Origin of the sequence: Blastopirellula retiformator (assembly GCF_007859755.1) — a bacterium.
Lineage (GTDB): Bacteria > Planctomycetota > Planctomycetia > Pirellulales > Pirellulaceae > Blastopirellula > Blastopirellula retiformator.
Map to the genome: position 1 here is coordinate 1 of NZ_SJPF01000006.1, position 57,671 is coordinate 57,671.

Annotated in this window: 49 protein-coding genes and 1 other RNA gene (1 of these 50 running past the window's edge); 23 read left to right on the top strand and 27 right to left on the bottom strand. The window is 59.4% G+C overall.

What is annotated here, in order from left to right; all coding sequences use genetic code 11:
* Positions 1-421: 421 nt before the first annotated feature.
* The 3 genes from Enr8_RS21970 to Enr8_RS21980 form a co-directional block, all read right to left on the bottom strand.
* Positions 422-1,366 carry a hypothetical protein gene (locus tag Enr8_RS21970; RefSeq protein ID WP_146435865.1) on the bottom strand — a complete coding sequence of 315 codons (945 nt, stop codon included), beginning with the start codon at positions 1,364-1,366 and terminating at the stop codon, positions 422-424.
* A gap of 117 nt (positions 1,367-1,483) precedes the next feature.
* Positions 1,484-2,470 (bottom strand): RluA family pseudouridine synthase, encoded by a 987-nt coding sequence (locus Enr8_RS21975; RefSeq protein ID WP_146435867.1) that lies wholly within the window; start codon positions 2,468-2,470, stop codon positions 1,484-1,486.
* A gap of 12 nt (positions 2,471-2,482) precedes the next feature.
* Positions 2,483-3,523 (bottom strand): tetratricopeptide repeat protein, encoded by a 1,041-nt coding sequence (locus Enr8_RS21980; protein WP_146435869.1) that lies wholly within the window; start codon positions 3,521-3,523, stop codon positions 2,483-2,485.
* Positions 3,524-3,882: 359 nt separating this feature from the next.
* Between Enr8_RS21980 and Enr8_RS21985 the strand changes: the two genes are divergently transcribed.
* Positions 3,883-5,877 carry an ATP-dependent helicase gene (locus Enr8_RS21985; protein ID WP_246120208.1) on the top strand — a complete coding sequence of 665 codons (1,995 nt, stop codon included), beginning with the start codon at positions 3,883-3,885 and terminating at the stop codon, positions 5,875-5,877.
* A gap of 12 nt (positions 5,878-5,889) precedes the next feature.
* On the opposite strand, the gene Enr8_RS21990 is transcribed toward Enr8_RS21985, so the two are convergent.
* The 3 genes from Enr8_RS21990 to Enr8_RS22000 all read right to left on the bottom strand — a co-directional run bounded on the left by Enr8_RS21990 (position 5,890) and on the right by Enr8_RS22000 (position 11,909).
* Positions 5,890-6,783, bottom strand: coding sequence for an alpha/beta fold hydrolase (locus Enr8_RS21990; protein WP_146435871.1), 894 nt, complete (start codon positions 6,781-6,783; stop codon positions 5,890-5,892).
* 129 nt (positions 6,784-6,912) lie between these two features.
* A complete protein-coding gene (locus Enr8_RS21995; protein ID WP_186767800.1) occupies positions 6,913-10,674 on the bottom strand; it encodes an AAA family ATPase in 3,762 nt (1,253 codons plus the stop codon).
* Positions 10,675-10,685: 11 nt separating this feature from the next.
* Positions 10,686-11,909, bottom strand: coding sequence for a metallophosphoesterase family protein (locus tag Enr8_RS22000; protein WP_146435875.1), 1,224 nt, complete (start codon positions 11,907-11,909; stop codon positions 10,686-10,688).
* A gap of 450 nt (positions 11,910-12,359) precedes the next feature.
* Between Enr8_RS22000 and Enr8_RS22005 the strand changes: the two genes are divergently transcribed.
* Together Enr8_RS22005 and Enr8_RS25595 are read left to right on the top strand one after the other, a co-directional pair.
* Complete coding sequence (locus Enr8_RS22005; protein WP_146435878.1) at positions 12,360-13,055, top strand: transposase; 696 nt, start codon at positions 12,360-12,362, stop codon at positions 13,053-13,055.
* A 74-nt stretch (positions 13,056-13,129) separates the two neighbouring features.
* A complete protein-coding gene (locus Enr8_RS25595; RefSeq protein ID WP_222434924.1) occupies positions 13,130-13,318 on the top strand; it encodes a hypothetical protein in 189 nt (62 codons plus the stop codon).
* 349 nt (positions 13,319-13,667) lie between these two features.
* On the opposite strand, the gene Enr8_RS22015 is transcribed toward Enr8_RS25595, so the two are convergent.
* The 3 genes from Enr8_RS22015 to Enr8_RS22025 form a co-directional block, all read right to left on the bottom strand.
* On the bottom strand, positions 13,668-15,200 hold the full coding sequence (locus Enr8_RS22015; protein ID WP_146435880.1) for a YifB family Mg chelatase-like AAA ATPase: 1,533 nt from the start codon (positions 15,198-15,200) through the stop codon (positions 13,668-13,670).
* A gap of 105 nt (positions 15,201-15,305) precedes the next feature.
* Positions 15,306-16,958 (bottom strand): M48 family metalloprotease, encoded by a 1,653-nt coding sequence (locus Enr8_RS22020; RefSeq protein WP_146435882.1) that lies wholly within the window; start codon positions 16,956-16,958, stop codon positions 15,306-15,308.
* Positions 16,959-17,048: 90 nt separating this feature from the next.
* Positions 17,049-17,792 carry an NIPSNAP family protein gene (locus Enr8_RS22025; protein WP_186767802.1) on the bottom strand — a complete coding sequence of 248 codons (744 nt, stop codon included), beginning with the start codon at positions 17,790-17,792 and terminating at the stop codon, positions 17,049-17,051.
* Between the two features lie 156 nt (positions 17,793-17,948).
* On the opposite strand from Enr8_RS22025, the gene rnpB reads away from it, so the two are divergent.
* Positions 17,949-18,368: RNase P RNA component class A (gene rnpB, locus Enr8_RS22030), an RNA gene on the top strand.
* 11 nt (positions 18,369-18,379) lie between these two features.
* On the opposite strand, the gene Enr8_RS22035 is transcribed toward rnpB, so the two are convergent.
* Both Enr8_RS22035 and Enr8_RS22040 read right to left on the bottom strand, forming a co-directional pair.
* Entirely contained in the window at positions 18,380-18,730 is a 351-nt protein-coding gene (locus Enr8_RS22035; RefSeq protein ID WP_146435885.1) for a hypothetical protein, read from the bottom strand.
* Positions 18,731-18,736: 6 nt separating this feature from the next.
* Entirely contained in the window at positions 18,737-19,300 is a 564-nt protein-coding gene (locus Enr8_RS22040) for a hypothetical protein (protein ID WP_146435887.1), read from the bottom strand.
* Positions 19,301-20,129: 829 nt separating this feature from the next.
* Between Enr8_RS22040 and Enr8_RS22050 the strand changes: the two genes are divergently transcribed.
* The gene (locus Enr8_RS22050) at positions 20,130-20,732 is read left to right on the top strand and encodes a hypothetical protein (RefSeq protein ID WP_146435892.1); all 603 of its coding nucleotides are present in this window, start codon (positions 20,130-20,132) and stop codon (positions 20,730-20,732) included.
* A gap of 12 nt (positions 20,733-20,744) precedes the next feature.
* Here Enr8_RS22050 and Enr8_RS22055 read toward each other — a convergent pair whose 3' ends face one another.
* Positions 20,745-21,461 (bottom strand): peptidylprolyl isomerase, encoded by a 717-nt coding sequence (locus tag Enr8_RS22055; RefSeq protein ID WP_222434925.1) that lies wholly within the window; start codon positions 21,459-21,461, stop codon positions 20,745-20,747.
* 229 nt (positions 21,462-21,690) lie between these two features.
* On the opposite strand from Enr8_RS22055, the gene Enr8_RS22060 reads away from it, so the two are divergent.
* The 3 genes from Enr8_RS22060 to Enr8_RS22070 all read left to right on the top strand — a co-directional run bounded on the left by Enr8_RS22060 (position 21,691) and on the right by Enr8_RS22070 (position 23,139).
* A complete protein-coding gene (locus Enr8_RS22060) occupies positions 21,691-21,999 on the top strand; it encodes a type II toxin-antitoxin system Phd/YefM family antitoxin (RefSeq protein WP_146435893.1) in 309 nt (102 codons plus the stop codon).
* A 244-nt stretch (positions 22,000-22,243) separates the two neighbouring features.
* A complete protein-coding gene (locus tag Enr8_RS26650; protein ID WP_390620212.1) occupies positions 22,244-22,477 on the top strand; it encodes a type II toxin-antitoxin system RelE/ParE family toxin in 234 nt (77 codons plus the stop codon).
* Between the two features lie 140 nt (positions 22,478-22,617).
* A complete protein-coding gene (locus tag Enr8_RS22070) occupies positions 22,618-23,139 on the top strand; it encodes a TIGR03067 domain-containing protein (RefSeq protein ID WP_146435896.1) in 522 nt (173 codons plus the stop codon).
* 9 nt (positions 23,140-23,148) lie between these two features.
* Here Enr8_RS22070 and Enr8_RS22075 read toward each other — a convergent pair whose 3' ends face one another.
* From Enr8_RS22075 to Enr8_RS22085, 3 genes are read right to left on the bottom strand one after another with little or no spacing between them, the layout of a single operon-like run.
* Positions 23,149-24,714 (bottom strand): hypothetical protein, encoded by a 1,566-nt coding sequence (locus Enr8_RS22075; protein ID WP_146435898.1) that lies wholly within the window; start codon positions 24,712-24,714, stop codon positions 23,149-23,151.
* Positions 24,711-25,706: a glycosyltransferase family 2 protein gene (locus tag Enr8_RS22080; protein WP_146435900.1), complete on the bottom strand. Its 996-nt coding sequence runs from the start codon at positions 25,704-25,706 to the stop codon at positions 24,711-24,713. The genes Enr8_RS22075 and Enr8_RS22080 overlap by 4 nt, the downstream gene beginning before the upstream one ends.
* A gap of 38 nt (positions 25,707-25,744) precedes the next feature.
* Positions 25,745-26,776 (bottom strand): lysylphosphatidylglycerol synthase transmembrane domain-containing protein, encoded by a 1,032-nt coding sequence (locus Enr8_RS22085; protein ID WP_186767803.1) that lies wholly within the window; start codon positions 26,774-26,776, stop codon positions 25,745-25,747.
* A gap of 165 nt (positions 26,777-26,941) precedes the next feature.
* Here Enr8_RS22085 and Enr8_RS22090 point away from each other — a divergent pair, with 165 nt between their 5' ends.
* The 6 genes from Enr8_RS22090 to Enr8_RS22115 all read left to right on the top strand — a co-directional run bounded on the left by Enr8_RS22090 (position 26,942) and on the right by Enr8_RS22115 (position 34,901).
* On the top strand, positions 26,942-28,513 hold the full coding sequence (locus Enr8_RS22090; protein WP_186767804.1) for an AI-2E family transporter: 1,572 nt from the start codon (positions 26,942-26,944) through the stop codon (positions 28,511-28,513).
* A gap of 100 nt (positions 28,514-28,613) precedes the next feature.
* Positions 28,614-30,089 carry a hypothetical protein gene (locus Enr8_RS22095; RefSeq protein WP_146435906.1) on the top strand — a complete coding sequence of 492 codons (1,476 nt, stop codon included), beginning with the start codon at positions 28,614-28,616 and terminating at the stop codon, positions 30,087-30,089.
* Between the two features lie 343 nt (positions 30,090-30,432).
* Positions 30,433-31,629, top strand: coding sequence for a TlpA family protein disulfide reductase (locus Enr8_RS22100; protein ID WP_186767805.1), 1,197 nt, complete (start codon positions 30,433-30,435; stop codon positions 31,627-31,629).
* 274 nt (positions 31,630-31,903) lie between these two features.
* Positions 31,904-32,998, top strand: coding sequence for an alpha/beta hydrolase (locus Enr8_RS22105; RefSeq protein ID WP_146435910.1), 1,095 nt, complete (start codon positions 31,904-31,906; stop codon positions 32,996-32,998).
* A gap of 41 nt (positions 32,999-33,039) precedes the next feature.
* On the top strand, positions 33,040-33,336 hold the full coding sequence (locus tag Enr8_RS22110; RefSeq protein WP_146435912.1) for a hypothetical protein: 297 nt from the start codon (positions 33,040-33,042) through the stop codon (positions 33,334-33,336).
* 101 nt (positions 33,337-33,437) lie between these two features.
* The gene (locus Enr8_RS22115) at positions 33,438-34,901 is read left to right on the top strand and encodes a sulfatase (RefSeq protein ID WP_146436493.1); all 1,464 of its coding nucleotides are present in this window, start codon (positions 33,438-33,440) and stop codon (positions 34,899-34,901) included.
* Between the two features lie 888 nt (positions 34,902-35,789).
* On the opposite strand, the gene miaA is transcribed toward Enr8_RS22115, so the two are convergent.
* Complete coding sequence (gene miaA / locus Enr8_RS22120) at positions 35,790-36,737, bottom strand: tRNA (adenosine(37)-N6)-dimethylallyltransferase MiaA (RefSeq protein WP_146435914.1); 948 nt, start codon at positions 36,735-36,737, stop codon at positions 35,790-35,792.
* 141 nt (positions 36,738-36,878) lie between these two features.
* On the opposite strand from miaA, the gene Enr8_RS22125 reads away from it, so the two are divergent.
* Both Enr8_RS22125 and hisG read left to right on the top strand, forming a co-directional pair.
* A complete protein-coding gene (locus tag Enr8_RS22125) occupies positions 36,879-37,223 on the top strand; it encodes a phosphoribosyl-ATP diphosphatase (protein ID WP_261342482.1) in 345 nt (114 codons plus the stop codon).
* Between the two features lie 37 nt (positions 37,224-37,260).
* On the top strand, positions 37,261-38,112 hold the full coding sequence (hisG, locus tag Enr8_RS22130) for an ATP phosphoribosyltransferase (protein ID WP_146435916.1): 852 nt from the start codon (positions 37,261-37,263) through the stop codon (positions 38,110-38,112).
* Positions 38,113-38,310: 198 nt separating this feature from the next.
* On the opposite strand, the gene Enr8_RS22135 is transcribed toward hisG, so the two are convergent.
* Complete coding sequence (locus Enr8_RS22135; protein WP_146435918.1) at positions 38,311-40,875, bottom strand: protein-disulfide reductase DsbD family protein; 2,565 nt, start codon at positions 40,873-40,875, stop codon at positions 38,311-38,313.
* Positions 40,876-41,062: 187 nt separating this feature from the next.
* On the bottom strand, positions 41,063-41,881 hold the full coding sequence (locus tag Enr8_RS22140) for a phosphotransferase (RefSeq protein ID WP_246120210.1): 819 nt from the start codon (positions 41,879-41,881) through the stop codon (positions 41,063-41,065).
* Here Enr8_RS22140 and Enr8_RS26315 point away from each other — a divergent pair.
* The 4 genes from Enr8_RS26315 (at position 41,858) to Enr8_RS22155 (ending at position 46,098) form a co-directional block, all read left to right on the top strand.
* Positions 41,858-42,202 carry a hypothetical protein gene (locus Enr8_RS26315; RefSeq protein WP_246120211.1) on the top strand — a complete coding sequence of 115 codons (345 nt, stop codon included), beginning with the start codon at positions 41,858-41,860 and terminating at the stop codon, positions 42,200-42,202. The genes Enr8_RS22140 and Enr8_RS26315 overlap by 24 nt on opposite strands.
* 120 nt (positions 42,203-42,322) lie before the next feature.
* Positions 42,323-45,076: a zinc-dependent metalloprotease gene (locus Enr8_RS22145; protein ID WP_246120212.1), complete on the top strand. Its 2,754-nt coding sequence runs from the start codon at positions 42,323-42,325 to the stop codon at positions 45,074-45,076.
* A gap of 304 nt (positions 45,077-45,380) precedes the next feature.
* Positions 45,381-45,728, top strand: a complete 348-nt coding sequence (locus Enr8_RS22150; protein ID WP_146435921.1) for a P-II family nitrogen regulator — start codon at positions 45,381-45,383, stop codon at positions 45,726-45,728.
* Positions 45,729-45,750: 22 nt separating this feature from the next.
* A complete protein-coding gene (locus Enr8_RS22155; RefSeq protein ID WP_146435923.1) occupies positions 45,751-46,098 on the top strand; it encodes a hypothetical protein in 348 nt (115 codons plus the stop codon).
* 67 nt (positions 46,099-46,165) lie between these two features.
* Here Enr8_RS22155 and Enr8_RS22160 read toward each other — a convergent pair whose 3' ends face one another.
* The gene (locus Enr8_RS22160) at positions 46,166-47,425 is read right to left on the bottom strand and encodes a hypothetical protein (protein ID WP_146435925.1); all 1,260 of its coding nucleotides are present in this window, start codon (positions 47,423-47,425) and stop codon (positions 46,166-46,168) included.
* Between the two features lie 75 nt (positions 47,426-47,500).
* Positions 47,501-47,683, bottom strand: a complete 183-nt coding sequence (gene yacG / locus Enr8_RS22165; protein ID WP_146435927.1) for a DNA gyrase inhibitor YacG — start codon at positions 47,681-47,683, stop codon at positions 47,501-47,503.
* 388 nt (positions 47,684-48,071) lie between these two features.
* Between yacG and Enr8_RS22170 the strand changes: the two genes are divergently transcribed.
* Both Enr8_RS22170 and Enr8_RS22175 read left to right on the top strand, forming a co-directional pair.
* On the top strand, positions 48,072-48,980 hold the full coding sequence (locus Enr8_RS22170) for a DODA-type extradiol aromatic ring-opening family dioxygenase (protein WP_186767806.1): 909 nt from the start codon (positions 48,072-48,074) through the stop codon (positions 48,978-48,980).
* Between the two features lie 16 nt (positions 48,981-48,996).
* Positions 48,997-50,244, top strand: a complete 1,248-nt coding sequence (locus Enr8_RS22175; RefSeq protein ID WP_186767807.1) for a multidrug effflux MFS transporter — start codon at positions 48,997-48,999, stop codon at positions 50,242-50,244.
* Positions 50,245-50,303: 59 nt separating this feature from the next.
* Here the strand turns inward: Enr8_RS22175 and Enr8_RS22180 are convergent, their stop codons facing one another.
* The 7 genes from Enr8_RS22180 to Enr8_RS22210 all read right to left on the bottom strand — a co-directional run bounded on the left by Enr8_RS22180 (position 50,304) and on the right by Enr8_RS22210 (position 56,998).
* A complete protein-coding gene (locus Enr8_RS22180; RefSeq protein ID WP_146435934.1) occupies positions 50,304-50,621 on the bottom strand; it encodes an FmdB family zinc ribbon protein in 318 nt (105 codons plus the stop codon).
* A 43-nt stretch (positions 50,622-50,664) separates the two neighbouring features.
* Entirely contained in the window at positions 50,665-51,258 is a 594-nt protein-coding gene (gene grpE / locus Enr8_RS22185; RefSeq protein ID WP_186767808.1) for a nucleotide exchange factor GrpE, read from the bottom strand.
* Between the two features lie 17 nt (positions 51,259-51,275).
* Positions 51,276-52,445: a molecular chaperone DnaJ gene (gene dnaJ / locus Enr8_RS22190; RefSeq protein ID WP_146435939.1), complete on the bottom strand. Its 1,170-nt coding sequence runs from the start codon at positions 52,443-52,445 to the stop codon at positions 51,276-51,278.
* Positions 52,446-52,581: 136 nt separating this feature from the next.
* Complete coding sequence (gene groL, locus Enr8_RS22195) at positions 52,582-54,198, bottom strand: chaperonin GroEL (protein ID WP_146435941.1); 1,617 nt, start codon at positions 54,196-54,198, stop codon at positions 52,582-52,584.
* 56 nt (positions 54,199-54,254) lie between these two features.
* The gene (locus Enr8_RS22200; RefSeq protein ID WP_146435943.1) at positions 54,255-54,560 is read right to left on the bottom strand and encodes a co-chaperone GroES; all 306 of its coding nucleotides are present in this window, start codon (positions 54,558-54,560) and stop codon (positions 54,255-54,257) included.
* Between the two features lie 73 nt (positions 54,561-54,633).
* Positions 54,634-56,328 (bottom strand): chaperonin GroEL, encoded by a 1,695-nt coding sequence (groL, locus tag Enr8_RS22205; RefSeq protein WP_146435945.1) that lies wholly within the window; start codon positions 56,326-56,328, stop codon positions 54,634-54,636.
* 466 nt (positions 56,329-56,794) lie between these two features.
* Positions 56,795-56,998: a hypothetical protein gene (locus tag Enr8_RS22210; RefSeq protein ID WP_146435947.1), complete on the bottom strand. Its 204-nt coding sequence runs from the start codon at positions 56,996-56,998 to the stop codon at positions 56,795-56,797.
* A gap of 354 nt (positions 56,999-57,352) precedes the next feature.
* Here Enr8_RS22210 and Enr8_RS22215 point away from each other — a divergent pair, with 354 nt between their 5' ends.
* Positions 57,353-57,671, top strand: partial view of a DUF1570 domain-containing protein gene (locus tag Enr8_RS22215; protein WP_146435949.1) — the 5' portion only. The gene runs 1,136 nt beyond the window's last position; the window shows 319 of its 1,455 coding nt (coding positions 1-319); its start codon is at positions 57,353-57,355; its stop codon lies beyond the right edge, outside the window.

Consider the following 57,671-nt stretch of genomic DNA (forward strand, 5'->3'; position numbering starts at 1 on the left):
GCCACCACNTCGAACTCGACGTCTTTTAATCGACGCTCGTGGTCAAACACTGCACAACAAAAAACGGACGGACCGAGAAGGCCCGTCCGTTTTTTTGCGCGCAAAAATACTAGAGCGTTTTTCTGATAGCTGTAGCGTTTCTGGCGTTGGTGAGGCAAGCTGGTCAAGGCGACCGAAGCAGGCGAATCCTCAAGATTCGTCGATGCAGGTCAACGCCGACCAGCGCGGCCACAACCAGCCAGAACGATACAGATGGAGGAAAACCGCTCTAACTGCCTGTTGAAAAATGCCATCGTGGCATTTTCCAACCTCGCCAGGCTCAGAGCATAGCTCTTCGCGGCTCGCAAAATAACGACTTACGTCGCTATTTTGGGATCGCATCCCTGCGATCCAGCAGCCCGTTGAGAAAATCAACGGACTGCTAACGTCCCCCGTCTGACTTCATATTCGGCGCCAGCCCCATAAGCGCTGGCGCCATTTCCGAATACTTCAATTCCGCCGCGTCCCAATCGACATCATCGAAGATCGGAATCGACTTACGCACTTCCGGCTTCCGCATCGCACGATGGGCGATGAATAACTGCCCAAGAACCTTGACGGCGGAGTCCTGATCCAGCCCTTGGTACGCTTCTTGGCCGAGGATCGGCAGATTCTTTGGAAGATCGGCTTCCGCGGGAAACGTTAGCAGGTTTTCGTCGACTGCTCCGTTCACCGAGAGGACCTCAATTTCGATCGCCGGATCGGTCGGCGATTCTCGAAACATCTGCATCTTCGTCAAAGGATATTCGCGCGACAGATCAAACAAGCAGGTGAGCTTGGTATCTCCGCTGGCCGATGACGCTTTCATCTCCCATCGCTCAGCGTCCAGCTTGTTCCATTTCGGCGGTTGGATTCGGGTCAAGAACGTGCCGGGATCGAGTTTGATCAAGTCCTTGCGTTCGGCGAACTCGTCATCCCCGATCAATCCGTAATTGAATTGGAGTCGCTCCTCCGGTTCGGTCTTCAAGTGGAGGCCGACCTGCGGAAACTGCTCGTCCGTCAGGATGCCGCGCTGACGAACGATATCGTAAATGAAAACTTTGCCGTGCACCGCCACGCAAATCGGGACCTTACCGAACGGATCGGAGAGAATCATCCCTTGCGATTCGCGGCCGCGATTGCGGTCCCAGCCAACATGAGCGCGATAGGCGAAAGGCCCCAATCCCGGTAGCGAAAAGATAAACTCGCACGATTTCACACGTTCGTTATCGGGCGACAAGACTGGCATGCGGGCGATCAAGTCTTCCAGCTTGGGCGGTTCGGCGCCGATGGCGAACGAACAACAAGCGAGCCAGCCAAGACATCCAATAGCGATACGAGCGAACATCAGCAACTCCATTCACGCTGGGGGACAAGCAGATGCCGCTAGAGTAGCGGAGTCTCAACCGATCAGCAAGAATTTCCGTGCGGAAGAGCACGGCTCACAGAGACGCGGCACACCCTGCTAGGTTGCCGGGCGAAGCTCTTTCAGCTTCGCCTGTGCCTGCATGATGTCTTGCGGCAGCGGCGCGAGGAACTCGCGGATCTGGCTATCATCTGGATGGGCGATTGCCAGGCGGCGGGCATGGAGCGCCGTGCGGCCGATCACCACCGCGTCGCTGTCGTCGTGCTTTAGTTCGCCCAGCGTCAGCACGCGGCGTCCGCCGTAATGCGGATCGCACAATACCGGATGGCCGGCGTGGGCCAGGTGGACGCGGATCTGATGCGTACGTCCCGTCTTCGGCAGCGCTTTGACGGCGGCGAAGCCGTTGTACCGCTCGATCACTTCGTAGAAGGTCTGGGCTTCTTTCCCTTCGTCATCACCGCGGCGGATCGCCATGCGTTCACGAATCTTCGGGTGAGGGCCGATCGGCTGGTTGATCATGTCCCGATCGCGATCAGGCGCGCCGACGACCAGGGCGAAGTACTCCTTCTCTGTCGTGCGATCTTGGAACTGCTTCTTCAGGTACTCATGCGCTTCGTCATCTTTGGCGATCAGGATGACGCCGCTGGTGTCGCGGTCGAGACGATGCACGATGCCGGGCCGGGTCGGGCCGCCGCTGGTGCTCAGTTGGGCGAAGTTGCCGCGTAGCGCCTCGGTCAGCGTCCCTTTCCATTGCCCCTTGGCCGGGTGGGTGATCATCCCGGCAGGCTTGTTGATGGCCGCGATCCGGTCATCCTGGTAGATAATGTCGAGCTGAATGCTGCTGTTGCCGACCTGCTCGTCACTTCGCGGCTCGACCGTCGGATAGACCAGCAGTTCGCCGACGGTCAGCTTGTGAGCCGGACGACAGTTGATGCCGTCGATCGTGACATGGCCCGCTTCAATCGCTTTGCGGATCTGCCCACGGCTGACGCCTTCGAACAGCGTGGCGAGATATTGGTCGACGCGGCGTCCCGCCTCTTCGGCGGTGACGACCAGTTCGTGCAGCGGTGAATCAGAATCAGGCATTCGGCTCTGCGACTACTCGGCGGCCGGTTGCTCTTCGGTCGCCGGCTTTTCTGCGGTCTCAGCCGGTGCTTCCGGGGCCGGTTCCGACATCGGCGCTTCGGCGGCCGCCTTTTCCTCAGCGGCCGGTTTCGCTTCTTCGGCCGTTTTTTCATCAGCCGTCGGCGGAGCGGACGGGGCCGGCGAATCAGCCGGAGTTTCGGTCGCCGGCGATTCCGGCTGCGGCATCAGGTCGCCTTCGCCCGGTTGCGGCAGGCCCGAGTTGTCCGGCATCAGGTTGATCGGGGCGCTGCCGGGTCCGTCAAGCAATCCGCCGGCTCCGCCGGGGCGAGTCAACGCGTCGCGCGACGGCAAGGTCAGGTTCGGGTCGCTCGGCAGATCCTGGTTCAAAATGCCGGTCGTCGGCGATGCCTTCGGAGCGAAGTCTTGCTCGCTGTACCAGGTATAGAACTCTTCGGTCCCTTTGCTCTTGAGCAGTTCCAAACGCTCGCCAGCCCATTTGCCGAAGGGGGACTCCGGAAACTGCGACGACAGCTTTTCGTAAGTTTCGGTCGCAGTCTGGAGGCTTTCCTTGGTCGCCAGGACTTCGCTCGACTGACCGATGCCCCACATGGCGCGTTGCTTCAGTTCCGGTACATCGGCCGCATTCCGAGCATTCTCGAAAGCCTTGATCGAACGCTCCAGATCGAGCTTTGCATCGTCGGGCTGGGTGAAATACTTTTCCAGCCCTTGGCGGTAGAGATCGTAGCCTAGGAACAGCTCGGCCCAGGCGCCTGCCGGACGACCGTGATAGGCGCTGCCGACCGCTTCCAAAGCTGGCGTCATTTGAGCGTCTTGCTGCCCCATCAACGCCGAGGCGGTGAACAGTTCGCCCCAACCGCTGGCCCGGGCCATCTTGTTTTGATACTGGAACCAGGTAACCGCGATCCCGGCCACCAGAATCGCAATCACCACCCCTGCCACGATCTTGGCCTGAGGGCCCATTTGCTCCATTCCCTTTTCGAGAACTTGCTCCAGATCGTTTTTCTGCAGTTCGTGGCGGCGTTCGCTTTTCATGACTGACGTAGCACGGTTTGAGGGCAACTGGGGGCGGAAAGCTACTTAACAGTAGCCGACGCCTAGATTTAGAGTCCAAACCGTGAATATAGAAGCGATGCGCAAGGGGCGTCAAGACCGAGTGCCGCTTGGACTGGGGGAAATGGGCTCTCTAGCTTGCGCATTCTTCCAGGCCGTGCGGAATGACGAATGCCGACGCTCGAATGACGAATTTTCTCGCAAATTTTCTTCATTCGACCTTCCAGATTCGTCATTTTCTTCGCCCGGTTGCCAAAATAGCCAGTCACAAATTACGATCGATCCTCTCGTCGATCAGCGGCGGTCGCAAGCAACACTCGGTGCAAGGAAGTACGGACTCCGTGAGCGGACTGAATCTGGCCCAACAAGACGCAGTCGATACCCTCTCTGGACCGATGCTGGTACTGGCCGGCGCCGGTTCGGGCAAGACCCGCGTCGTGACGTTCCGTATCGCCAACCTCATTCGCCATGGGGTTCGGCCAGGCCGCATCCTGGCGGTGACGTTCACCAACAAAGCGGCGGCCGAAATGCGCGAACGCGCACTCTCGATCCTCGGCAGCAAGACGACCGAGCAGCCGGTCGTCTCGACGTTTCACTCGCACTGCGTCCAGGTACTGCGGCGAAACATCAATCGCTTGGGCTATCCGCTGAAGTTCGCCATTTACGATCGCGGTGACCAGGAATCGGTGATCCGGGCCGCACTGCGCGAAATCCGCGTCCCCAACGAATCGCTCCGCCCCGGCGATGCGCTCAATAACATCAGCCGCTGGAAAACGGCCGGCATTCGTCCTCCGGAAGCGGTCGGCCACGCCCAAACCGACAAAGAGCATCTTTCGGCCATGGCCTATCGCCGTTATCAGAACGCGCTAAAAAGCTGCGGCGCCGTCGACTTTGACGATCTGCTGCTGCTGACCGAAGAGCTGTTCACCAACCACGACGACATCCGCGAAGAGGAAGCGTCGAAGTTCGATCACCTGATGATCGACGAATACCAGGACACCAACGGCAGCCAGTACCGGATTGTCCGCGGCTTGGCCGAAGCGCACCGCAACCTGTGCGTGGTCGGCGACGACGATCAATCGATCTACTCGTGGCGCGGCGCCGAAGTTCAGCACATTCTGCGTTTCCAGCGCGACTGGCCCGAGGCGAAGGTGATCTACCTGAAAGATAACTACCGCTGCACGGCGGCGATCTTGGAACTGGCCAACCGCCTGATTCAGTTCAACTCGACGCGGTACGACAAAGACCTGGAAGCGGCCCGCTTTGGCGGCGAACGCCCGCAGATCTGGCAGTTCAAAGACGAAGAAAAAGAGGCCGAAGAAGTCGTCAACGACATCGCCCGCAAGTTGACGCAGCCCGAGTTCGAACCTCGCGACTTTGCGATTCTATTTCGCACCAACGAACAGCCGCGTGCGTTTGAGCAACAACTGCGTACGATGAAGATCCCCTACATCTTGATCGGCGGGATGTCGTTCTTCGACCGCAAAGAAGTTCGCGATCTGATCTCCTACTTGAAGGTGATTCATTCGCCGATCGACGAGGTTTCGCTGTTGCGAATTTTGAACACGCCCCCGCGCGGCATCGGGCAGCAAACGGTCAAGCAACTGATGGACTACGCCGTCAACGAAGGGAAACCGCTGTGGGAAGCGTTTCCCTCGGTCCGCTCGATCCGCGGCCTCTCCGACAACGCCGCCAACGCGGTGATCGATTTCTCGTCGCTGATCCGCCGCTACCAAAAGCGGTTTGAAACCGAACCGATGTCACACGTCGTCCGTTCGCTGATCGTCGACATCAAGTACCAGAAAGAGCTGGAGCGGCTCTATCCTGACCCGAAAGATCGCGAGTCGCGGGAGATGGCGATCGAACAGGTGGTCAACGCCGTGAGCGCCTTCGAGTCGAGCCGCAAGAAACCAACGCTCAGCAAGTTCCTAGACGACTCGGCACTGTCAGGCGGCGACTTCGACAACGAGAAGGAAAAGCAGCTGGCCCAAAACGGCGTTGTGCTCATGACGCTGCACGCCGCCAAGGGGCTAGAGTTCCCCAACGTTTACATGGTCGGCATGGAAGAAGGCATCTTGCCACATGCCCGAAGCGTGAAAGAAGAAGGCGCCGCGGTCGAAGAAGAACGCCGGCTTTGCTACGTCGGCATCACGCGAGCGCAAGACCGTTTGACCTTCTCACTGGCGACCTCCCGCAAGCGTTGGGGTAAAGCCCGACCGACCGATACCAGTCGGTTCCTGTACGAGATCACCGGCCAGGCCGACAACGCCGCCAAGTCGGCCCGGATGGCAAAGTCGCCACGAGACCGCGCCCGCAGAGCGACTAAACGAGGTTAACGAAAACCTCGTCTAAAAACTCGCACTTGCGGTATGCTCGATTATCGCCCCGCAGATCTGTGGCCAAAGCGGACGCGGGCGATCGTGCCCCATGTCTTGCAGCAGCAACAGCCGGGCGTTTGGCGCCAATTCGGCAGTGCGCTGGCCGCCACTGGGAGGGATCAACGTGTCGTCGAGTCCGTGAATCACCAAAGTCGGAACGGTTAGCGACTTTAGCGCTGTTTCGCGCGAACCGTTGGCGATAAGCGCGGCAATCTGTCGAGCGGCGCCCTCAGGATAGTACGAACGATCATAGCTCTCGGCGGCGCGTTTCCTCGTTTCTTCTGGGTCAAAATACTTCTTAGAACTCCAGACAGCCGACTTGACTGCGGCTTGGATGAATCCCTCACGGTCGCTCGGCGACGGAGTAAATAAGGCGCGCATCGCTTCGGGAGACGACTGCCCGACATGCGGCTCGCCGGTCGTCGACATCATCGAAGTGAGGGTCAGGACGCGATCAGGGTATTCGCTCGCCATGACCTGCGCGATTACGCCCCCCATGGAGGAACCAACCACGTGCGCCCGAGGCGATTGCAGGCCATCAAGCAGTGCGATCGCATCGCCGACCATGTCTTCGATGGAATAGGGAATCAATTCCCGGGCGGCGTCGAACTCGCCCGCCGACACATGGGCAATCACCTGATTCAGATCGACCTGCTGACCATCCATTTTCGAAGAGAGTCCGCAATCACGATTGTCGAATCGAATCACGAACCGTCCTGCATCGGCCAGTTGTTGGCAAAAGGGAGAGGACCAGCCAATCATCTGCGCGCCAAATCCCATGATCAGCAATAGAGGAGGATCACTGCTGGCGCCGAACGTGTCATATTCGATTTCTAAACCAGCCGGCGTACGAATCTGCGCCATCGTCGTTACCTTTTTGCTGCTATCACATCACCCATGATTCGGGGAATCTACCTTCCAGGCGATCCCCTAAACGCAAAAAAGACGCCGGGGTTCGGCGTCTTTTTCGTTCGCTTGAAACATTGCAGCCTGCTACGCCGCCCCTTCCTGACGACGCTTGCGAATCAACGCCGGATCGAGATCCGGATGCCCCTCCCACCAGATCTTCGGCGAGTCCCAACCAAATTGATTCTCGGACGGAATCGGACGGGGTTGCGGCTGCGGCTTGGGTTCTGGCGCTGGTTGCGGCTCTGGCTTGGCTTTCACTTCGATGACCAGGTCGACCACTTCCGGCACGGCAACGATAGGCAGCGAAACTTCGATCTTTTCGACAATCGGCTCCTCGACTGGCGCCTCTTCAGCAACCGGCTCTTCTATGGCCGGCTCGTCGTCGAGCAAATCGTCCAAGGCAATGCCAACCATGTCGACGTCAGCGGCGTCCTTCAACGCGTAGTCGGACGGCTCGACCTCGGCGACCGGTTCCGGCTCTTCGTGTTCGCTCCGTTCCAAGTAGTACTCGGCGTCGATCAGGCGAATCGGCTGCGTCTCCGGCTCATCGAACAGATCGCCGTCGGCCAGCGCCAGATCTTCGTCTAGCCGCTTCTTCGGCTTGATGTCGATCTTCAGCTGGTGAAGTTCCAGATAGGGCACGATCGGCAATTCAACGCAGAATGGCGGCGGCGTGATGATCGGCTCTTCGACCACCGGTTCCGGCTCTACGACCTCTTCCACTACCGCCTCTTCGACCGGGTCAGGCAAACGAGCCGGTTCGGGTCGGCAGACGCCGGTGACCTGCGGCAAGACGCGGACGTCCGCGCCGAGGTTCCCGAAGATCTCCAGGATGTGTTCATGGCAGGTGAAGACAAGCGTTTGGTGACCTTCTTTGGCGAAGCTCAGCAGCACTTCGGCGGTCGCCTTGCAACGCTTGGAGTCAAAGTTGACCATCACATCGTCCAAAATCACCGGCAAGATGCGGCCTTGGCGAGCGAAGGTGCGAACCAGCGCCAGACGCACGCTCAGGAAGACCTGCTCGCGGGTACCTTCGCTCAAGTGTTCCAGCGACTTCGAGCGGCCCTTGGCGTCTTCGACGTACAAGGTGTTCTCGCTGAGCGGCGTCCAGATGCGGACGTACTTGCCGAGCGATAACTTGTCCATGAAGATCGACGCCATCTTCAGCGTCTCGGGCTGACGCTGCGTTTCGTAGATGCGGCGAATCTGATCGAGGATGTTGGCGGTAACGGCCAGCGACTGCCAACGTTCGATCGCTTGCTCGATTTGGGTCGCGACTTCGTTCAGTTCGAGCTGCGCCGAGGTCAATCGATCGCTTTCTTCCAACGTTTCGAGCTGAGCCTTCAGTTCGCCGCGACGCTCGAAGCCTTCCTTCAAGCTCCGCTGCGCCTGGTCGTGCTCCTGCATCAACTCGGTCATCTCTTTTTCGGCGTCGGTCGCCGAGACCTCACCCAGGTACTCTTCGATCGTTTCCAGCTCGACATCGCCTAATTTGGTGACAATTTCGCCTTCGACTTCTTCCAGCTCCAACAGCAAAGCGGTGATCCGATTCGCTTTGTCGAGCAGCTTGCGATAGCCGTCTTCGTCTTCGACGCCAGCTTCGTCCAGAATCTCTTGACGCTGCTTGGCCGCCTTGCGCATCTCGCCGGCGGTCTTTTTGAACTCTTCCTTGATCTTGGCGGCGCGACCGCGTAGATCGACGCGTTGCTCCGATTGGGTCTGCTGCCGATCGAGTTCGGCCTTCAAGCGATCAAGCTGTTCCAGCCCATCCTTCGCCCCCTTCAGCCCCAGTTCGGTCGCCAGTTGGTTGATGCGAGATTCGACCGCCAGCGACTCTTCGGTCCGCTGCGTCTCTTGGTCCTGCAGGGTTTTCAGCTCTTTGCGCTTGTCGTGAATGTGCGACAAGATGCGGGCCAAAACCTTGATGCGATCGGGCTGCAGGTCGTCGGGCAGATCGAGAGCCCGCAGCGCGTCGCGCCAACGACGGCGAGCGTTGTTGACGGCATGCTCGGCGTCTTGAATCGTCTTCGAGGCGTAGTCGCTCTTCTGCTTCGCTTCGCCGGCGCGATTACCCAGCGGGATCAGGCTTTCCAGATGCGACAGGTGATCTTCAGCCGATTGCAGACGGGCGACCAGCGGACCGCCTCCCTTCGGCAAGATGCCGTCAAACTCGTCCCGCTCTTCGCGGGCCTTGCTCAGCTGCACGTTGACCAGCTCAAACTGACGCTTGACGCCATCCAGGTTGTGCTTGACGGTCCGCTCCATCGTCACCTTGGTGAAGACAACGCCCACCATAAAGGCGATCCCGAACAACGGCACCGCTTCATTCACGTCCGGCAGCACAATGGCCGAGCCAAAGATGTAAAGCAGCACCATCGTCACGCCGGCCGAGAAAGTCAGCCCCAGCAGGGCGAGCAGCGGCCGCGGCAAAATTTGATTCTCTAGCAGGTCGGCCGATTCGATTTCGGCTTCACGACGCTGGAACTCCAGCTTGTCGATCTTTTCTTCGACCTGAATGCGGCGACGCAGCAGGTTGACCAGCTCGCCCGCCTTGTCGATCGCGCTGCTCAGATCTTCTTCGCCAGCGTTGGCTAGCGATTTTTCAACCTCGGTTTGCGTCGATTCCAGCTCATCTTCGTGCGAAGCGGCGGTTCGTTTCGCTTCTTCAAAGCGAACGACTTCCTGCTCCAGCGTCTGCATCGGCCCTTTGAGCGACTTCAGCTGCTTCGGCGTCAGGTCGGGACGACGACCTTGACCGAGCGTCACGCCGGTATTTTCCCACGCCGCTTCGATCTCGCGTTTGACGTCGTCAATTTCGTCCTGCACGCCAGAGATCTGCTTGCGGATCGCGACGATCCAGTGGCGCTGTTCGCCGAGCGCGTCAACGCGGGCCGCATGTCGCGACAATTCGCGATTGAGCGGGATCGACTCGTGTTCGGTAAAGAGCGCCTTGTACTGCGAACGCAGCTCGGTGCACCGCCCTTTACGGCGCGAAACGCGCTCGCGCAGCTGCGTCAGGTGGTTCAGACGATCTTCGGCGACGTCCGGAATCTCGCCGGCGTCGTCGATCTTGGCGCTCAGCGTTTCGCGACGCTCCACGTCGCCGCGCAGGTCTTCGGCCAGCTCAATAAACTCGACCCGTTCGGTGATCGCGGCCGATTTGTGCTGCAGCTGCTCGATCTGAGCGGCGGCGCTGCGCTGTTGCTGCAGCACCTGCCCCCATTGCTGCGTCTGGGTTCGCAGCTCGTCAACTTCCTTTTTCAGCGAGTGATGCTGATCCAGCAGTTGATCGACGATACAGTCAGCGCCATCGTGCGAAACGAGCGCTTCGCGAGAGATCTCCAACCGACGAACCACTTCGGCCAAAGAAATGCGATCCAAACCGCTGGTCAGTTCGTAGATCTTCTGGGCGGCGTGACTGTCGTCCAGCGTCGCCAACAGTTGAATTTCCCGCAGACCAACCGCAAAGATATTGTTGTAGGTGTAGCGATCGACCCCTTCGAGCAGCGCTTCCAGTTGGGTTCGGCTTTGTCGCGAACCATCGGGCGCCACAATCCAGGCGTTTTCTTCAAACGTCCGCTCGTCCCACAGTCGCACGACCTGAAATCGGCCGAGCGTACCGCGGATGTTGAGCGAACCGCCCGGCTGTCCGCCATTGACCGGCGGCAAGTAGCGACGCTCTTCGCTCAGATCGATGCCATACAGCATCGTCCGCATGAAGTTGAGCAGCGTACTCTTGCCCGCTTCGTTGTGGCCGAAAAAGACGGTGACCGTTGGCGACAGCTCTTCGATACGCAGCCCGCGCCAAACGCCAAAACCATCGATATTGACTTGATTTAGTTGCAAGGTGGCGGCTCCTATTCGTCGATCCGCAAGGCTTGAACGCCCATGCGACGCGCTTCGTGCAACGCTTTGCGACGAACTTCTCTGGTTTCAATCTGCACCGCTTCGGCCAACTGCGTGCCGCGGCGGTCTTCGCCTAATAACTCGGTCAACTCAATGGGGATGTCGGGGTCAGCGAGCAACTCGCGCGTCAGTCGCAAGAAGTCGCCGCAGATGGTTTGCTCCTGGTACCACGATTCGGGAATCACCGACGCCGATTCGACCTTCAGTTCGTAGGTCCAAGCGCCACCCTCTTCCTGGCCGAACTCTTTGTTGAGCACGTCGATCAAGTGTTGCCACATCGACTCGGCCAGCAGCTTCTTCGAGGCGTTCCCTTCAATCACGACTCGCCAGTCGATCAACAGTTGGCGGCGCCCCTTCCCCGAGACGAGCGTTCGCAGCCGGTTCTTCAGCACCTTTTCCAGCTCTTCGGGCGACTCGCATTTGGCGATTTCGACCAATTCGGTCTGCCAGCGAACGACATCGGTTGCGACCGAGTCGGTCGAGATTTCGCCCGCTTCGTTGACTTCGACAACCGTGCAGCTGCGCTGCCCCACATGCAGCGGACGACGGCCTTGCGGCGATCCGGCGTGCATCGCGTACTTGGGAGAGGTGCGGTGTTTTTTCCGCATCTCTTCGCCGCCGAGGGCCCAATAAGGAATGTCGTGGCGCGTAATCGCACCATCTTCAACTTCGCCATAGGCGACGGCGACAGTGAACAAGCCGGAAGCGGCCGGGCGGAAGTCGCCGACCCGAATCTCACCGCCGGAGTTGGCTTGACCGATGATGGCGGCGATCGCTTCGCCGTCATCTTCATAGTGAACGGTTTGCGGCAGGCCCGGGCGAAAGATATGTACGTTGCCCGGCAGCGTCACCGACGAAGGCCAGCGTGAAGGCGGATCGGCGTCGCCGCCCGCCCAATAGACTTGAATGCCGGCGGTCTCGAGCTGCTCAAACAGTTCCAGCAGACAACCAATTGTCCGGGGACTGGCAAGTCGCGGATCGAGCAAATCGCCGGTCAGCACGACAAAGTCGACTTCGTGCAGCATCGCCGTCTCGACCACTTGCTGCGCGGCGCGGCGGGGCGCTTCGCAAAACAAAGTGCGCAAGTGATCCGGCACCGAAGGTAAACCTCCGAGCGGTTGATCGAGATGGAAGTCGCCCGATTGAAGAAAGCGGAACGACGCTCCTGGAGTCATAATGCTGCGCCTCCCTGCGCGAATTTCAGTCGATATGGCCGCCAGCAGACCGGTGCTGGCGCCTACCGATTCGGGCAGTTTAACGGAATTTGAAAATTCCGCCTATCCGGATTCTTTTGATCAAAGTTTCGCCCCGTATAAACCGAGCCGTTCGCCCGAAACCATTGACCAATGGGCATGAACCTTGATAATGGGGGGTACTCGCATTGCGAACTGGGTTTTGCTAGCTAAACTGCAAATAAGGGCTTACACGCTCTAGCAGTAGCAGTGACTCGAACTTCCTGTTGAAAAATGCGGTCCTTCAGGGTTTCTTGTGGGTCGCCGCAAAAAGCGGGGATCTCACCAACAAAGGCAGGGCTACCTTCATCTGCGCCGACCATCAATCGCCTGCCGATCAAAAAAGGTGTCAGGACTCTTTTTTCTTCCGCCAGCACATGATACCCTGCTGTCGTGGGTAGACCAAAGCGAGCAGACGAAGCGGGCGGCATTTATCATGCCTTGAATCGAGGCAACTCTCGGGCGGCGATCTTCGATACGCCGGACGATTTCGACGCGTTCGAGCGCATCTTGGCCGAGGGGCTGTCGCGGTACCCGTGTCAAATTTTAGCCTACCAACTGATGCCCAACCATTGGCATTTGGTCGTCCGCCCCACCGCTGACGGCGGCATGAGCGACTTGCTGCGGTGGGTCACCCTGACGCACACGATGCGCCGGCACGCGCACCGCCACACTTCCGGCGAAGGGCACATCTATCAAGGGCGGTTCAAGAGTTTTCCGGTGCAAGACGACCGGCACTTTCTGGTCGTATGTCGTTATGTCGAACGCAACGCCCGGCAGGCTGGCCTGGTAACTTTGGCCGAAGACTGGAAATGGGGATCGCTCGCCCGTTGGTTGGCCAAGCCGCGGCGAAAGCCCGATCTCCTGACGCCGTGGCCGATCGCCCGACCTGGTCATTGGAAAGACCGAGTCAATCAGGCGATGTCCAAGAAAGAAGTCGACGCCGTCCGCCACGCGATCCGCCGAGGCTCTCCCTTCGGCGATCCCGATTGGACCCAGTCTATTGCCCGCCGCCTGAACCTAGATTCCACCCTCCGCCCCCGCGGCAGGCCGAAGAAGGTAGCGCCTGGTCGAAACAAAGAGTTCTGACACCTTTTCTGCTCCAAGTCCGTCTGCGCCGCGATGATCGTGTCTTCGATCGTCGTCGTATCCCCTTGATCGCCATGGTAGATTTCGGCGGCGAGAATCACTTCCGTATCGAGATCGACCGCGTTCTCGGCCTTGTATTTCAGGTGCGTGCGGCCATCTTTCATCTTGCCGATCTTGGCGTCGGGGGCCGACTTGCTGACCCATTCTTCGTTCGAGACCTTCTTGTCTTTCCGCCGCTGATCGAACCTGCGCAGCTCCTCTAAAAACGATTCACGGTGCCGTCGTAGCAGCAAGCGATGCCCGGCGATGCAATGTCCTGCTCTGCCTCTAGCTTCAGCCTAATTTCTTCATTCATCGTTTCCCTCGTTGCACTAACCGCACAAGTCGGCCTCGTGGATGTTTTAACGTTGCTAGTTCCCGGAATCGTTGTCTCCTTGGTCTCCGTGTTTTTCGCAGCACGATTTGCAACTATCGATTCATGGCGGCAGAAGGGCATTGGAGCGTCAAGAAAGATCGACAACACAGCAGGAGCGTTTATGTCGGCTTTCTGAAATCGGCGGGTTTGTCGATGATCTGCACCCCATTCCCTCGCCCGCGCTGCGGGCTACCGTTTTACCCAACCCCGCGATCCAACATTCGATAGTTAATCGCCTCGCTCACATGCGGGATGTCGATGTTGGTCGCTCCGTCGAGGTCGGCGATCGTGCGGGCCGTCCTTAGGACTTTGTCGTGGGCTCGGGCCGATAGGCCTAGGCTGGCGACGCTTTGTTTAAGCAGGGCCATGCTGGCGTCGGTTAGGTGGCAGAACTTGCGGATTTCTCGGGACGACATCTGGCCGTTGTAGCGGGTTTTGCTGCCGATGAAGCGGCGGGCTTGGATTTTTCTCGCTTCCATCACTTGGGCCCGCATCTCTTCGCTGCTGATGCCGGGGGTCTTCGACGACAGTTCGCTGAAGGGAACGGCCGGGACTTCGATTTGGATATCGATCCGGTCGAGCAGCGGGCCGCTGATTTTGCCAATGTACCGTTCGACCTGCGGTACGCTGCAGTGGCAGTCGCGGCGGGGATCGTTGCGATAACCGCAAGGGCAAGGGTTCATCGCGGCGACCAGCATAAAGTCGGCCGGAAAGGTCGTGCTTCGAGTCGCCCGGGCGATCGTCACGTTGCCATCTTCCAGCGGCTGCCGCATCACCTCGAGCGTACGTCGCTGAAACTCGGGCAGTTCATCCAGGAACAGCACGCCGTTGTGACTATGGGAGATCTCGCCAGGCGATGGTGGGTTGCCGCCGCCTACTAAACCGGCTTCGCTGATCGTATGGTGCGGCGAACGAAACGGACGCTGCGTTAGCAGCGGTTGGTTGCCGGGAAGCCGACCGGTGACGCTGTAGATGCGGGTCGTTTCGACCGATTCGCTCGGCGTCAGGTCGGGCAAGATCGATGGCACCCGCTTGGCCAGCATCGTCTTGCCAGAGCCGGGCGGGCCAACCATCAACAGGTTATGGGCCGCAGCGGCGGCGATCACCAAGGCCCGCTTCGCCATCTCTTGGCCGCGGACGTCGGCGAAGTCGACATCGTAGCTGCTGTACTGCCGGAAGTATTCTTCGATCCTGGGCGGGACCGGTTCGATGTCGATCGCGCCGGAGAGAAAGCCGACCGCTTCGGCCAGCGAGCGGACCGGGATCGCTTCAATCTCTTCGACAACCGCCGCCTCGGCGCCATTTTCGGCCGGTAGGACGATTCCCTTCAAGCCAAGTGCGGCGGCCTGCATCGCCTTCGAGAGCGAGCCTTTGATCGGCCGCATCGAGCCGTCAAGCGCTAGCTCTCCGACGACGGCGTAGTCGGCAAACCGCTCGGACCGGATCTGCCCGCTGGCGGCCAAAATGCCCAGCGAGGTCGGCAAGTCGAACGCGGCGGCGTTCTTGGGCAGGTCGGCCGGGGCCATGTTGACCACCACGCGATCCTGCGGGCGGACGTAGCCGCTGTTGACGATCGCCCGCTCGATACGGTGAATGCTCTCTTTGACGGCCGCCTCGGGCAGGCCAACCATCACGGTCTTGGGCATCGAGGTGGGAGAAATGTCGACTTCGATGTCGACCGGAACGGCGTCGATGCCCAGCAGCGAAAAGGTCCGAAGTTTTGCCAGCATCCCGCAATCGTCCTCCCAGAAACCCCGCCGTCTGGGCGGAAACCCAACCATTCTGCAGAACGGCGACGGCAGATGCAAGCGCCGCGGTGGTTTTTGCAAGAAAAGCTAGTTGTCAAAGGGGATACGATCCGGGTTGGCCAAATGGTGCTGAATCGCGAGGGCCTCTTCCTTCTTCATATTTTCTTTCGAGTGCTCGCCGAAAATGTCGAGTTTGAACTCGTTGATCAGGTCACGATAGGGAGTCAGCTTGTCTTGGGCGACGCGGTTGCCGGTCAATTGACAGTAGCGATCCCAGGTGACGTTCTTCGAGAGTCGCTCAAAGTTGCCGAACAGATCGACCGCGAGTCCTTCATGGTGAAATACGCCGGGCATTTGAGCCGCGACGGCCGCCGCGATGCGGTCACGATCGCACGGGTGCGTGTCGAAGAGCCCCGTCCGCTCGCTTTCGATCGACGTTTTGACGTCGCGTTTGATTTCGTCAGGCAGGTGCCGAAGCTGGACCTTCAGGAAGGCGGTGATGTCGTCGACCATCGCGCCGCGCTGGAAGACGGCCGAGAGCATTTCAATCGAGAGCCCATAGGCGGCGTTGATCAATCGCATTCGCTGCGACGTCTGCTGAAAAGCGGTGCTGCCAGCCAGGCGAATTTCGTACTGATCGGCGTCGTATTCCATCTGCCGCAGCAGGAAGCCGGCCGCAAAGTGCCCGATATACATTAAGATCCAAAGCAGGCCGCGCGAGATCCAAACGAACAGCATCGTCAGGTACAGAAACACGCCGATCCGCAGGTCGACGCCTTCCGCCGTTTCGGCCAGCCAGACGTCCCACTCGTCGCGCATGTAGACGACGCGGGCAAACCAATGACTGATGCTTCGCACAACGTACGTAAGCCGCATCCCGGCGCCCTGGCTGAAGTGACCGAACTCATGCGCCAGCACGCCGGCGAATTGCCGAGTCGTCAATCCAGCCGCCAGCGGCACGCCGATCGTTAAGACCAGGTCGTTGCCGCGCAGCACGCTCCACATGCCGTTGCGGAAACTGGCCGACGCGTTCATCTGGTCATCGATGTCGATCCGCTTCGGGAACGGCGCCCCGACCAAGGAACAGATCTTGGCGACAAATTCAAACAGCAGCGGATCGCTCTTCTCGGTCAACGACCGCGTCCGATGTTCGTAAGCAGGCCGAGCGAACAGCGGCTTCAGCATGAACAAGATGCCAATGCTGGCGACGACCGGCGGAGCGATGTAGAGCAGAAATACAAAAATCGCCGCCCGTCCGCGCGCGACGCCCAACATGCCCACATGATTGACCAGGTGGTAATAGACGCCGTAACCGATCAGGCCGATAAAGGCGAGATAGATCAGCGGCAGCGCAACCATGACGACCGAGACGATCAACGCGCTGATCACATACAGGGGGCGCGTCTTGGGACGCTCGAACGAGCCCCGAAACGATCCCATCACCGCGGCCCGCAGCTGATCGTCGCTCAGCTTCTGCTTCGGCATGACCGATTCTGTCCGCCGAGCCGCTGCGGCCGGCGCCGCTGGCTTGGCGGATTTCCGCTGCACGCCGCCAGGCGATCTTCGGGCAGGCTGCGCCGTCGATATGTGCGGCGCAGCGGGCGAAGCCTTGGGGACTTGCGCTTCCTGCTTGGGGATCTGGATTATCTCGCCGCATTTGGGGCACTTCCCCTTTTTCCCCTGCTTGTCCGACGAAACGTTGAATGCCGCCTGACAACCGCTGCAGCGAAACTGAATCATGGGAAGGCGCCTGCAAATTTTGAGGGTCGTTCGCGCGGCGATTCTAGCGGCGCGATCAACCTTCGAGGGAGGAATAATGCGACCTCGCCGCTATTTCAGCGGCGAGTAATCGGTCGGTACCATCATGGTGCTTTGCACCTTGGTCACGACCGGACCATCGGCGCGCGACTCCGCTTTCATCTTGACCCACTCCGGATCGCCGCGGAACGACGCCCACGACTTTTGCGCGGCCGCGTCATCCTTGTGCGCCACGACGTAGATCAACACGTCGGGCGTGTCGGTCGGCGTGAAGTAAAAAATGTGCGTCATGCCGGCCTTGGTGAACAGGTCGAGCTCGCCATCCCGAAAGCGCTTGTGCAAATTGGGCAAACGGCCAGGATCGCAGGTGTACTTGCGCAGTTCAAACTGACGCACGTCCGAACCGTTCTTCAGGTTGTGGGGCGAGAAGTCGGTTTCGGTCATGTAAACCGACTCCGCCTTTTTGACCAGCTTGCCGTTTTCTTCGGAAGCGGCTTTCGCGTTTTGCCACTCAGGATCGGCGACGAACGCGGCCCAGCTCTGCTTGGCCGCTTCGGGGCTGTCGTGCTTCAGGATGTAGATCAGCGTGTTCTCTTTTTGGGCCGAATCGAGCGGGGTCCAGTAGCCCATGTTCTGCATGCCGTGCTTCTCGAACAGCCCTGCGGTGTGATCACGGAACCGGGCGTTCAGCGCGTCCAGCTTCCCTTCGTTGGCGGTATAAATGCGCAATTCATACACTGGTTTGTCTTCCGCTTGGGCGAACGAGGCGAAAACGACAGTCGCCAGGGCGGCGGACATCAGCAAGAACGATTTCATAGCAATCTTTCCAGGGCAGGAATCAAGAAAGGGCGTGGTTGCGATTCTAATCGAACCAGTCGGCCCAAGTCGAATTTTTTCGGCCAGAATCATCTGCAGCCTAACGGTTTTGCCCGAACCAAAGTGGTGCGAAACAATACAATACAAGTTGCCGCGAAAGTAGAACGGATAGTCGCTGGTCGTCGCTCTAACCCGCGGGTAGCGACGGCGAGAGGAAAGTCCGGGCTCCACAGGACAGGGCGGTCGGTAACGCCGACCGGTCGTGAGGCTAGGGAAAGTGCAACAGAAAGCAAACCGCCGAAGCCCCAGTTAAATGGGGCTGGTAAGGGTGAAACGGTGCGGTAAGAGCGCACCAGCAGACGGGGCGACTCGTCTGGCTAGGTAAACCCCGCCCGGAGCAAGGCGAACAGGCAGAAGAACCGCAGCGGCGCAAGTCGCTACGGTTCGCGGTTTCGTCCGAACCGCCACCACTGCCGGGTATGCTGCTAGAGGCGGCGAGCAATCGTCGTCGTAGAGGAATGGCTATCAGCCGCGCTTGCGCGGTTACAAAACCCGGCTTATAGTTTTACTTTCGCGGCTTTTCTTCTTTACTCTTCGAGTCGAATCTTGACGTCGACTTCGTCCCCGTGGGCTTCGATCCGCTGGATCACCTCGCTCAGCTTATCCTTGGCCGACATGCCGATCTCTTTGATTCCGCGGGTCGCCGATTCGCCCAGATCTTTTTCGTCGATGTTTTCTAGCACCAAGGTCCCCTTCTCGACCGCCGCCTTTCCCAGCGGGGCGGTCGCCTCGATGATGCGATCCAATTTTCCTTCGGTTCGCTCAGCGGCGCCGACGACCCGCTCCAGCTTCCCCAACACCTGATAGCCGAAGCCGCCGGCGCCCACGACCAACAGCAGCATCAGACCGATCAGCACGTTTTGTCGCGTTTCGCTCATCGCAAATCACTCCTTCGCCTGCGCGGTGACGTAGTTCGACAGGTGATGCACGTTTTCGGCGAACGTGCGACTACGAATCACGCCCGAGGCGTTGTTTAGTTTTTGATAATGTTTCGTCGTTCCTGGTTTGATCCACGCACCGCGCTCGTCGAGTCCGGCGATCGCCGCCGAGACTTTCGCTACGGAGTAACTGGCCTGCTTCTTCGCCTGGCCCGCGTTCAGCCGATCGAGCGTCCGCGGGCGATAACGCTGGTACTCTTCGGCCAGCGCATCGACTCGCGAGTCGACCGTAAAGCTGTAGTGGGTCGGCACATCAGCGGCGTCGTAGGTTAACTGGTAGTCGTTCGTGAAGTAGAGCGGGCGATTTGTATGCAGTTCGTAAAACCTAGCCAATTTTTTGCCCGGCAACTGTGAACTCTTCAAATAAGCGAGCGCCGCGGGGATCGGCTCCAGGTACTTCGCTTTGCGCAACGTCGCTTTGGCGTCGGCCACCGTCGGCTCGACAGCCGAGACCGCGACTGCCGGTAACGAGCAGGCGAAAACGATCCACAGAAGCTGGGATTTTTTCATAGAACCGAAACTCCAGAAGGGGGCATCGGGAATTTCTCTGATTTTCGGTCCTCGCCGCGCGACACACAAGCAACCAGCAGCCATGAACATGTAATTAGGCGTTCATGTGATCAACCTGGGGGACAAGAAAAGAGCAACGCCCGCTTAGCGAGCGGGCGTCAGGGTGGGCAACTTCTGGGAAACTTCGTTCCGCGAGAGAAAGCGCCGCTTGGGGCGGTTTCTCTAGTGCACGCGGGTCGGCGACGCGAACAGCGCCGGATGGTGACTCCGGGCGGAGAGAAAGGCCTCGGCTTTACGCAGGGCCGTCTCTACCGAGTCCACTGCAGCGACTGGCTGCGCAGAGGACATACTGGGGTCACTCGCCATAAACTCCGCATGGCAATGTTGGCAAGAGACATTACGACCTAGGTCGTTTATCCGCACCTGCAGTCGCCGACCGCAAGTCGGACACTGCTGAATGAAGTAGGTAACGATCGACATCACGGAGTCTCCTACTACCGCAGGACCAATCTCGCCCACTGACGATTGAGTGCGATTGTAGAAAAGTCGGATCCTGGGTTCAACAACCCAGCTTAACAAAGCGAAATTAATTTCCCTTTAAGGCAGGTGAGAGGGATTTTAATTCGCACTAATGAAGTAAATCGGAATTTATGGATTGACGCGAATTGACCGATTCCGCCACCCAAAATGACCGCAAATGCGATAACCAATGCAGAAATCAGAGCTTGCGCGCTCCGCCTGGATTCAATTTGCAAGCTAAAGTTTGCAATAGGAATCAGCAGAGCATCACATTTACTTCTCTGATGCCGCCCCGCATTCTGCCAAGATCATGACTCGCCGCTACCTCGTACAATTTGCATGCGTGATAGCGCTTTTCTCCGCGCTGAGGGAAACGCATGCGCAGAATCTGGCGATTCGCGAGAAGCCATCGTTCGAGCAGATCGAACAGGTCGCCCGACGTCACTTCCTGGCGATCCGCGGTTTCCATGAAGACCAACTGCTGGTCGAGAGCGAAGTCCGCGACTTCTTGCCGCAACTGCGGCAACTTGGCTGGTGGTCGTTTCCGTGGCGCCGAGTCCCCCGCTACAGCCTGTCCGACGATCAATTTATCGTGAACCTGGTCTACGTGCGGCGGCCTCCGGTCGAACTCCCCCGCTGCATCGCGACGCCCGAGAAGGTCTATAACCGGATGGAGCGTCTCTCCTACTCGCCGATCGGCCGCATCCTGCTGTTGGAACTGGTGCAGCGCGACGATTTCTACTCGGCGATTCTGGAAGATCCCGAGACGCTTTGTGCAGAAAGCGACATCTTGTCCGAACTCGACGTCGTCGCCTCGGTCCGCGAGTTGAAGCTCGACGAACCGACCGGCCACGTCTATACGCTGCAGCAATTGGTCGATTCGCTGCGTCGCGAGTATACGACGGTCAACTAAAGCGAAGACGAGTTAGCGCACGCGTTTGGCCGATTGAATCACGACCGTCTCGACCGGCAGACCAGGGAAGCCTTCGACATCTTTGACCGGAGCGGCGGCGATCTTGTCGACCACGTCCATCCCTTCGATCACTTCGCCAAAGACGCAATAGCCATACTTCTTTTCATCATCTTCAACATGATCCAGATTCGGATTGTCGGCCAGGTTGATGAAGAACTGGTTGGTCGCCGTGTGGATGTATTCGGGATCGCGGGTCATCGCGATCGCGCCGCGGACGTTCTTCAAGCCGTTCGCCGCTTCGCTTTGAATTTCGGTGCGGGTCGGCGTCGCTTCGAGATCGGCGGTGAACGATCCGCCCAAAATCATTGAGTCGGTGGCGACATAGTGAAAGATCGTCCCGTCGTAACGACCCGACTCGACGTAGTTGTTCAAAAAGTTGTCGACCGTGGCGGGCGCCTTTTCGGAGTTCAAGCGAAGTTTGATCTCGCCGTAGTTGGTCGTCAAAACGACTTCCGGATGACTCTCGCGGGCCATCGGACGATACGCGTCGGTCATTTCCTCTGGCTCGACCGAGACCGGCGAACCGCTCAGCGAATCTCCCCCGGCCGCCGGAGCAGCCGAACCACCGTCAATCGAAGCGGCAGGCGGACTCGTTTCGCTGCCGCATCCAACGGCGAACAAAACGGAGAGGGCAAGAATCGACAAGAACAGATTGGGATAAGAACGCATTTCGAAAACGCCTCCGTGCGCGCTGGGATGCTGGCAAACGTTGCTGGCGTCTATCTTTGGGATTTTTGCTATTTGACGCAAGCTCGCTTTTTCAGGGGGTGACATTCGCAGAAACCCCGCCCACCAGGGCGCCCGGCGCTCGCCTTACCTACGACAGATCACCTTGTCTTGCGGGGCAACGAGGACTAGCATTTAATAAGCATCAAATTAAATGCGAAAGGAATGCTCCATGCTCAATCTAGAAAATGGCGTCGATTCGCTGACCAACTTCAAGCGACAGACATCGGAGTACTTAAGACAGCTTCACGAAAGCGGCTCGCCAATGGTGCTTACCGTCAACGGCAAGGCGGAAGTGGTCGTGCAGGACGCCGCCGCTTACCAGCGACTCGTCGAACTCGCCGCCCGGGCGGACCAGCAAGAAACCTTGGCCGCCATTCGCACCGGTCTGGCCGATGCCGAAGCAGGCCGAGTGAAGCCAGCCCGGGAGGCGCTAAAGGAGTTGGCGAAGAAGTTCGGCATCTCAGAATCTGATCAATAGCATGGCGTATGACGTCATCTTGACCGCGCGGGCGGAAGCCGATGTAGCGTCGGTGCTTCGGTGGTTTCACGACCAACAGGCAATCATCGCGGGCAACCGATGGTTCGGCCATTTGATGATAAAACTAACTGCCTTTTGAAAAATGCCATCGTGGCATTTTTCAACCTCGCCAGGCTCAGAGCATAGCTCTTCGCGGCTCGCAAAATAACGACTTACGTCGTTAATTTGGGATCGCATCCCTGCGATCACGCAGTCCGTCGAGAAAATCAACGAACTGCTAACCACGCTGGAAAACCATCCGCAGCGCGGCGACTTGGCCGCGGAATCGGAGGAGATCGGGCAGGAAATCCGCGAAGTATTGCTTGGACATCGCCGATACAAGCATCGCATTCTGTTCCAGGTCAGCAGTCACGTCGTCACCATATTACGCGTGCGGCACAGTTCGCGTGACTCCTTCACCCGAGAATATCTATCCTGATTCAAAAATTTGCAGTCGAACCGATGGAAACGTAGATTGATAAGGTCTACCCCGTTTCCGTCGCCTGGTTCACGATAGTGCACGGATGAAATCTTGAAGTCGGCACTCCGATCGCAATTTTCGTAAAAGGCTCTCCTTCCATGAAGACGCACCAGACAAGCTCACGCCAATCCCTGCTAGTTCTCTCCGCCTCCCTGCTCCTCTTGATCGCGACCTGCTTTTCTGCGACCCCAACTTTCGCTGCGGATGACGCAGATGCCATTCAAGGAACGTGGAACTTTGTCGAAGGTGAAGTGAACGGAACCTCGCTCGGCGAGATCCTCAAACGGCAAGGCATCACCAAGATGCAGGTCCAGTTCTCGGACGATGTCATGTCGATGTCGGGATTTGGTCCTCGCAATCAGCAGTGGGAATTCTCGCTGGATGAGACGAAGAATCCGAAAGAGGTTCGACTCGTCGCGGTCGAAACCGCTGGAAAGGCGGCAAAAGGGACGAAGCTTACCGCGATCTACGAGCTTGAAGGAGACCAGTTGAAGCTTTGCCTGCCGGGCGACGAAACGGTCGGCGTACCCAAGGATTTCAAGGCGCCCGCCGAATCACGACTTTCGTCCCTGATGCTGAAGCGTCAAACCGACAAAGAAGAATCCCCCGCCAAACCGTAATGCAATCGCCTACAGCCAGCCCAGGTATTCCTGATACCGATAAATCCACGGATGCGACCACGGGTTGAGCGCCGGGTAAGCGGCCGATGCCGCCGAGATCAGCAGCAACAGCGCCGCCAGCCAACAGGCCCACCGTCGCTTCGCGCACCAATCGGCGGCCGGTTGAAGCGTGACCAGCCAAAGCGGGATCAGCCAGAAGAGCCAACGGAAGCCAGAGCAAACGCCGCCGTAGTTGCGATCCTTCAGCGGGCGGAAGGTATAGAACAGCACGCAGACGATCGTCAGCGTGGCGATCATGATCGTCACGTCCCGCCATTGGCGATCGTCGCCGCGCAGTAGCATCACGCCGCCGACGACCGACAAAATCCAGATCGGCGTCAGCGAGAAGACGCCATGATGCCCGACCAACATGTGGAAGAGGTACGTCAGCCGCGACTGTTCGCCCAGGTCGACCCCCTTCTTCACGCCGTCGCGCCAGTAAGTGTCGGCATAGTCGTACCAGCGATCCCAGGTGCGAACCTCGATTACATTATCGACCTTTTGCAGCGCCCAGCGGCGATCGACGATTGGGTCATCCAACACCCAGCGGTCCCCGGCTTCGCGAACCTGAAGTTCCGGCGTCTCTGAGAGCTGCACGTCCAACGCGGCGAACTTTGCCCGGACCGGTTCCGGCACTTCTCCCTGGTCGAGTTCGGCCGCCGCTGCATCTACATCCAGCGTGGCGATTGCCGGACCATCGCTACGGTGCGCGTACGGCGGCTTCCAACTTCCATGGGCCCAGTAGGTCGTCCCAAACGAAGCGATCGCCACCAACAACGCGCCCGGCACGCCGGCAACGAGCGTCTTGGCAGGCGCCTTGATCAGCAAGGCCAAACCGAGCAGCCCCAGCAGCGACAGCGCCGGCAAGTCATTCGCCGCCGCAAATGCTGCGGCAAACCCAGCGCCAAAAAAGAGCCATGCGTCCCGTTTGCCATCGATCCAGATCCGCGTTCCCAGGTCAATCGCCACCATCGTCGCAACGGCGGCGACCAAATGGTTGTTGATTGTGATGGCGAACGTCGTCAGAAACGTGCCGAATGCCGCCGTGGTGAAGATAAACAGGCGTCCCCAATCGCTGCGACCGTAACGCTCCAGCATCGCAATCAGCGACGCGAACATCACCAGCAGCAAACCGACGTTGGTGATCACCAACATGATCCGGGCGACGTAAAATGGATAACTGCCGAGCGACAATCCCATCCCATTTTTGATCACCCAATATTCGCCCGCCAACATCACCGCCATCAGCGGCGGCTTGCTCGAATAGTAATGACGTTTGCCATCCGCGCCGACGTGGTAGACCTTGTCGATCGAATCCCAGCGGCGATCGGCGATCACATCGTCGATGGCGAACGTGCCGTAGTCAACCAAGGATCGGACCGTCGCCCAGCGGCTGCGGTCATTGGCGCTCATAAAGGGATGCTTGCCATGGTTGGCCGACATCTGGCCGATGCGGCCAATGATCGTGCCGACGCTCACGGCGATCAGCAACACGTAAATCGCCAGGCGCAATTGTCGGTTGGCGTCGTCGGTCATACGGTCGTATCAGAGCTGGTCGTGTCAGGAAGTTTGGTATAGCCGGACGTTTCCGAGATCGAATAGGGCGCCTGGCCGTGAGAGTTCTGCGCGGTGATCAATTCAGCCAACAGCCCGACCATCAGGAACTGGGTTCCCAACAATAGCGCCGTGATCACGTAGAAGATCATCGCCGTTTCATGAATGTGAATCGGATTCAAACCGAGCGCCGGAATGCGCGACAACACCCACCACAGCGCCAAGATCACCATCCCCAAGCCGCCAAAGGCGAAAAAGGCCAAGCCGATGCCACCCAGCAAATGCTGCGGACGTTGGCCGAACCCGGTGATGAACTTGACGGTCAGCAGATCAAGGAAGCCTTTGAAGATCCGGAAGAAGCCATACTTCGACTGGCCGAACTGCCGAGCCCGGTGATTGACGACGATCTCCCCCACTTTCCAACCGCGGGCCGCCGCCAACACCGGCACAAACCGATGCAATTCGCCATACAGGCGAACCTCGTCAAAGATCTCGCGGCGATAACATTTGAAGCCGCAGTTGTGATCATGCAGCCGCACGCCGGTCAATGTGCTGACCATCCAGTTGAAGATCCGCGACGGCAACACTTTGTGCCACGGGTCATGGCGGACTTGCTTGTAGCCGCTGACGACGTCGAGCCCGCTGTCAAGCTTCTCCAGGAATCGAGGAATCTCGGCTGGATCGTCTTGCAGGTCCGCGTCCAGCGTCAGCACCAGGTCGCCGCGAGCCGCCCGAAACCCAGCATCCAGCGCCGCCGCTTTGCCAAAATTACGACGAAAGCGAATCGCATTCACATTCGGATCGCTGTCGGCCAGTTCCTGCTCGACCTTCCACGAACCATCTTTGGAACCATCGTCAACAAAAATGATTTCGATCTGATAATCATTAGCGGCGGCGACATCGGTGAGTTCGCGATGAAGCTCTCGCAGGCTATCTTCTTCGTTATAGACGGGGATGACGGCGGAAAGACGCAAGGCGTATCTCGTTTCTTTTCGATCGGCCAGACGCCGCGTTAACGGGCGATCGGCGGGGTGGGAACCGAATCGTCGACGGGCGCATCGGCTGCTTTACGTCGCGAAAGGGCGAAAGGGAGAATATACAGGATAATTGAGATTACGATTTCCGCCACCATCCAAGAAACCCGCAACAGCACCGCCGACACCACCGCCACCGGCCGGCCGAAGACCGGCGCCGTCAGCTGCATCAGGATCAGCTCGCGAATTCCAAACCCACCAGGTAGCAAAGAAACAAACCCCGCAATCATCGCCAGCGCCACCGAGGCAATCAGCAGCGGCAACGTCTGCCACATTTCGGGCGCCGCCGCGACAGCGCCCGGAATCGATCGCATCGCGGCCAGATAACTGAGCCCCATCAGCGTCCAGGCAATAAAGTAGAAAACCCAGCCGATTCCCATCAGGCCGTAGTTGAGCCCGTGCATGTGCTCTTCCAGTCGCGGATTCAGCCGCGTGATCCGCAGCAAGACGATCACCTTGCGAAAGATCGGCGGCAAAGTCGGCACAAACGCGCACAGTCCCAAAGCCGCCGCCACCGCCAACAGAATCGTCTGCTCGCGAAACAGCACCGCCAGGATCACGCCGGAGTACGCGGCGCCGACCGCGATCATGGTCAGCGTCTCAATAAAAACCGCCACGACGGCGACCGTTTTTTCGACATGCGGCCCCTGAATCAGGCTGGTCCGCAACACGACCACCATCGCCTTGCCGGGGACATATTTGCCGAGATGGCCGATAAAGAAGGCCCGTACCGCCATCCCATACGACGGCTGTTGCCCCAGCGCCCGCAGGACAAAGTACCAATAAGAGGCCATCGGCAGCGACGCGAGCGCGTAGATGGCGCCCGCGACCACGAGCCATTGCCACTGGATCGCGCCGACCGACTCGCCATGGGCGCCCATATCCTGGACCGCCTTGGAGACGTTCCACCAGACCCCCGCGACCACGACGAGAAAGATGACAATCTTCGCTGCCAGCGTCAGCCAACTCTTCCATGATTTTTTCGGAGAGGATTCTTCGGTCGGGGGCACCAGCAAACTCAACTCAGGTAATTTCTAGGTAACAATCCGAGTTTATTCTGTGCCGAAACCGATTTCGCCACAAGCGCAGCTGCCGCGCGGCGAAATCCAGTCTGATAAAATGCGTCGCAAACGCAATTCTCACCCCAGCCAAGCCAAATGCCGGATTCGCCACGTATGACTTCGCCGAAAATGTTCTCCTTCTGGGCGCTGCTGGCCATTGTGGCGGTCGCCGCCTTTTTTACCTACCAGGTAATGTCGATCTTTCTAGTGCCGATGTTCCTGGCGGCGATCCTGGTGGTGATTTTTCGGCCGCTGCATGACTGGATGCTGCAAAAGCTGAAAGGCCGCAACGCCCTGGCCGCCGGAGCGACGACGCTGGTCATCTTGCTGATCGTGCTGGTCCCGATGATCGGCATTTTCTCAATGGCGATCAAAGAAACGATCGACCTGGTCCGCAGCGACGACCAGCCCAAAGTCGAGGTCCGGCTCGATCGGCTGCGGAATCGGCTAGGCCTGACAATCCCCAATCCGCCCCTTTACCATCAGATTGTCGAGGAGATCGACAACCTGATCGAAACGCCCCCGACCGGGCGATCGGCCGATGCGGCGACCGCGCTGATCACGCAATTACGGGACGATCTCAATAACTATCGGGAAGATCTCGGCGAGGCGACGATCCAGGAGATCGAAGCGGGAGGCGACGCCGAACTCGAAAACCACGATCAGCTGATCGCCGACGCCCGGGCAGGAAAGATCGAACAGATCGCTGTCGACCTAGAGCAAGATCCTCAGTTGGGGACCATGTCGGCAGACGCGTTTTCTCGCTGGCGGACGATGTCGGAAGCGATCGATATCGCCAACGCCCAATTGGGCGAGATCCTCGATGCGGTCAAGAACGAACAGCTCACCCCGGGCGATCTAATTTTCGCCTCGCGGATGGAAGATGTCCGCGCCGCGCTCCGCCGCCAGACCGTCGCCTATCTGGGCGGGCAGCCGATGGCCACCTTGCGGCTCTACGCAAACCCGGGCGATCGCGAGGCGTCGCGCTTCCAGGCCGTCGCCATCGATCGCCTAGAGACCTACGTTCTGCCGGTCACCGGCGCCGGAACCAAGTTTGTCGGCGGCCTAGTGCTGGGGATCGGCATCTTGATCCTTAGCTTGTACTACTTCTTCTACGACGGGCCGGCGCTGATCAGCGCCGCGATGCGACTTTCGCCGCTCGATGATGAATACGAACGCCAGCTGATCGAAGAGTTCAGCCGCGTCTCTCGCGCCGTCGTGCTGGCGACGCTGCTATCGGCAGTCGCGCAAGGAATTTTGGCCGGCATTGGCTTTTGGTTCTGCGGGCTCGAATCGGTCTTCTTGCTGATGTTCCTCACCATGACGCTGGCGATGGTGCCGTTTGCTGGCGCCGCATCGGTTTGGGTGCCGGTCAGCATTTGGCTGATCGTCGCCGAGGAAAAAATGGCCGCCGGCATAGGCTTGGCAATCTACGGGGTTGCGGTCATTTCGCTGGTCGACAACATCATCAAGCCGTTCGTTTTGCATGGTCAATCGAAGTTACACCCGCTGCTGGCGCTGCTATCGGTGCTCGGCGGCGTGTCGGCGCTGGGGCCGATCGGCATCTTGGTCGGACCGATGTTGGTCGCATTTATGCAAGTCTTGTTGAACATGTTGCGCGGAGAACTCGTAAAAATGGGCGAGGCGGAGTCGCTCAAGGATACAAACTTGAGGAAATCCTCTTAACGGCCAGGGATTGCTTGCAAATGTCGCTTTCCTGTTCCCGGCATTCTAGTTACGATGATGCCGGCAATTTTACGCCAGTGCCGTACGAGGAGATGGAAACGTGTACGCCGCCGCTCTATTACTTGCAACCGCCGCCGTTGGAGTCGACACCGGTTGGCAGCCCGCTCAGGATGATCCGCAGAGCGTGCAATACATCATTCAGATCGAGCCGGAAGTGCTGCAGAAGATGCTGCGCGACGGGACTCCGATCGACAGCATCGTCCCTCCGGATGTGCCTGGCGGCGTCATCCGTTGTTTCCGCGTGCAACTGGGCGAAGACGAACTTCCCCGCGAAATGCCGGCGGTCGCCAAAGCAGGCTACAACGCCGAAATTGAAAACGACAACGCGACGCTTCACAAAATGGTCGAAGCGGAACCGCTCGCTTTGAACCCGGCGCCCGACAATCGCTCGGCCGCGTCAACCGCCGCACCTGCGCTCGACACGCTGGCCCAATCGCCGACGCCCCGTTATAGCTCGGCGCTGAGCCCCGGCGGTTCGACCTTTCCCAGCAGTTCGGCCGGCGCCGGTACGCCGCTGAACCCGACCACGCGGACCGCCAATGCTGCCGACGCCAATCCGTCGCTCAGCGGAACCGGCAGCAGTTTCTCAATCCCCGGCGGCAGCACCACCACCCCAGTTAGATCTTCGACGCCAAGCAGCCGTTTTGCGCCATCGACGCCCGCGACCAGCACGCCGACTGCCAACAGCGCGAGGTCTTCCACGTATCCCCGCAGCGGCTCCTCGAACACGCCGACCAGCAATCCGAGCAGCGAGTACCCGCAGTACACCTCGCCGCCGCTCAACACACCGACCCGCAACGACACGGTTCCGCTGGGCGGAACGAGCAACGGCGGCAATAGCTATGGACGCTTCAGCGATTCGTATGCCACGCCCGGCAGCAGCAACAACTACTCGCCGGGCCAAAGCGGCGCCAACAACTCCGGCAACCTGACGCCGATCAACAGCACTCCCCCCAGCGCAAACAACAACCCGCAAAACAATAACAACGGCGGCAACTACACTCCCCCGTCGAACAACCAGCAGCAGCAACCGCCCAACAATAACAACAACTATCAGCAGCCGGGCAACAACTACCAACAACCGCCTCAACAGCAGCAGCCGTACCCGCAACAGCCGCCGGTTCCGTACAGTCAGCCCGGCTACGTCAACACTTTCCAACCGAACCCGTACATGCCGAACATGGGCTATCCGCCGCAATACAACCCGTACTTGGCGGCGCTGCCCGGCTTTGGGGCTCCGGCGCTGACGCCCCCGGCGCAGCAACAACCGGCTGCCCAAACGCCCCCGCCCGCCGCACAACCCCCGGCGCCTTCCCCCAGCGATCGCCCGGCGAGGGACCTGGAAGAAGAGCCGACGAAACCGGCCGAACCAGTCGAACGTCCTTACTGGATGTTGGTAATCGTCGCCTTCCTGTCGCTCGGCTTCAACATCTACATGGGCTGGATGGTCGTCGACTTCCGCACCAAGTACCGCGACATCCTGGCCGGCTTCCGCGAGTTGAAAGCGGCCAATTAGTCACTCGCGACAACTGAACAACGAAAGAAGACGCCCCTGCGGCGTCTTTTTTTGTGCGCCGCGCACATCGAGCTTGCGAGGCAGCCACACCACTGCAATCTAAAACTCTGCAAGGCCCCACACACTTTCGGCTTGCGACCCTGTTGCAAAAATAACGCACGAAAAGGGCGCAGAACTTAGCGGTTTCTAGTCCCTTCAGCGGCAAACTTGCCCGCGTTTTGGTCAGGCGGTTGTTAGAATGCCGTTTTCCCCTGGCGCGCGAACTCTCGAGGAATCGACCATTCGCCTGCTTCCCCCTGCATGCCCCGCTTCGTTTCGTCATTACCTGGAAGATGAGGTCTTCATGTCCTTTTTGATGCACCGCTTGCGTGCTTCGTTGTTCGCCGTCGCGACCCTCGCGACCCCGGTTTGGGCTCTGTCTCACGTCACGTTGGCCGCCGAAGCGCCGGCCGTCGAACCAGCGGTCGCCGTTGATTTTGATCCGGCCGCTTCGACCAACGTCGACGCGCTTGCCGCTCACTTGGATACCGTCCGCCGTGAAATGGGGGAACTGCAAGGAACTGCCAAAGAGCAGAAAATGGCGTTCATCAAATTGATGCGTGAATTGAGCGTGACTTGCCAACGCATTATTGATCTCGATGGAACCGGCCTCCCGCGAAAAAAAGCGCATACCTTCAAGATCGTCTCGCATTGCGCGATCGCCGGCGCCACTGGCGACGACGCCGACAAAGCCGCCTTCGACGCAGCGGTCGACGAAGGCCTGGCCATTAACGACTCCGGCACGGTAACGGTCACCATTTTCCACATGCTGGATGACCACGTTCGGGCCACGATGCACGGCAAGCAACGCGATCTCGATCAGATGCTGGCCGACGCTCAGAAGAAAATTGACATGACCCAACCCGGCCTCCCTGGACTGGTCGCTGCGAAGGTGATTGCTCCCTACTTTGTCGGCGCCAATCGTCCTGAAGGGCTGAAGATGCTCGAGACCGCGATCGCGCTGAACGCCGATTCCAACAATCCAGAAGTTCAACAGCTGCGAGACAAGGTGGAAGGACTCTACCGTCGTTCGACGATCATCGGCAAGCCGCTCGAACTGAGCGGCACGATGCTGGACGGGTCGGAACTCGACTGGTCCGCCTATCGCGGCAAGGTCGTGCTGGTCGACTTCTTCGCCACCTGGTGCGGTCCGTGCCGCGCTGAGATGCCGCATGTGCTGGAGATGTACGAGAAGTACCAAGACCACGGGTTTGAAGTCCTGGGGATCTCGCTCGATGATTCTCGCGAGAACGCCGAAAGCTACGTCGCCGAAATGAAGCTCCCCTGGAAAACGATGTTCCCGGTCGAAGAAGCCGATCGCGGTTGGAATCACCCGCTGGTCACTTACCTGGGCATCGACGCCATCCCGCAAGCGATCCTGGTTGACCAAGACGGCAACGTCATCAACCTGAACGCCCGCGGCGACAAGCTGACCAGCGAGCTGCAGCGACTACTCGCCCCGGCCCCCGTCGCGCCGCTAACGTCGGAAGAAAAATCGTAACCCAGCGGTAGGGCAGGCCGTGCCTGCCGAATGCGTCGTCCACTGCAAAAGCCCACGTTTCTCCCCAACGAAACGCGGGCTTTTCGCTGCGTGATCCGCTAAGGTAGGGTGCGTCTGGACGCACCAAGCCCTGTCGCTGGATGTCGAATTACCATCGCGTGGCAACGCAAAGGGCCCAGCCGATACGCCCTCCGGACATTTAGAGAAGTCCAGATTTTCGCCGCTTCTTGGTGCGTCTCGACGCACCCTACCCCGGATATTGGAGTGCGCTCGCATGGTTCGGTTCATCATCCTCGTACTGATGACATGCTCACTATGCGTGACTTCCGCTTACGCCCAGTTCAACATCAGATCTACCCCGCCGCCAGACGCCGTTTTTGGTGAGCCAGATGAAAATGGCGCTCGACTAGTCACCTTCACCACCTATTCCAGTACGGCTCCGGTCGTTGGAATTGTTAGCCCCGATCTTTTTCCTGACACCAACCAGGGACTCGGCGAGAAGATGAATCAAGTTGAGCAGCATCGCTTCATGACCATCCTCGGTCCAATACCCCCTGGCGTCTATCGTTATCGCTACACTTGCGACGACGCCGGCCGATGGCGTCAGCTCCGTTTTCCCGATGCGACGCCGGTCGACTTGCGCGACATTCCGCATGGCGTCGTCGCCGGCATCAATTACTACAGCCCATATCAGCAGTCGTTCGCCCAGTTTCATATCTACACGCCCCCGGGTTATGAGTGGAACGACAAAGCGTATCCAGTGCTCTACATCCTCTGTGATCGCAGCGAGTCGAGCGAAACCTGGGGGCAACTCAGCCGCGTGAATTTACTGCTCGACAATCTGATTGACGCCGGCCAGGCACAGCCCATGTTCCTGGTCGTCTGCCCAGCCCCAGAAGTTCGCTTTACCGAAGACGATGAATTTCGCGACGAAATCCGGCGATATTTAGAGCGCAACTATCGCGTGCTTCCTGGTGCCGAGCAGCGAGCTGTCTTTGGCAGCGCGATCGTCGACCGTGCTTTCAAGGAATTCGGCAGCTTCGGCTACATCGCCAATATCGACGCCCCCACCACCTACTTTCCCTTCCGCGATCCCGAGCGCGAACTCCCCACCTGGCAGCAGCATCACCAGCATCACCAGCGTCACCTGAACGACGAAGAGCGCCGAAAAAAGGTGCGGCTCATTTGGTTCGGCTATCCTCACGGCGACGAACACGCCGCCAAAGCCGACCAGCTTGCGCTCCTGCTGACGCAGCACCACTTCCCAGTCGAAGTCTATCGATCCAACAAAACCAACCGCTGGCAAGACCGCCGCGACTATCTGATCGAGCTGTTGCCGAAGTTGTTTCAGCCGGATCCCGAGAACTAGCGCGAGACAGACGCGTCCGCACCATTTATACTAGGGAAATCTTGTCGCCCCGCCTCTCGCTCTTCCTTCCTCGCGAACTAGCGCATGATCCGATCCCCCTGTCTTTACTTCGTGCTACATGCGGCGCCGATATCGGTGGCAAGCAGTGGCACGAATTGATCCAGACGCTCGACCAGGGAGACTTCCCGCAAACTCGACTGTTGCGGCAATTGAAACAGCAAGGCTTCACCGGCCCAGTCACGTTGCAATGCTACGGCGTGCAGGGGGGCAGGAAACAAAACCTAGAACGTTCGATCAACGCCTTGCGAAAGACGATCGCAGCGGTATCACCGTCGTAGGCTGGGTTGAAACCCAGCTCTTCCTGACGCAAAACGGCGACTTGCTGGGTCTCGACCCAGCCTACGAAAAAGGAACCCTGGCCGTGGCCCCAAATATCAGCATGCAATACTTCAAGACTCCCCGACTCGCGGTTGTTCTTCTCCTTCTGCTATCCCATACGATCGCCCGCGCGGACGAACCAGCGGCCAAACGTCCCAACGTCCTCTTCATCGCCGTCGACGACCTCCGCGTGCAACTCGGCTGCTACGGCGACTCACTCGTCCAAACGCCCAACCTCGATCGACTATCGAAGCGGAGCATGCTGTTCGAGCAGGCTTACTGCCAGCAGGCGCTTTGCAATCCTTCGCGAACGTCGCTGATGACCGGGCGCTATCCCGATTCGCTCGGCGTTTGGGATTTGCCGACCCATTTTCGCCAGGTCGAGCCGAGCCTGGTAACGCTGCCGCAGCACTTCAAGCAACACGGTTACTTCACCCGCGACATTGGCAAGATCTATCACAACTACCGCCAGGCGATCGACAACGATCCGCAGTCATGGTCGACGCCGTCGATCTTCGATATCGGCGCCCATTCGCAAGACTGGTACGTTGAGGGGCAACCGTTCGAGCTGCACAAGGTTCCCAAAGGCCCGTCGTTCCAGCGCGTTGATGTGCCGGACGAAGCCTATCTGGACGGACGAATTGCCGCCGCCGCGGTCGCCGAGCTAAAGCGACAAGCCAAGCTCGACCAGCCCTTCTTTTTGGCCGTCGGTTTCTGGAAACCGCACCTCCCCTTCAATGCCCCGCAGAAATATTGGGACCTGTACGATCCAGAAGAGATCGCGGCGCAACTCCACAAACAACCACACGGCGACGCCCCCGACATCGCCCGGCATGACAACCGCGAACTGCGGGGCTACGCCAACATTCCCAAGCAAGGCGAAATCTCCGCCGACGCGAAGGTGCGTCTGCACCATGGCTATAACGCCGCGATCAGCTTCGTCGACGCCCAGATCGGCAAGGTCCTAGACGCTTTGGAAGCGACCGGCCAGGCCGACAACACGATCGTCGTCTTCTGGTCCGATCACGGCTTTCACTTGGGCGAACATGACCTGTGGGCCAAGACGACCAACTTCGAGCTCGACGCCCACGTGCCGCTGTTGATTGCCGACCCGCGCAGCAAGTCGCCCGGTCAGCGAACCGCCGCCCTGGTCGAACTGGTCGACCTCTACCCCACCCTGGTCGACCTGTGCGGGCTCTCTTCGGCCACCAAGCTCGACGGCCAAAGCCTTCGCCCGATCCTCGCAGATCCCACCGCCACGATCCGCCAGTCCGCCCTCACCCAACACCCGCGGCCCGCCTATTACCAAGGGAAGCCAGAGGTAATGGGCTACTCAATCCGGACCGCCAACTATCGGTACACCGAGTGGCGCCAGTTTGCCTCCGGCGAAGTGGCGGCGGTGGAGTTGTATGACGAGCGGAATGATCCGGGCGAGCTGCGGAACTTGGCGGGAGAGGATTCGCAGGCGGAGCGTTTGGCGGAATTGGCGGAGGCGCTTGCGGAGCGAATCGCGACCTCACCATAGACATCCATCGCCACAGTACATGCTCGACAAAATTGCTTGACAAAGCGCACGCGATCTTGGTCGATTGTGGTGTGGTAGTGAGTGCGCGACGTGGGCCTTCCGGCTGGAGGTTGGCGACTGGCGGGGAGCGTGAAAAAAAATGCGACGTCGAGTCCACTTTCGCTTCGGGCGCTAACCGAAGTCGGTAGCCCCAAAAAAATTCGTGGGCGAGTCCACTTTGCATTAGGGCGCGAACGAATTCGGCGATCGAAGCGAAAAAAAGATGTATGAATGGTCCAGTCCGGTCCGCAGCCCCGCAGGTTCGAAAGAAAGCAGCACGGGGTGGAGTCGCGGTAAGCGCCCTAACCCCGGGCTAGGGCGTCAGTTAGAGAGGGAATCCCTGAAGGGGCGAGCTAAAGGAATTGCGGAGGACTCGAAAAAAACGAAACGGTCCGGTCCAGGCAGTCCGGCGTTTGGCAGCGTTTACCCGGTTCGGGTTAGATCGCCCCCTTGGGGCTTTTGATTGGGTTTACCGAAGGTGACCCAGGACTGCGTCGCGGAAACGCGACTCCGCCCTGGGCTACTTTAGCGGCGCCCCGTTGGGGCTGAAGAAAAAAAAGCGTTTGGCGGTCCAGTCCGGTCCTCAGCCCCGAAGGTTCGAAAGAAAGCAGCACGGGGTGGAGTCGCGGTAAGCGCCCTAACCCCTGGCTAGGAAGTCAGTTAGAGAGGGAATCCCTGAAGGGGCGAGCTAAAGGAATCGCGGAGGACTCGAAAAAAATGAAATGGTCCGGTCCAGTCGGTCCGTCCGGCGGGGCGAAGACATGCTCTTCCGTCGAAGACGCCGTAAGAACATGGCGCCAGCGGGTCTCGAAAAAAATGGCGCGCGAGCGGTCCAGTCCGGTTCGTCATTCACGCCGCCCCGGCGTCGGCGATTTGTTGGGCAATTTGATGGGCGTCTAAATCGCCGGTTAGCGGCACAATGCGGCATTCGCTGAGGCTGCGGAACCAGGTGCATTGGCGTTTGGCGAATTGCCGGGTGCGGGTTTTCACCTTTTCAATCGCCACGTCCAGAGTGCATTTGCCTTCCAGGCAATTGATCACTTCGCGATAGCCGACTGCCTGCAGGGCGGTGTCGCTCAAAGGGGCTTCCCACTGCAGCAGCAATTCAACTTCGGCGACCAGGCCATCGGCGAACATTTGATCGACGCGGCGGTTGATGCGGTCGTGCAGTTCGGCTCGGGGCCAATCGAGGGCGAAGACGCGGCAGTCTTCGGCGTCGCGGCCTTCGTCAAAGTCGTTCTGCAGATGGCTGATCGGTTGGCCGGTCGACTTGTAGACTTCCAAAGCGCGGATCATCCGGCGAACGTCGTTCGGGTTGATTTTGGCGGCGGAGAGGGGATCGACCTGCTTTAAGCGTCGATGCAATGCTTCGGCGCCAACGGCGGCGACTTCCTCTTCGACCATGCGGCGGAACTCGGGATCGGGCGCCGGACCGGAGGTGAGCCCGCGGAGGAGCCCTTTCAGATAGAGCGGCGTACCGCCGACGAACAACGCCTGCTTGCCGCGGCTCTGGATGTCGCAGACGGCGGCGGCGGCCAGTTCCAGGTAGTTGGCGACGCTGGAGTCTTCGGTCGGATCGAGGACGTCGATCAGGTGATGCGGCACGATCGCCTGCTCGGCCGGGCTTGGCTTGGCGGTGCCGATATCCATGCCGCGGAAGAGGGCCATCGAGTCGAGCGAGAGGATTTCGGCGTTGATTTGCTGGGCCAATTGCAGCCCGATCGCCGATTTCCCCCCAGCCGTAGGACCGGTTAAAAACCAACAATCGAGAAAATCAACATCTGCGGAAGCGTTCATCAGCGGGGGTAATCGCGTAAATTTCAAGAAGATTGGGCCGTTCGCTGGGGCCCGGAGGGTGGCCGCAATTTCGCAAAGTCCCCTTCCCAGCTAGAATAGGTCCTTTGGCCAACCGTTCCCCTCCCTAGTAGTGAAGCAGCCGTGGCGCCCAACGAATCCCACATTCTCGCTCAATTGATGGCGGTGATCGAGGACCGTAAGGCCAATCCGCCTGAAAAATCGTACACGACCAAGCTGTTTGCCGGCGGAGTCGACAAAATCGGCGGCAAAATCATGGAAGAGGCGGCCGAAACGGTCGAAGCGGCCGGCGAACCTGGCGAAGAGGGTAAGGATCACCTCATCTACGAGGCAGGCGACCTGATTTATCACCTGTTCGTGCTGCTTTGCCACAAAGAGATTACGCTGCCCGAAGTGGAGCAAGAGTTGGCTCGCCGCTTCGGCGTTTCGGGCATCGACGAAAAAGCGTCGCGGAAGACGAACGACTAATCGCGACTGACTGCACCCCCGATTTTAGATTCGACTTATGGAAAACCTTCGTATCGGCGTTCCCAGCAAAGGACGTCTGGCCGAGTTGGCCACTGACCTGTTGAAAGACGCCGGCCTCAGCTTCCGTCGCCAGGACCGCAGCTTGTTTGCCCTGGTCAAAGACGCCCCGGTCGAGATCACCTTTCTGCGGACCGACGACATTCCGGTGTTGTGCGCCGAAGGGGCGATCGACATGGGGATCACCGGCAGCGACCTGGTCGCTGAAGCCGGAGTCGAACTGGTTGAGCGTTTGGCCCTGGGCGTCGGCAATTGCCGCCTGGCGGTTTGCGTGCCTGAAAGCAGCGCGATCAAAACGGCCGCCGACCTGGATGGCGCCCGGATCGCGACCAGCTTTCCGCATGTGACCGAAAAGTACCTGGCCGAGCATGGCGCCAAAGCGCACATGGTAACGCTGTCGGGGAGCGTCGAAGTGATGATCTCGCTCGGCGTGGCCGACGCGATCGTTGACCTGGTCGAAACCGGCAGCACGCTGGCCGCCAATCGCCTGCGAATCTTGGACGAGATCGGCCGCTACGAAACGATCCTGATTCAGAACCATAATCCGCGACACGCCGAGATGGCCGACCGGGTTGTTCGCCGCCTGGAAGGGGTCGTGATCGCCCGCAGCTACTCGCTGCTGGAATACAACATCCCCCGCACGAAGCTGGCCGAGGCCGAGAAGATCGCCCCTGGCTTTAACTCGCCGACGGTCAGCGCCCTGGAAGACGCCGATTGGTGCGCGGTCCGCGTGATGGTTCCTCGCAAGCAGGTCATCCCGGCGATGGAACAGTTGGAAGCGATCGGCGCTTCGGCGATTCTGGAAACGCAGATCGCCAACTGCCGCCTGTAAGAGCGCTTCTTCGCATAGGGCATAAAAAAGCGAGACGCACATCGGCGTCTCGCTTGTCGATGAATCAACAATCGCCCGTAGACGGCTAGAGCGTTTTTCTGATAGCTGTCGCGTTTCTGGCGTTGGTGAGGCAAGCTGGTCAACGCCGACCAGCGCGGCCGCAACCAGCCAGAACGATACAGATGGAGGAAAACCGCTCTAGTGCCCCGCCATCGCGGTCTTGGCGGTGGGCGAGCTTTCGCTAGCTGCGGCCGTTGCGCTGGACGGGCCCGCTTCCTGCAGGACCTTGATCACGTCTTGCTTGGTGATGACGTCGCTCAGCACATAGACTTCGCCGGGACGGTTGGCCGGGAAGACGGCGAACATCGGGATCGAGTTGTAACCCAAGCCATTGAGCAGCGCCTTCAGCGGCGGGTCTTCGTTGGTATAGTCGATGATCTTCGGCACGATGGAGTTGGCCGAAACGACCGCTGCGACTTCCTCGGTATCGATTGCCGAAGCGAAGTTGTACTTGCAGTTCGGGCACCAGGTCGCCGTAAAGTCGACCATCACGGTTTGCCCCGACTGCTGCAGCGAAATCAGGTCATCTTCGATGGTGGCGTATTCCGACTCGGCGACGTATTGCCACGCGATCTCGGTTTCGCCATGCACCAGCAGCGTAAACGAGCCATAGGCGCCAACCACAGCGACCGCGATCGCGGCGCCCCAGTATTTCATCGATGTGCCGAACTCTGACGCTGGCGGCGTCAATTGCAGGATCCAACAGCTAACGCCTAGAAAGACCAGCAATGCCAAGGTCGGCAGGAAGTAGTCTTTGTCCACGATGGTCAACATATAGACAACCGTGCCGAGTAGGACGAAGCCCATCAGGTTCTTGAACGTCTCCATCCAAGCGCCCGGCTTCGGCAGAAAGCGAATCATCGACGGGAAGGCGGCGATCAACAGATAGGGCGAAGCCATGCCGAGGCCGATGCAGGTAAAGACCAGGAAGGTGACGTAAGGCTCGCTCGCCAAGGTAAACCCAAACACCGGCCCTAAAAACGGCCCGCTACAAGGAGTCGCCAAGAGCGTGGTGAAGATCCCTTTGAAGAAGGCGCCGCTGTAACCTTCGCGGGAGGTCAACTCGCCCGCGGTCGAACCGCCGACAAAGCCCGGGATCTGCAGTTCCCACACGCCCAAAAAACTGAGGGCCATCACAAAGACCAAGCTGAGCAGCGGAATCGAGAACCAGGGGTTACCGAACTGCGAGCCCCAACCTTGGGCCGTGGCGTCGCCGCCGGCCGATTCTCCCAGGACATGCGCCCCGATCGCCAACAAGGCGAGGGCCCAGAAGACCGACAGCAAACCAAGCGTATAGACGACGTTCAAACCAAGGACGCGAGCCCGATGCTCGCCCCCCTGATGCGCGAAAGCCATGATCTTCAGACCGACGACCGGCAGCACGCACGGCATGAAGTTGAGCAACCCGCCGCCGATCAGCGCCAGGAACATCGCCATGTAGATGCTGGTGATCTTTTCGGAGTTAACGACTTGCCAGCGGCCACCATCGCCGTCGCTGGGCGGAGCGGTCGGCTGCGGGGTCTCGGCGACCGCGACGACCTCATTGCCCGCAGCGGCGTCCGCGGCGGAGTTGTACGGAGTTTCGCTGAACGCGAGTTCGGTCGTACCGACGTCGGTTGCGGCGCCAACATTGACGACCGCTTCAAACTTCACGCCATGCGGACGATCACAGGTCGCTTCGGTGCAGGTTTGATAGCCGAGATAGCCGACGATCGGATGCTCGCCGGGGGCGGCGTCCTTGGGCACCAAGACTTCAAACGTCCAGATGGTGTCCCCTTCGTGATACTTCAGCGGCGATTCGCCGGGGATCAACTCTTTGACGACGACCGGATTCTTGGTCGTAGGCGTAGTCATCTTCCACGGGGTCTCTTTGCCGAGACCCATGATCGTCGGTTTGTAGATCAGCGGGTCTTCGGTGTCGTAGGCGTAGACGTGATAGTGATCGGTCACCTTGACCGTCAACGTCACCAGCACCTTGTCGCCCGGCTCAACCGCCTTGGGGGCGACATAGCCGCTGACGATCGAGTGACCGGCCGGCGTTTCGTAGTTGCCTGGCTTGCCGGTAATTTTGTAACTGCCCATCGCCGCGACCGGCGCCGGCGTCGCCGCAGCGCCAAAGCCAGCCGGCACGTTGACCTTTTCTTCGCCGGCGAACTTCGCTTCGAGCGTCGCTCGCTGCGGCACGCACGTCCCCGCGTCAGAGCAGGTCTGTCCCGAGTATTTCAATTCCAGCGTCAGAGCGCTGGGATCGACTCCGTCGGCCAGCGCGATCGGCGCCGTCCAAGTGACCGAGTGATAGTGCTTCTCTTGCGCGACCGGCATGATGGCGTCGGGCGGCACGATCTTCGGCTTCTGATCGGTCGAGAACGTACCGATCGCCGTAACGGCCGGATTGGGCGTCAGCGTCAACTTCGACGGCAACGGCCCACCCGGCTTCTGCGTGATCGAGTAGAGGTACCAACCGTTGTCGACCGACGCGGTCACTTCCAACTTGCCAAACTTCTTCGACGGATCGACAAAGAACTTGCCGGTCACCGACAGGTTGGGGTCGCTGCCGGCCATGCCGCCGTCGAGACCATCCAGCCCGGCGAACGGATCAAAGCCTTGCGCATGAACGGAGGAAGTGAGAGGAAGCGAAACGAGCGTCGTCAGCAACAAGAGCGCGGCGAAAATCGTCAGTCGCGATACAAGCTTCGAAGTCATGCGATCGTGAAACTCGAGGTGAGGGTAAGGGAATACCTGACAGCCGCAGGTGGGATTGCAGCTCGGCAATGGGTCGCGGCAGTCGGGCGACGTTCAACGTTATTCTATCGTCTATCGTTTCATCTGAGCCACCGTGCGTCAGTGAAACAAAAGACAGTTGTCGACGCTAGCGGCTGGAACGATCCCTCTATTTCAATAGAAACCGCATGCGGCGTAAAGAGATATCTAGTCGGTTCAGGACCACTTCTGGTTGCGGGAAACTCCGCTTTTCGACGGCAATCCACTCGATCCACTGCAATCCGGTCAACAGCGCCGCCGAGCGATCAAAGGTGGCGATGGCCCGGCGTTCTGCGGGCAAAAGCGGGCGATGACGCTCATAACGCGTCAAAAAATCGTCCCAACCGGTGCGGTCGTTCTCAAACAACGAACCGCACAGCCGGGCCAAATCGCCGGCGCAAGATTCTCGGCGAACGGCGCCAAAATCGATCACACCGGTCACAAAAGCGCCTGTCAGGAAAATATGGTCACTATGAATATCGCGAAGACACTCCTGCAGTGGTAATGGCGCCTTGGCCGCAGCGCTTAATTCGTCGCGAATCGGCGACGCCAAGTGCGGGAAAAGCGCGAGCGTCTCTCGCGCACGAGCAGCGAATTCGGGCCATCCGACTTGTTCGATCTGTCGCTCGATTTGCGCAAAATCGGTTGCCTGCCACCGCGTCAGCATTTCCAAGCGTTGCCCTAGGCCAGGCGATGTGTCTAGCGTGGCGGTCGATCGCGTGGCGTTATGGATCGCCGCCAGTGCAGCGACTACAGCATCCAGCTGTGGGGGCGAAATCGCCCCTGGATCAGGCGGCTCGCCAGGCATCCACTCCGCCAATTCCCAGAATCCAAGTGCGCTTTTTGCGAACGAATCCCCCTCTTTGGTCGTAAATAGAGAGGGAATGAACTTTAGATTCGCCTCGCGCCACTGACGTTGTAACGAGTGGACGAAGCTCAAGCGGGACATGGTCGTCTCGCGGGGCCAAAGCCGCAGCGCGTAACGGCGGTCTTCGGTCTCGACGCGCCAGATCGCGCCGCCGCTGAAACCGCCGGCCGAGCCGAGCGGCACAAGCTGCAACGAACGAGCGCAAACTTCGGAAAACCGCGAAAGCTGACTTTTCGCCGCAAGATTCCGGTCGTTAATTGCAACAATCTGTTCGTGTTCAGGCTTGCCAAACATGGCGCAAACGAAAAAATCCCTCTAGGTGATCCAATTCCCCTGCGCGGAATTATGCACAATTTTTGTCATGAGATCGCCGGAAAACTTTTCCCAAAACTGCCCATGTGAGAAAATGGGGTATATTTTAGTACCCATACCCTCATGCGGCGGACACGCCTCCTCGTAATGCCTCTAGTCGCTTCGTCTGCCCTCAAAACATTAGCTCCCCCGCATTAAGAGAAACTGATAATGATACTGTCGACCCAATTGCGGTCCTCTGTGGCGGTTCTGATCGCCGCCGGGCTTACGTTCACGTTCAGCCCACTTTCGGCCTATGCCGACGATGCGGCCGCCGAAAAGGAAACGCCTGCCGAAACCGCCAAACCGAATGACAACGCCGACAAGGTCATGGCGACCAGCGGCGGATCTTCGAGCAGCAGCGGCGGCGGCGGAAGCGCGAGCAGCACGCCGGACCACGTCCGCATTCTGAAGGACTTCAAAAAGGTAGATGGCCTGATCCCCATGCATCACAAGGGGAATCGACTGTACCTGGAGCTTTCGTCGCAGCACTACAGCGGCGAGTATATCGTGCTGATCTCGATCAGTCGCGGCATCGGCCAGTATCCGATCTATGGCGGATTCAGCTGGGGCTTTGGCGACGACTGGGTTTGGCAATTCCGCAAGGTCGACGACAACGTCCATATCGTTCGCAAGAACGTCCGTTTTAAGGCCGATGGCAACAAGCCGGAAGCGAAAGCGGTCAAACATGCCTACGGCGACAGCGTGCTGTTCAGCCTGCCGGCCGACAAGAAAGGCCCCAATGGCGGCGACCTGGTCGACGTCACCCCGGTCTTCATGAGCGACCTGCCGATGATTTCGGACGCTTTGCCGGGCGCCTCGTTCTCGCCCAGCAAGTCGGTCTTCAGCGAAGTCAAAGGCTTTGACAAGAACATCGAACTGGAAGTCGCCGCGACTTACCAGACCAGCGGCCGCATGAGCATGGACACCGTGCCCGATAGCCGCGGCGTTTCGATCGACATCCACTACTCGATCAGCAAGATTCCGTCCAACGGCTATAAGCCTCGCTTGGCGGACGATCGCGTCGGGTACTTCCTGACGGTGGTCAAGAACTTCTCGCAATCCGATAACGACCAGTTCGTCCGTTACATCAATCGCTGGGACCTGAAGAAAGCGGAACCGAGCGCCAAGATGTCGGAACCGGCCGAGCCGATTCTGTTCCACTTGGAAAACACCGTTCCCTACAAGTACCGCAAGCCGATCCGCGACGGCATCCTCGAATGGAACAAAGCGTTCGAGCAGGCTGGCTTTATCGATGCGGTTCGCGTTCGCCAGCAAGAAGACGACGACACCTGGGATCCGGAAGACGTTAACTACAACACCTTCCGCTGGATCACCTCGGACGCCGGTTTTGCGATGGGCCCGTCGCGCACCAACCCGTACAACGGGCAGTTGCTCGACGCCGACATCATCTTCGACGCCTCGTTTTTGAACTCGTGGCAACAAACGTTCGAAGACATCAATCCGCAAGGTATCGCGGCCCTGACCGGCGGTTGGCCGGAACGTCAGGCCGAAATCGATCGCCTGACCGGCAACACCTCCGGTTCAAAGATGCCGCACGCGGCCTGCATGTTGGGTCGCGGCATGACCAGCCAAATGGCTTTCGCCAACCTGATCGCCGCCGAAGGCGCCGCCGCGGCGGACGATCGCGAAGAGGTTCGCGAAAAGCTGTTCATGCAAGGGTTGAAGGAAGTCACGATGCACGAAGTCGGGCACACGCTCGGCCTGCGTCACAACTTCAAGGCCAGCAAGTTCCGCACGCTGGAAGAGATGAATGATCCGAAGATCGCCGCCGACGGGATGGTCTCGAGCGTCATGGACTATGTCCCGGCCAACATCGCCCCGAAAGGCGAGAAGCAAGGCGACTACTTCCCGCAGACGATCGGCCCGTACGACGCCTGGGCGATCCAGTACGGCTACACCCCGTACTCGGGCGGAACCGAAGGGGAAAAGAAAGAGCTCGACAAGCTGGCGTCGCGTAGCGGCGAAGCGGGCCTGATCTACTCGACCGACGAGGACACCGTCAGCGGCGCCCCCGATCCGGACTCGAACCGCTTCGACTTTGGCGATGACGCCGTCGAATTCGCCGAACGACAAGCGACCGTCGTACGTGAAGCGATGGACGACCTGGTCAATCGCGTGGTGAAAGAGGGAGACGACTACTCGAAGGCGCGTCGCGCGTTCAACGTCTTGCTCAGCACCCACGGTCAGGCGATGTTCTTCGTTTCCCGTTATGTTGGCGGCGTCCACACCAGCCGCAGCCACAAGGGAGACAAAGACGCTCAGCCGCCGATGAAGACGGTCGACGTTGAGCAGCAACGTGCGGCCCTGAAGCTGCTCGAAGAGCAGGTCTTCAGCGACACGCCGTACGAAGTCGATCCTTCGATCTACAACCAGCTGGCCCCGTCGCACTGGGATCACTGGGGAACTTCAACGACCTCGCGCCCCGACTTCCCGATCCACAGCTACATCGCCATGTGGCAGGATCGCGTGATGTCGCAGTTGCTCTCGTCGGGCACTCTGACCCGGATGCACGATTCGGAACTGAAGGTAGCCGAAGACGAAGAGGCGATGACCACCGCCGAACTGCTGGAACGCCTGACCGATGTCGTTTATAGCGAACTGAACGACATCAAGAAGGGTGACGAAAAGTTCACCAACAGCGATCCGGCGATCAGCAGCCTGCGTCGCGGTCTGCAGCGGAACTACCTCCGCCGCTTGTCGAACATCGCTCTGGGCGAGACTTTCGCTCCGGAAGATTGCCAGACGATCGCCTATGTGCAGTTGGTCGACCTGTCGAAGAAGATCGATCAGACCTTGAAGAAGAAGGTGAAGCTGGACGCCTACACCCAGGCTCACCTACTCGAAACCAAGGCCCGCATCGGCAAGGTCCTCGACTCGCAGCTGATCTTCGCCAGCCCGTAATTCGGCGGCGAACAATCTAAAAACCAGAAAGCCCTCTTCGACCAGAAGAGGGCTTTTTTGTGCGCAAGCCGCCGTGATTGTAATCCGCACCGCGAGCGAGAGAAATTCGTTGGGGCAAATGACTAATGTCTAATTTCGGCCTTGAAAACCCTCTTCCACTAGACATTAGTTCTTAGACATTAGTCATTCTCTGTGACCGCATTTCCCTCGCTCGCGCGTCGTGCTACTATTCTTTCTCCCCCGCAATCAGCTATCCTACACGCAGTAGAAATGCGCCCGCCGGTCGCTTGCAGGAGACCTTTCGATGAAGATGATCGTCGCCCTGATTCAGCCGAACAAATTGGATTCGTTGCGCGATGCGCTGAAGGAGATTTCGGTCGAACGGTTCACCGTGTCCGACGCCGAAGGGTACGGGCGACAACGGGGACACTCGGCCACGTTTCGCGGCGTTGAGTATCAAACGACCCTGCTGCGGAAGATTTCGATTGAGCTGGTCGTCAATGATGACTTTCTAGAACGGGCGCTGTCGACGATCGAGAACGTCGCCCGGACCGGCCAAGACGGCTGCATCGGCGACGGCAAGATCTTCGTCATGCCGGTCGAGCAAACCATTCAAATCGGAGGGGCCGCCCGAGGACCATCGGCGGTCTAACGCAGAGAAAGCCACACGCACCATGAAGATCGTCTATTTCACCCGCGACCTGCTCTTCCCCAGCAAAGCGCAACAAGCGGCCCGCATGGGCGGCGTCACGCTACAGATGGTCGGATCGTCGGAACAATGCGCCGCCGCCGTCGATGACGAGACGGAGCGCGTGGTGGTCGATCTCGGTTCGACGACCGAATCGTTGGCCGATCTGGTGACGGCCCTGAAGGCGAAGAAGCCGGAACTCGAGCTAATCGCCTACGGCCCGCATGTGCAAACCGACCGCTTGGCGGCCGCAAAAACAGCCGGCTTCCGCACGATGAGCAACGGGCAACTCCACAGCGGCATGCACGAAGTCTTTGGCAAAGCGGAAAGCTGAGAGCAGAAAGCCGAAGACGCAAAACAGACCGGCGCTTCTCCTCCGCTTTCCCGTTTCCGCTTTTCATCTAGTCTGCAGGCGGCGGTGGCGTCGATTCGAAATTCCCCGGCGCTTTACTTTCCGGCTCGGCCGCCGTGCTCCCTTCTTCGGTCGCAAATGTCGGCGGAGGAAAGCGGACCTCGTCTTCCAGGGCGACTTCGTCGAGCTCGGCCTGATCAACGTCGTAGCGCAACAGCAGGTAAATGGCCGTCGCCGCGATGAAGAAGAAGCCGTAGACGTAGCCGTCGATAATCCGGGCGACCAATCCGCGCCAGAAGTGAATGATGCGAGCGCCTTGCGTCAGTTGCGGCCCATCCCCGGCGATCGCTTGCGGGAAGTACAGCGCGTCTTCGACGGCAACATGGATCTCGGCCAGACGTTCGTCGCCGGCGCCCAGGGAGAACGCCCAATCGGTCATGCCGAGCGACACCACCACGATCACCGAAATGACGAACAGCCCCAGCACGCCCACCGCCAACGAGATTGCGGAGTAAAAGGCGAAGTGGAGCGGGCGCTGCGTGACGTACGCGTACGAACGACTCAGCGCGTCAAAGGCATCGGACGCTTCGGTCGCAATCGCGCCCCACATCAGCGGCCAACCAAACAGTAGCGGTATCAACAGCGCTGCCGTCATCACGCCGAAAATCGCGGCGACAAAGTAGAGGATGCCGGAGATCAACAGTCCGACGTCGCCGAAGTAGGACAACAGGCCCAGCAGGATCGCAGGGATTGCAAACGCCAGGACGCCCAGCAATGGGAACAGCGGCGCCGTAAAGAACGACAAGAATCGATACAGGCCGAACTTGAGGGCCGCCTTCAAACCGCAGCGCTCGTCGCGGGTGAGCGCCAGCGCCGCAATCCGGCAAATCGCGCCGCCAAAAACGGACCACACGGCGGTCGCCCATAATGCGCAAAACGCCCGGTAGGCGGCGCTGCGGATCGAGTTATGCACCGAGAAAAACGTCCGATAGGGACGGGTCGCGTGCACCCAGACTTCCTGGATCGGGTCGGCAATCAGCAAGATCGTGCCCAGACGACCTTCCGCCGCTTGCTCTACCGCCCGCTTGGCGAACAGCGGCGGATGTACCACCTCGGCCTGCGGACGTTCTTCCTGGGGCAAGAAAACCTGAGCAGCGCCCCACCAACCAACGTCAACCAAGATTACGCCGGCGATCGCCAGCAGGAGGACGCGCAGTTGGAACGAAACGCCAAAGGTGCGAAATATCAAAACCCAGGGAAAGACGTCGCGCCAGGAAATGGAACGGAGCACGTCACGGTCATCAGTCATTCGAGATCTCCACACGCCACGGGGGTGCAACCGAGCGTGGGGGCATTATAGAACCGACCCGCCGAGCGTAAAACGTCACTCAGCCTCGTCTTCCGGAATTTCTCCGGCGAGTTGACTGAGTCGGCGATCAATGTCGACCGGCATCGAATAAGACTCGCCCAGCCAAGACCCCAGATCAATCTGGCGACAGCGCTCGCTGCAGAACGGCATCGACTTGGTAGGCTCTTCAAATTCGGTCTCGCAGGTTGGGCATTTCATGGTTTCCATTTTAAGGGGAATCGTGCAATCCGCGTAGGGGCGAAGTTGGCGTCTGGCGATCGCGAAACGTCTGCACGCAGTGCGGCATGATGAGAAGCGGACGCTGGACGAACCGACCTTGCGTCCCCTGCCCTTGCTCGGGATCGTCTCTGCCTTCTCCTGCTCCTGGCTACCGGAACACTCGCTGGCGAGAACTTCCGCCAATCGCGAATAGGCGGTCCCAGCTAGCGTCAGTGCCAATCGCGCTTGCGGCGAACCACACTTGCGTTCGGGGCCAAAATCGCCGATAGTTTACATAACGACCTTTTTTATGCAACACAATTTGCCGGTCCTTGCCCATCTCTTTCGGCAGCGAGCCGGAAGATCGACATCTAGGGAGACGAGTCGAATGCCTGCCGAAAATACGGGACGTGTTGATCGCCGCACTTTTAACGCCGGCCTGGTGGTCGGGGGGACGACCCTGACGATGGAAGGACTTTGCGGGACCGCAGTTGCGGCCGAAACCAGCCCGGTCGCCGCCAACGATCAGCGACTGCCGACGATTTTCGTCGCCCATGGTTCGCCAGAACTGGCCGTCGATCCGGTCCGCGGCGCCCCGTTCGCCCAATGGGGACAAGCGATGCCGGCGCCCAAGGCGATTATGGTGGTCTCGGCCCACTGGGAGAAGACCCGCCCGGTAATGCTTAGTTCGACCGATCCGAAAGAACTGGTCTACGACTTCGGCGGCTTTCCTCGCCCGCTGTACGAAGTTCGTTATGACGCTCCCGGCGCCAAAGACCTGGCGACTCGCGTCGAGTCGCTGCTTCCCCAATCGTCGGTGATGCGATCCGAGCGCGGTCTCGATCATGGCGCCTGGACGCCGCTCGTTCATATGTACCCGAAGGCCGAGATCCCGGTGCTGCAGGTTTCGATGCCGAGCGCCGAAGGTCCCCGCGGGCTCTTCGAGTTTGGCCGCGCCCTCGCGCCGCTGCGTGACGAAGGGGTGCTGATCATCGGCAGCGGCAATATTACGCATCCGATGCTGGAACTCCGCCGCGGACTTCCGCGCGAAACGCCGACCTGGGCGGGCGACTTCGACGCCTGGGCGGCCGCCGCGGTTGAAGCGAAAAACTACGGCGAGCTGATCAACTACGCCGCCAAGGGCCCCGACGTCCGTCGCAACCATCCGACGCCTGATCACTTCCTACCGCTGCTGGTGGTCGCCGGCGTGGCGAGCGTCCAGGATGCGAAACCGAAGTTTGTGCTGGAAGAGTTCGAGTACAACCTGTTCAGCCGTCGTTCGATCGAGTTTGTTTAAGAGCATGGAAAGCGGAATGTCCAAGGACGATCCATCGCAACGTGCGCCGCTGATGTTGGCGGTGATTCTCGGAGGCCTGTGCGCGATCGGCCCGTTGGCGATCGATATGTACATGCCGGGGTTCCCACAGATGGCGACCGACTTTTCGGTCGAATCAGGCGCGATCCAGTTTAGCCTGACGACGTTCTTCACCGGCTTGATGTTTGGTCAATTGCTGTGCGGCCCGTTGTCCGACAAGTATGGCCGAAAGCCGTTGATTTTCGGCGGCCTGGGCTTGTTTGCTCTCTCCGCGTTCGGCTGCGCCGCGGCGCCCGATGCGGCGAGTCTCTACACGTTTCGCTTTTTCCAAGGACTGGGCGGATCGATCGGCATGGTCATGGCGTTCGCCGTGACGCGCGACCTCTATACCGGTCTAGCTGCGGCGAAACTGCTGTCGCTGATCGTCATGCTGGTCAGCGTGGCGCCGATCATCGCGCCAGTCCTGGGAAGCATGGTGGTGAAGTTCGGCTCGTGGAGGATCATTTTTTGCCTGCTTGGTCTGTTTGGCGGGGCGCTCATCGGGCTGACCGCCTGGAAGCTTCCCGAAACGCGTAGTCCTGATCTGCGCCGCAGCGGAAAGCTGACCGACGGTCTCGTGCATTACGGAACGCTGCTGCGGAGTCGCCGGTTCCTGCCGTTGGTGCTGGTCTCCAGCGCCGTGCAAGGAGGAATGTTCGCCTACCTGGCGGCCTCCTCCTCGGTCTATATGACGACGCTGGGCCTAAGTCCGCTGCAATACAGCATGGCGTTTGGTTTGAACGCGTTTGGCCTGATGATCGCCGCCAAGCTCGCGCCGGTGTTGATTCGTCGCTTCCAAGCGCAACGCCTGCTTTGGGCGATGCTGCTGATCGATCTGGTTGCCGGCCTCCTACTAACCATCCTCACGCTCACGGGGCACCTCTCCTTAGCGCCGGTCGCTGCGATGTTGTTCACGATCGTCGCGGCCAATGGAATCATCATGCCGCTCACCAGCATGATGGCGCTCGATTCGTTCGGTCACATTTCTGGAACCGCGGCGGCGCTAATGGGAGCGATCCGTTTCGCCGCCGGCGCAGTCGCCAGCGGAGCAACGGCCGCTTTTTCGGATGGAACGCCCCTCTCGATGTCGGTCGTGATGGCCGTTTGCAGCTTTTCTGCGATCGTGATCGCGGCGACGACGCTTCCGCGGCAAGACGAAGAAGCGATCGTCGAGAAGGTCGAGCTTTCTACCGAAGAATCTGCATAAAAAAAGCCGCCGCCATGATGCCCGGCGACGGCCATTGATTCAGTCTATCGGAAGCGAGACTAGTCTTTCGACTTGGAGGAGTTCTTCGACTTCGACGTGCTCTTGCTCGAACTCTTCGAGTCGCTACTCTTCGACTCGGTCGATGACGACGAACTGCTGCTCGAATCGCCGCTGGCGCCCTTCTTGTACGAGTCGCTACGGTAGTCGGTGATGTAGAAGCCCGAGCCCTTAAAGATCAACCCGCCGCCGGTGCTGAACAACCGGCGCAGTTTCTTCTTCTTGCACTTTGGGCATTTCGTCAACGGATCGTCGCTGAGGTTTTGAAACTCCTCAAATTGATGTTGGCAAGCGTCGCATTCGTATTCGTAGGTCGGCATCGTAGCACCTGGAAACCAAGCCTGGCTTCCCCCTGGGTTGAAGTTAGGAACTCTCTCCATCAGCCGCCGCTGCGGGGCCGCCGGTCGAGACAATCACTTGAGCGGGGCGAATAACGCGGTCATGCAGTTGGTACCCGGTTTGGGTGACCATCAAGACGTGCCCCGCCGGAACGTCGCCGCTGGGTTGCTGCAAAATGGCGTCGTGCAAGTTCGGATCAAACGGTTGCCCCAGCGCATCAATCGCCTTGCAGCCTCGCTTGGCGAGGACGTCCAGCATGTTTTGCGCGACCATCTTCACCCCGGTGACGATGCCGGCCGCTTCCGGCGATTCGCCGGCCGATTCGATCGCCCGGGTCAGGTTGTCGATCACCGGCAGCAGGTCCGAGATCAGCGGGACGTCGGCGTATTTGACCGACTCGTCCATTTCGCGGCGCATCCGCTTGCGGAGATTCTCCATGTCGGCCTGAGCCAACAGGATGCGGCGTTCGGCGCCCGCCAAGTCTTCGCGCAGTTTGTTCGTTTCGCTATCGAGCGTGTCCTGGGCCAGCGCTTCATCGACGGCGCTCGCAGAATCCGAAGTCGCTTCGCTGGTGACGTCTAGCGGTTGTTCTTCCGGAGAAGGGTTTTCATTCGACACGGTATCGTATCCTTCGGCTATTTTTCCTTCACGGCGTCGTTTTCATCGTCGCCGGAGGAGAACAAGTAATCACGAATCGATTCCAGGAACGACTTGCGGTGCGGGCTGACGTTGGTGTGTTCCAACTCGGCCAGCTCGCGCAACAACTCTTCCTGGCGCTGTTCCAATTTCTTCGGCACTTCGATGTACGTTTGCACGTACATGTCCCCTTTGCCGCGGCCATGCGGATCGGGCATTCCTTGTCCGCGGACCTTGAAGACCTCGCCCGACTGCGTCCCTTTCGGCACGTTCAGCAGATGGGCGCCATCGACCAGCGTGGGAACCTCAATCTCGGCGCCCAGCGCAGCCTGGGTGTAGCTGATCGGCATTTTTAGAATCAGATGCTCGCCATCGCGCTCGAACAGCTTGTGCCGCCGTAGCGAAATAAAGCAGTAGCAATCGCCTGCCGGACCGCCATTGGGGCTCGGTTGCCCTTCGCCGGTCAGACGAACCCGCATCTGGTCGTCGACGCCGGCCGGGATGTTGACGTCCAATTCGACGCGACGGCTCTGATAACCTTGACCACGGCAACTGCGGCAGGGATCGGTAATTTTGACCCCGGCGCCGTTACAAGACGGGCAAGTCGTTTGCACGCGGAGAATGCCCGCTTGCTGGACTACCTGACCATGACCGCCGCAGCGACCGCAGCGTTCGGGCTGCGAACCAGCCGCAGCGCCGCTTCCCTGGCAGGTTTCGCAGGTCTCGCGACGATCGAACAAAACGGTTTTCTCGACGCCGCGGGCCGCTTCCTCCAAGTCGAGCGTGACTTGAACTTTGATATCCGCGCCTTTGCTGACGCGACGACCACCCCGCGAACGTCCCCGTCCACTGCCGAAGATATCGCCAAAGATCCCCCCGCCAAAGATATCGCCGAACGCTTCGAAGATATCCTCTGCGTCGGAATACTGACGTTGCTGCCCGTCGACCCCGGCATGCCCATATTGGTCATACCGATTCCGCTTGTCGGGATCGTTCAGCACCTCGTACGCTTCGGCCGCCTGCTTGAATTTCAGCATGGCGTTTTCGTCGTCGGGATTGCTGTCGGGATGGTATTTGATCGCCAGCTTGCGATACGCCTTGGCGATTTCGTCTCCACTCGCCGTCCGCGTGACGCCGAGAACTTCGTAATAGTCGGCTTTTACGGCCATATCCTCAGTCCGTAGCGTAGTCAACAAAATGGGCTGCTCTCGCCCAGGAAAGCAGCCCACTGCCGATTTTCAATCAGGGAGCGGACGCTACTGTCGGTCCGCTTCCACGTTTCATCGGGAAGATTCTACTCGTCCGTTAGCGAATGACGCCTTCGACGCGAGTATCCTTATCTTCCTTATCGAAGTTGGTCACCATCGCTTCGGTGGTCAACAACAGACCAGCGATGCTCGCGGCGTTCGACAGAGCGGTGCGAACCACCTTGGCCGGATCGATGATGCCCGCCTTCAGCATGTCGCAGTACTGACCGCTGTTGGCGTCATAACCAGTGTTGGCGCTCTTCTGCAGAACTTCGTCGACGACGACCGCGCCGTCGATGCCGGCGTTGTCGGCGATCTGCTTCATCGGAGCGGCGAGACAGTTCAGGATGATATCGACCCCGATCTTCTCGTCACCCTTGGCCGCCGAGCGAGCCTTTTCGACCGCTTCTTTGCAGCGAACCAAAGCGACGCCGCCGCCCGGCAGAATGCCTTCTTCCAGGGCCGCGCGAGTCGCATGCAGGGCGTCTTCGACGCGCGCCTTGGTCTGCTTCATTTCGGCTTCGGTTTCGGCGCCAACCGCAATCACGGCGACCCCACCGGCCAGCTTCGCCAAGCGTTCCTGATACTTCTCTTTGTCGTATTCGCTTTCGGTTTCTTCGATCTGCTTCTTCAGCTGACCGATGCGTTGCTCCAGCGCCGACTTGTCGCCGCCACCTTGGACGATCGTGGTGTTGTCCTTGGTCACGGTGATCCGCTTGGCCTTACCAAGCTGACCCAGCTGAACCTTGTCGAGCGAAATGCCCAGGTCTTCGCTGATGACGGTGGCGCCGGTCAGGACCGCCATGTCGGCCAGCATCGCCTTGCGACGATCGCCGAAGCCCGGCGCCTTGACGGCACAGACGTTCAGCACGCCGCGAAGCTTGTTGACGACCAGGGCGGTCAGGGCTTCGCCATCGACGTCTTCGGCGACGATCAACAGCGGCTTGCCGGTTCCGCTGACCTGCTCCAGGACCGGAACCAGATCGCGGATGTTGCTGATCTTCTTCTCGAACAGCAGGATCAACGCGTTTTCCAACTCGCAATCCATTTCGGCCGGATTCGAGATGAAGTAGGGCGAGACGTAACCCTTGTCGAACTGCATCCCTTCGACATAGTCGACGGTCGTTTCGCGGGTCTTGCCTTCTTCGACGGTGATGACGCCGTCTTTGCCGACGCGGTACAGCGCTTCGGCCAGCAGATCGCCGATCGTGTGATCGTTGTTGGCGCTGATGGCGCCGACGTGGGCGACTTCTTCCTTACCCTTAACCGGCTTGGCGTTGGCCAACAGTTGGGCTTCGGCCGCCGCGACCGCCTTCTCGATACCGCGACGGATCGCCGACGGGTTGCTGCCGGCGACGATGTTGCGGATACCTTCTTTGAAGATCGCACGCGCCAGAACGGTCGCCGTGGTCGTACCGTCGCCAGCGACGTCCGACGTCTTGCTGGCGACTTCGTTCACCAGCTTGGCGCCCATGTTCTCGAAACGATCTTCGAGTTCGATTTCTTTCGAGACGGTCACGCCGTCTTTGGTTACGGTCGGGCCGCCGAACGACTTGTTGATGATGACGTTTCGACCGGTCGGTCCCATCGTCACCGCAACCGCGCTGGCCAGCTTGTCGATCCCCTTGAGCATTTTGCTGCGGGCATGATCGTCGAAAAGCAGTTGTTTCGCCACGCTTGAATGTCCTTATATGGAATGATTCGGAATGACTTCAGTACCAGCCGGTACGACTAGTCGTTGACCACCTTGGCGAGAATTTCGCTCTCGCGGAGGATCTTGTATTCCTCACCGTCAATTTCGATGTCGCTGCCGCCGTACTTGCCGTAGATCACTTCGTCGCCGATCGTGATCGACAGTTCGGCGCGGGCGCCGCTATCGAGCAACTTGCCCGGACCAACCGCCAACACGGTGCCGCGTTGCGGCTTTTCCTGAGCCGAACCGGGCAGCACGATGCCGCCAGCGGTCGTTTCTTCGGCGTCCAGCGGCTGCACGACGACGCGGTCATCCAACGTGCGAATCTTCAGTTTCTTGGCCATCTGCGTCTATCCTTCGTCTGTATTGTTTTTTTGATTTTGTGGAGAGGTGATTGTCGCTGCCGAAGCGGCTGGATTACATCATGCCCGGCATTCCCATGCCACCCATGCCACCCATGCCACCCATGCCACCCATGCCACCCATGCCACCGTGGTCGTGGTGATCATGGTCGCCGCCCGCTTCTTCTTCCGAAGGAATTTCGGTGATCAGCGAGTCGGTCGTCAGCAACAGCGAAGCGACGCTGGCCGCGTTGAACAGGGCGGTGCGAACCACCTTGGCCGGGTCAATCACACCCGCGTCGATCAGATCTTCGTAGTTGCCGTTGTCGGCGTTGTAACCTTCGTTCGTCTTCTTCTGCTGACGAACGCGGTTGACCACGACCGAACCTTCGACGCCGGCATTTTCGGCAATCGTACGGAGCGGGTATTCCAGAACCTTCGCAATGATGTCGGCGCCCAGCTTGGCGTCCCCTTCCAGACCCAACTTCTTCAGGGCCTTTTCGGCACGCAGTAGCGCAACGCCGCCACCCGGAACGATCCCTTCTTGCAGGGCGGCCTGCGTGGCGCTCTTGGCGTCTTCCAGCAGGTCCTTCCGTTCCTTCATTTCGGTTTCGGTGATCGCGCCACAGTTGATCTGCGCGACGCCGCCGGCCAGCTTGGCCAGACGTTCTTGCAGCTTTTCGCGATCGTATTCGCTATCGGTCGCTTCGATTTCGCGACGGATCTGATCAACGCGACCTTCGATGTCGGCCTTCTTGCCGGCGCCGCCGACGAAGACGGTGTTGCCCGACGAGATCTTGACCTTCTTGATGCGGCCCAGGTCCGACAGCTTGACGCTTTCCAGGTCGATGCCCAGGTCCTTGAAGACCGGCGTGGCGGCGGTCAGAACCGCGATGTCGCCCAGCATCGCCTTGCGACGATCGCCGTAGCCCGGCGCCTTGACGGCACAGACGTTCAAGATGCCGCGGAGCTTGTTGACGACCAGCGTCGCCAGAGCTTCGCCTTCGATGTCCTCGGCGATGATCAGCAGCGGCTTGTTCGACTTGCTGACCGCTTCCAGGATCGGAACCAGCTTCTTGGCCGACGAGATCTTTTCCTCAAAGACCAGCACGTAGGCGTCGTCCAGTTCGACCGTCTGGGCGTCTTCGTCGGTGACGAAGTGGGGCGACAGATAGCCGCGATCGAACTGCATCCCTTCGACCACTTCGACGGTCGTTTCGCTGCCACGACCTTCTTCGACCGTGATGACGCCGTCTTTGCCGACCTTCAGGAACGCTTCGGCCAAGACCTTGCCGATCGCCGGATCGTTGTTGCCCGCGATCGTGGCGACTTGTTCGATCTCTTTCTTGCTCTTCTCGTTGATTTTCACGGCCATCTTCTGGACCGCTTCGCTAACGGCGTCCACCGCTTTGGCGATGCCGCGAGCCAGGGCCATCGCATCGGCGCCGGCGGCCAACATCTTCAGACCTTCGCGATAGATCGCTTCGGCCAGGACGGTGGCGGTAGTGGTGCCGTCGCCCGCGACGTCATTCGTCTTGCTGGCCGCTTCTTTGACCAGCTGGCAGGCGAGGTTTTCGTAGGGATCATCCAGATCGATATCCTCGGCGACGGTGACGCCGTCCTTGGTTACCTTCGGCGAACCCCAACCTTTATCCAAAACCGCATTGCGACCACGCGGTCCAAGCGTGCTTTTCACGGCACGAGCCAGCTTCGTAACGCCGTCTAGGAGCGGCTGGCGGGCATCGTCGCCAAAAACCATCTGTTTCGCCACGTTTGGAATCCTCCTCTTGTGGAATCAACGACTCTCGCTGTCGCCTGGGCCGAATTGCCACAGTTACCGAACAGCGGATGGGGATGAATTGTCTTGTTGTGGACGCTCCGCGAAGTTTGCCATCGTCAAGAATGGCAGACCGACAAAAGCGACGCCCACCTAAACGCAACCGCTGTGCCAAAATGTCAAAGAAGCGCCTAAGTGGCGGTTTTCACGAGAGTTAGAAACTTGCCCCACCCAGGCGGTCAATTCGCCAAGCGGGGGCATTTCTGATTTGTGCCAAATTGGCAGCGGCCGCATAGGGACACGAAAAAAGGCCAGGCCTTCCCTTCCCTGCTGGAAGAATAGACCTGGCCCGACTTGCTGAAACCGCCGCGCCGGCGGCGGTAGCCTGGTGGTGCGGCCGCTGGCAAAGGGCCGCACGCTGTTCTGCTGTTAGCTGCCTGTTGAGAAAATCAACGGACTGCTAGGCGTTCATCCGCTTCGGAATCGTGAACGAGTAGATGATCACGATCGCTCCGGACGACATCATGCTCCATGGCGCCCAAGGAGGCGGAGAAACGCTGCGCGGCCCACCTTCGCCCATCATGCTGGCCGTATCCACGATCAGACATTCGGCGCCGACGATGATCAGGGTGATACCAACTGCCAAGAAAAATGACCGCCACATGGCTTCGATTCCTTCAATCCGACCGCCAGAAAGAAAATCCGGTTTCCTCCTTCGGTTATCGGAAGGAAAGTGGCGAGAACATGCCCTTCTGCTAGCGAAGCGGCATACCCGGCGCCGCTGCGAGGATCGGCATAGACCGCAGAACGCGACTACAGGCACGTCCGGGCAGAAAACCGCACAACATCCGGCTTTTCTCTGACATCCGGCCGTGGCGTTTGTCTCGGTTATACCGCTACTTTTCACTGGCAATTCGACCAAACCGCAAGAACTGTTTTGCCCTCGAAGCCGATTCGGGTGATAATCCGGGTGCCCTTACGCCCCCTCGATCGTACTTCTCTTTGCTAACCGATTGCCATGATCGCTCGCGTTTTGCTTGGACTTTTGCTGGGACTCGCCTGTTTCTCGCAAACCCATGCCGACCTGGTGCTGTACAACGTGCCGGGGACGAAGCTGGTTTTCATTCTGCAGGGGCGAGCGACCGTCAATCCTGGGGCGAACGTCACGTTCCGCCATCCGACGTTTGGCAATCTCTATATGAATGCCGCGAACGTCAAGATTTACAAAGTTCCGTCGGTCCAATCGCAAGCGGTCAATAAGTTGAGCACCGCCAAGGCGGCCGGCGACTTGAATGGCTGTCTCGACGCGGCACGTTACGCCCTGAAGATCGGCAAGC

Bases quoted from the DNA above. Each gene is read 5' to 3' on its own strand.
- Enr8_RS21970 (WP_146435865.1), bottom strand. From the start codon at position 1,366: ATGTTCGCTCGTATCGCTATTGGATGTCTTGGCTGGCTCGCTTGTTGT.
- Enr8_RS21975 (WP_146435867.1), bottom strand. From the start codon at position 2,470: ATGCCTGATTCTGATTCACCGCTGCACGAACTGGTCGTCACCGCCGAA.
- Enr8_RS21980 (WP_146435869.1), bottom strand. From the start codon at position 3,523: ATGAAAAGCGAACGCCGCCACGAACTGCAGAAAAACGATCTGGAGCAA.
- Enr8_RS21990 (WP_146435871.1), bottom strand. From the start codon at position 6,783: ATGGCGCAGATTCGTACGCCGGCTGGTTTAGAAATCGAATATGACACG.
- Enr8_RS22000 (WP_146435875.1), bottom strand. From the start codon at position 11,909: ATGACTCCAGGAGCGTCGTTCCGCTTTCTTCAATCGGGCGACTTCCAT.
- Enr8_RS25595 (WP_222434924.1), top strand. From the start codon at position 13,130: ATGGTAGATTTCGGCGGCGAGAATCACTTCCGTATCGAGATCGACCGC.
- Enr8_RS22015 (WP_146435880.1), bottom strand. From the start codon at position 15,200: ATGCTGGCAAAACTTCGGACCTTTTCGCTGCTGGGCATCGACGCCGTT.
- Enr8_RS22020 (WP_146435882.1), bottom strand. From the start codon at position 16,958: ATGATTCAGTTTCGCTGCAGCGGTTGTCAGGCGGCATTCAACGTTTCG.
- Enr8_RS22025 (WP_186767802.1), bottom strand. From the start codon at position 17,792: ATGAAATCGTTCTTGCTGATGTCCGCCGCCCTGGCGACTGTCGTTTTC.
- Enr8_RS22035 (WP_146435885.1), bottom strand. From the start codon at position 18,730: ATGAGCGAAACGCGACAAAACGTGCTGATCGGTCTGATGCTGCTGTTG.
- Enr8_RS22040 (WP_146435887.1), bottom strand. From the start codon at position 19,300: ATGAAAAAATCCCAGCTTCTGTGGATCGTTTTCGCCTGCTCGTTACCG.
- Enr8_RS22050 (WP_146435892.1), top strand. From the start codon at position 20,130: ATGACTCGCCGCTACCTCGTACAATTTGCATGCGTGATAGCGCTTTTC.
- Enr8_RS22055 (WP_222434925.1), bottom strand. From the start codon at position 21,461: ATGCGTTCTTATCCCAATCTGTTCTTGTCGATTCTTGCCCTCTCCGTT.
- Enr8_RS22060 (WP_146435893.1), top strand. From the start codon at position 21,691: ATGCTCAATCTAGAAAATGGCGTCGATTCGCTGACCAACTTCAAGCGA.
- Enr8_RS22070 (WP_146435896.1), top strand. From the start codon at position 22,618: ATGAAGACGCACCAGACAAGCTCACGCCAATCCCTGCTAGTTCTCTCC.
- Enr8_RS22075 (WP_146435898.1), bottom strand. From the start codon at position 24,714: ATGACCGACGACGCCAACCGACAATTGCGCCTGGCGATTTACGTGTTG.
- Enr8_RS22090 (WP_186767804.1), top strand. From the start codon at position 26,942: ATGACTTCGCCGAAAATGTTCTCCTTCTGGGCGCTGCTGGCCATTGTG.
- Enr8_RS22100 (WP_186767805.1), top strand. From the start codon at position 30,433: ATGTCCTTTTTGATGCACCGCTTGCGTGCTTCGTTGTTCGCCGTCGCG.
- Enr8_RS22105 (WP_146435910.1), top strand. From the start codon at position 31,904: ATGGTTCGGTTCATCATCCTCGTACTGATGACATGCTCACTATGCGTG.
- Enr8_RS22115 (WP_146436493.1), top strand. From the start codon at position 33,438: ATGCAATACTTCAAGACTCCCCGACTCGCGGTTGTTCTTCTCCTTCTG.
- miaA (WP_146435914.1), bottom strand. From the start codon at position 36,737: ATGAACGCTTCCGCAGATGTTGATTTTCTCGATTGTTGGTTTTTAACC.
- hisG (WP_146435916.1), top strand. From the start codon at position 37,261: ATGGAAAACCTTCGTATCGGCGTTCCCAGCAAAGGACGTCTGGCCGAG.
- Enr8_RS22135 (WP_146435918.1), bottom strand. From the start codon at position 40,875: ATGACTTCGAAGCTTGTATCGCGACTGACGATTTTCGCCGCGCTCTTG.
- Enr8_RS22140 (WP_246120210.1), bottom strand. From the start codon at position 41,881: ATGTCCCGCTTGAGCTTCGTCCACTCGTTACAACGTCAGTGGCGCGAG.
- Enr8_RS22145 (WP_246120212.1), top strand. From the start codon at position 42,323: ATGATACTGTCGACCCAATTGCGGTCCTCTGTGGCGGTTCTGATCGCC.
- Enr8_RS22150 (WP_146435921.1), top strand. From the start codon at position 45,381: ATGAAGATGATCGTCGCCCTGATTCAGCCGAACAAATTGGATTCGTTG.
- Enr8_RS22155 (WP_146435923.1), top strand. From the start codon at position 45,751: ATGAAGATCGTCTATTTCACCCGCGACCTGCTCTTCCCCAGCAAAGCG.
- Enr8_RS22160 (WP_146435925.1), bottom strand. From the start codon at position 47,425: ATGACTGATGACCGTGACGTGCTCCGTTCCATTTCCTGGCGCGACGTC.
- yacG (WP_146435927.1), bottom strand. From the start codon at position 47,683: ATGAAATGCCCAACCTGCGAGACCGAATTTGAAGAGCCTACCAAGTCG.
- Enr8_RS22170 (WP_186767806.1), top strand. From the start codon at position 48,072: ATGCCTGCCGAAAATACGGGACGTGTTGATCGCCGCACTTTTAACGCC.
- Enr8_RS22175 (WP_186767807.1), top strand. From the start codon at position 48,997: ATGTCCAAGGACGATCCATCGCAACGTGCGCCGCTGATGTTGGCGGTG.
- Enr8_RS22180 (WP_146435934.1), bottom strand. From the start codon at position 50,621: ATGCCGACCTACGAATACGAATGCGACGCTTGCCAACATCAATTTGAG.
- dnaJ (WP_146435939.1), bottom strand. From the start codon at position 52,445: ATGGCCGTAAAAGCCGACTATTACGAAGTTCTCGGCGTCACGCGGACG.
- Enr8_RS22200 (WP_146435943.1), bottom strand. From the start codon at position 54,560: ATGGCCAAGAAACTGAAGATTCGCACGTTGGATGACCGCGTCGTCGTG.
- Enr8_RS22210 (WP_146435947.1), bottom strand. From the start codon at position 56,998: ATGTGGCGGTCATTTTTCTTGGCAGTTGGTATCACCCTGATCATCGTC.